49 protein-coding genes and 2 tRNA genes are annotated in these 51534 nt (G+C 38.3%); 38 read left to right on the top strand and 13 right to left on the bottom strand.

Annotated features, from left to right (window positions below; all coding sequences use genetic code 11):
* From LI241_RS09940 to LI241_RS09960, 5 genes are all read left to right on the top strand, one after another.
* On the top strand, nt 1–1541 hold a 1541-nt coding region (locus LI241_RS09940; protein WP_226896749.1), incomplete at its 5' end, for a collagen binding domain-containing protein.
* A gap of 4 nt (nt 1542–1545) precedes the next feature.
* Nucleotides 1546–1983 carry a hypothetical protein gene (locus tag LI241_RS09945; protein ID WP_008689256.1) on the top strand — a complete coding sequence of 146 codons (438 nt, stop codon included), beginning with the start codon at nt 1546–1548 and terminating at the stop codon, nt 1981–1983.
* Nucleotides 1984–2186: 203 nt separating this feature from the next.
* Nucleotides 2187–3089 (top strand): FIVAR domain-containing protein, encoded by a 903-nt coding sequence (locus LI241_RS15990; RefSeq protein WP_226896758.1) that lies wholly within the window; start codon nt 2187–2189, stop codon nt 3087–3089.
* 39 nt (nt 3090–3128) lie between these two features.
* Complete coding sequence (locus tag LI241_RS09955) at nt 3129–3614, top strand: FIVAR domain-containing protein (RefSeq protein ID WP_008689252.1); 486 nt, start codon at nt 3129–3131, stop codon at nt 3612–3614.
* Between the two features lie 24 nt (nt 3615–3638).
* On the top strand, nt 3639–3836 hold the full coding sequence (locus LI241_RS09960; RefSeq protein WP_017144609.1) for a hypothetical protein: 198 nt from the start codon (nt 3639–3641) through the stop codon (nt 3834–3836).
* A gap of 81 nt (nt 3837–3917) precedes the next feature.
* Here LI241_RS09960 and LI241_RS09965 read toward each other — a convergent pair whose 3' ends face one another.
* Nucleotides 3918–4646, bottom strand: a complete 729-nt coding sequence (locus tag LI241_RS09965) for an RNA methyltransferase (RefSeq protein WP_008689251.1) — start codon at nt 4644–4646, stop codon at nt 3918–3920.
* A gap of 116 nt (nt 4647–4762) precedes the next feature.
* Here LI241_RS09965 and nadE point away from each other — a divergent pair, with 116 nt between their 5' ends.
* The gene (nadE, locus tag LI241_RS09970; protein WP_008689250.1) at nt 4763–6415 is read left to right on the top strand and encodes an NAD(+) synthase; all 1653 of its coding nucleotides are present in this window, start codon (nt 4763–4765) and stop codon (nt 6413–6415) included.
* Nucleotides 6416–6480: 65 nt separating this feature from the next.
* The gene (locus LI241_RS09975) at nt 6481–7692 is read left to right on the top strand and encodes an AI-2E family transporter (protein ID WP_008689249.1); all 1212 of its coding nucleotides are present in this window, start codon (nt 6481–6483) and stop codon (nt 7690–7692) included.
* Between the two features lie 31 nt (nt 7693–7723).
* On the opposite strand, the gene LI241_RS09980 is transcribed toward LI241_RS09975, so the two are convergent.
* From LI241_RS09980 to LI241_RS09990, 3 genes are all read right to left on the bottom strand, one after another.
* Nucleotides 7724–8644 (bottom strand): DUF89 domain-containing protein, encoded by a 921-nt coding sequence (locus LI241_RS09980; protein ID WP_008689248.1) that lies wholly within the window; start codon nt 8642–8644, stop codon nt 7724–7726.
* Between the two features lie 14 nt (nt 8645–8658).
* Nucleotides 8659–9090: a GNAT family N-acetyltransferase gene (locus tag LI241_RS09985; protein WP_008689247.1), complete on the bottom strand. Its 432-nt coding sequence runs from the start codon at nt 9088–9090 to the stop codon at nt 8659–8661.
* A 165-nt stretch (nt 9091–9255) separates the two neighbouring features.
* Nucleotides 9256–10932 carry a Na/Pi cotransporter family protein gene (locus LI241_RS09990; RefSeq protein WP_008689246.1) on the bottom strand — a complete coding sequence of 559 codons (1677 nt, stop codon included), beginning with the start codon at nt 10930–10932 and terminating at the stop codon, nt 9256–9258.
* Nucleotides 10933–11478: 546 nt separating this feature from the next.
* On the opposite strand from LI241_RS09990, the gene LI241_RS09995 reads away from it, so the two are divergent.
* Nucleotides 11479–11844 carry a sporulation initiation factor Spo0A C-terminal domain-containing protein gene (locus tag LI241_RS09995; RefSeq protein WP_008689245.1) on the top strand — a complete coding sequence of 122 codons (366 nt, stop codon included), beginning with the start codon at nt 11479–11481 and terminating at the stop codon, nt 11842–11844.
* A 322-nt stretch (nt 11845–12166) separates the two neighbouring features.
* Here the strand turns inward: LI241_RS09995 and LI241_RS10000 are convergent, their stop codons facing one another.
* The gene (locus tag LI241_RS10000) at nt 12167–14257 is read right to left on the bottom strand and encodes a glutamine synthetase III (protein ID WP_008689244.1); all 2091 of its coding nucleotides are present in this window, start codon (nt 14255–14257) and stop codon (nt 12167–12169) included.
* Nucleotides 14258–14671: 414 nt separating this feature from the next.
* Between LI241_RS10000 and rbr the strand changes: the two genes are divergently transcribed.
* From rbr to LI241_RS10045, 9 genes are all read left to right on the top strand, one after another.
* The gene (gene rbr / locus LI241_RS10005) at nt 14672–15208 is read left to right on the top strand and encodes a rubrerythrin (RefSeq protein ID WP_008689243.1); all 537 of its coding nucleotides are present in this window, start codon (nt 14672–14674) and stop codon (nt 15206–15208) included.
* Between the two features lie 365 nt (nt 15209–15573).
* Nucleotides 15574–16971 carry a TrkH family potassium uptake protein gene (locus LI241_RS10010; RefSeq protein ID WP_008689240.1) on the top strand — a complete coding sequence of 466 codons (1398 nt, stop codon included), beginning with the start codon at nt 15574–15576 and terminating at the stop codon, nt 16969–16971.
* A 15-nt stretch (nt 16972–16986) separates the two neighbouring features.
* On the top strand, nt 16987–17664 hold the full coding sequence (locus LI241_RS10015; RefSeq protein WP_008689238.1) for a TrkA family potassium uptake protein: 678 nt from the start codon (nt 16987–16989) through the stop codon (nt 17662–17664).
* A 185-nt stretch (nt 17665–17849) separates the two neighbouring features.
* Nucleotides 17850–18167, top strand: coding sequence for a hypothetical protein (locus tag LI241_RS10020; protein WP_008689236.1), 318 nt, complete (start codon nt 17850–17852; stop codon nt 18165–18167).
* A complete protein-coding gene (gene yunB / locus LI241_RS10025) occupies nt 18139–18819 on the top strand; it encodes a sporulation protein YunB (protein ID WP_017144610.1) in 681 nt (226 codons plus the stop codon). The genes LI241_RS10020 and yunB overlap by 29 nt, the downstream gene beginning before the upstream one ends.
* 100 nt (nt 18820–18919) lie before the next feature.
* A complete protein-coding gene (locus tag LI241_RS10030) occupies nt 18920–20383 on the top strand; it encodes a membrane protein (protein ID WP_008689232.1) in 1464 nt (487 codons plus the stop codon).
* Entirely contained in the window at nt 20380–21555 is a 1176-nt protein-coding gene (locus LI241_RS10035) for an NAD(P)/FAD-dependent oxidoreductase (protein WP_008689230.1), read from the top strand. Before LI241_RS10030 ends, LI241_RS10035 begins: the two co-directional genes overlap by 4 nt.
* 69 nt (nt 21556–21624) lie before the next feature.
* Nucleotides 21625–23436: an aryl-sulfate sulfotransferase gene (locus tag LI241_RS10040; protein WP_008689228.1), complete on the top strand. Its 1812-nt coding sequence runs from the start codon at nt 21625–21627 to the stop codon at nt 23434–23436.
* Between the two features lie 28 nt (nt 23437–23464).
* Nucleotides 23465–24121: a Crp/Fnr family transcriptional regulator gene (locus LI241_RS10045; protein WP_008689226.1), complete on the top strand. Its 657-nt coding sequence runs from the start codon at nt 23465–23467 to the stop codon at nt 24119–24121.
* 225 nt (nt 24122–24346) lie between these two features.
* On the opposite strand, the gene LI241_RS10050 is transcribed toward LI241_RS10045, so the two are convergent.
* A complete protein-coding gene (locus LI241_RS10050) occupies nt 24347–26719 on the bottom strand; it encodes a ribonucleoside triphosphate reductase (protein ID WP_008689225.1) in 2373 nt (790 codons plus the stop codon).
* A gap of 17 nt (nt 26720–26736) precedes the next feature.
* A complete protein-coding gene (locus LI241_RS10055) occupies nt 26737–27876 on the bottom strand; it encodes an anaerobic ribonucleoside-triphosphate reductase activating protein (RefSeq protein ID WP_008689224.1) in 1140 nt (379 codons plus the stop codon).
* Between the two features lie 235 nt (nt 27877–28111).
* Here LI241_RS10055 and LI241_RS10060 point away from each other — a divergent pair, with 235 nt between their 5' ends.
* The 4 genes from LI241_RS10060 (at nt 28112) to LI241_RS10075 (ending at nt 30558) form a co-directional block, all read left to right on the top strand.
* Nucleotides 28112–29188: a metallophosphoesterase gene (locus LI241_RS10060; RefSeq protein ID WP_008689222.1), complete on the top strand. Its 1077-nt coding sequence runs from the start codon at nt 28112–28114 to the stop codon at nt 29186–29188.
* Nucleotides 29189–29295: 107 nt separating this feature from the next.
* Nucleotides 29296–29757 (top strand): helix-turn-helix transcriptional regulator, encoded by a 462-nt coding sequence (locus LI241_RS10065; protein ID WP_008689221.1) that lies wholly within the window; start codon nt 29296–29298, stop codon nt 29755–29757.
* A complete protein-coding gene (locus LI241_RS10070) occupies nt 29754–30077 on the top strand; it encodes a hypothetical protein (RefSeq protein WP_008689218.1) in 324 nt (107 codons plus the stop codon). Before LI241_RS10065 ends, LI241_RS10070 begins: the two co-directional genes overlap by 4 nt.
* Before the next feature lie 58 nt (nt 30078–30135).
* Entirely contained in the window at nt 30136–30558 is a 423-nt protein-coding gene (locus LI241_RS10075; RefSeq protein ID WP_008689217.1) for a GNAT family N-acetyltransferase, read from the top strand.
* Nucleotides 30559–30690: 132 nt separating this feature from the next.
* Here LI241_RS10075 and LI241_RS10080 read toward each other — a convergent pair.
* The 3 genes from LI241_RS10080 to LI241_RS10090 form a co-directional block, all read right to left on the bottom strand.
* Nucleotides 30691–30778: transfer RNA gene (locus LI241_RS10080), tRNA-Leu, on the bottom strand.
* A 6-nt stretch (nt 30779–30784) separates the two neighbouring features.
* Nucleotides 30785–30858 (bottom strand) — tRNA-Cys (locus LI241_RS10085).
* A gap of 245 nt (nt 30859–31103) precedes the next feature.
* The gene (locus LI241_RS10090) at nt 31104–31691 is read right to left on the bottom strand and encodes a hypothetical protein (RefSeq protein ID WP_008689215.1); all 588 of its coding nucleotides are present in this window, start codon (nt 31689–31691) and stop codon (nt 31104–31106) included.
* 290 nt (nt 31692–31981) lie between these two features.
* Between LI241_RS10090 and LI241_RS10095 the strand changes: the two genes are divergently transcribed.
* From LI241_RS10095 to LI241_RS10120, 6 genes are read left to right on the top strand one after another with little or no spacing between them, the layout of a single operon-like run.
* A complete protein-coding gene (locus LI241_RS10095) occupies nt 31982–32959 on the top strand; it encodes an extracellular solute-binding protein (protein ID WP_008689213.1) in 978 nt (325 codons plus the stop codon).
* Nucleotides 32947–33732, top strand: coding sequence for an ABC transporter ATP-binding protein (locus tag LI241_RS10100; protein WP_008689211.1), 786 nt, complete (start codon nt 32947–32949; stop codon nt 33730–33732). The genes LI241_RS10095 and LI241_RS10100 overlap by 13 nt, the downstream gene beginning before the upstream one ends.
* Nucleotides 33722–35302 (top strand): ABC transporter permease subunit, encoded by a 1581-nt coding sequence (locus tag LI241_RS10105; protein WP_017144611.1) that lies wholly within the window; start codon nt 33722–33724, stop codon nt 35300–35302. The genes LI241_RS10100 and LI241_RS10105 overlap by 11 nt, the downstream gene beginning before the upstream one ends.
* A gap of 56 nt (nt 35303–35358) precedes the next feature.
* Nucleotides 35359–36267 (top strand): sugar phosphate nucleotidyltransferase, encoded by a 909-nt coding sequence (locus LI241_RS10110; RefSeq protein ID WP_008689208.1) that lies wholly within the window; start codon nt 35359–35361, stop codon nt 36265–36267.
* 39 nt (nt 36268–36306) lie between these two features.
* Entirely contained in the window at nt 36307–36594 is a 288-nt protein-coding gene (locus tag LI241_RS10115; protein WP_008689207.1) for a DUF1905 domain-containing protein, read from the top strand.
* 40 nt (nt 36595–36634) lie between these two features.
* The gene (locus LI241_RS10120) at nt 36635–36844 is read left to right on the top strand and encodes a heavy-metal-associated domain-containing protein (protein ID WP_227160437.1); all 210 of its coding nucleotides are present in this window, start codon (nt 36635–36637) and stop codon (nt 36842–36844) included.
* 61 nt (nt 36845–36905) lie between these two features.
* On the opposite strand, the gene LI241_RS10125 is transcribed toward LI241_RS10120, so the two are convergent.
* From LI241_RS10125 to LI241_RS10135, 3 genes are read right to left on the bottom strand one after another with little or no spacing between them, the layout of a single operon-like run.
* Nucleotides 36906–37661, bottom strand: coding sequence for a DUF975 family protein (locus tag LI241_RS10125; protein ID WP_008689205.1), 756 nt, complete (start codon nt 37659–37661; stop codon nt 36906–36908).
* A gap of 22 nt (nt 37662–37683) precedes the next feature.
* Nucleotides 37684–37926, bottom strand: a complete 243-nt coding sequence (locus LI241_RS15995) for a GNAT family N-acetyltransferase (RefSeq protein ID WP_081484679.1) — start codon at nt 37924–37926, stop codon at nt 37684–37686.
* Nucleotides 37911–38144, bottom strand: coding sequence for a hypothetical protein (locus LI241_RS10135; RefSeq protein WP_008689204.1), 234 nt, complete (start codon nt 38142–38144; stop codon nt 37911–37913). The genes LI241_RS15995 and LI241_RS10135 overlap by 16 nt, the downstream gene beginning before the upstream one ends.
* Nucleotides 38145–38325: 181 nt before the next feature.
* Between LI241_RS10135 and priA the strand changes: the two genes are divergently transcribed.
* The 11 genes from priA to LI241_RS10190 all read left to right on the top strand — a co-directional run bounded on the left by priA (nt 38326) and on the right by LI241_RS10190 (nt 51437).
* The gene (gene priA, locus LI241_RS10140) at nt 38326–40491 is read left to right on the top strand and encodes a primosomal protein N' (protein ID WP_008689203.1); all 2166 of its coding nucleotides are present in this window, start codon (nt 38326–38328) and stop codon (nt 40489–40491) included.
* Between the two features lie 3 nt (nt 40492–40494).
* Entirely contained in the window at nt 40495–41283 is a 789-nt protein-coding gene (locus LI241_RS10145) for a phosphatase PAP2 family protein (RefSeq protein ID WP_008689202.1), read from the top strand.
* Nucleotides 41280–42527, top strand: coding sequence for a 16S rRNA (cytosine(967)-C(5))-methyltransferase RsmB (rsmB, locus tag LI241_RS10150; protein ID WP_008689201.1), 1248 nt, complete (start codon nt 41280–41282; stop codon nt 42525–42527). The genes LI241_RS10145 and rsmB overlap by 4 nt, the downstream gene beginning before the upstream one ends.
* 278 nt (nt 42528–42805) lie before the next feature.
* The gene (locus LI241_RS10155) at nt 42806–44206 is read left to right on the top strand and encodes a TldD/PmbA family protein (RefSeq protein WP_017144612.1); all 1401 of its coding nucleotides are present in this window, start codon (nt 42806–42808) and stop codon (nt 44204–44206) included.
* Nucleotides 44199–45530, top strand: coding sequence for a TldD/PmbA family protein (locus LI241_RS10160; RefSeq protein ID WP_008689198.1), 1332 nt, complete (start codon nt 44199–44201; stop codon nt 45528–45530). Before LI241_RS10155 ends, LI241_RS10160 begins: the two co-directional genes overlap by 8 nt.
* A gap of 241 nt (nt 45531–45771) precedes the next feature.
* Nucleotides 45772–46830: a 23S rRNA (adenine(2503)-C(2))-methyltransferase RlmN gene (gene rlmN / locus LI241_RS10165; RefSeq protein ID WP_008689197.1), complete on the top strand. Its 1059-nt coding sequence runs from the start codon at nt 45772–45774 to the stop codon at nt 46828–46830.
* A gap of 1 nt (nt 46831) precedes the next feature.
* Nucleotides 46832–47578 carry a Stp1/IreP family PP2C-type Ser/Thr phosphatase gene (locus LI241_RS10170; RefSeq protein WP_008689196.1) on the top strand — a complete coding sequence of 249 codons (747 nt, stop codon included), beginning with the start codon at nt 46832–46834 and terminating at the stop codon, nt 47576–47578.
* Nucleotides 47571–49280: a Stk1 family PASTA domain-containing Ser/Thr kinase gene (pknB, locus tag LI241_RS10175; RefSeq protein WP_119957476.1), complete on the top strand. Its 1710-nt coding sequence runs from the start codon at nt 47571–47573 to the stop codon at nt 49278–49280. The genes LI241_RS10170 and pknB overlap by 8 nt, the downstream gene beginning before the upstream one ends.
* On the top strand, nt 49280–50146 hold the full coding sequence (rsgA, locus tag LI241_RS10180) for a ribosome small subunit-dependent GTPase A (RefSeq protein ID WP_008689194.1): 867 nt from the start codon (nt 49280–49282) through the stop codon (nt 50144–50146). The genes pknB and rsgA overlap by 1 nt, the downstream gene beginning before the upstream one ends.
* A 26-nt stretch (nt 50147–50172) precedes the next feature.
* Nucleotides 50173–50838, top strand: a complete 666-nt coding sequence (gene rpe, locus LI241_RS10185; protein WP_008689193.1) for a ribulose-phosphate 3-epimerase — start codon at nt 50173–50175, stop codon at nt 50836–50838.
* Nucleotides 50826–51437 carry a thiamine diphosphokinase gene (locus LI241_RS10190; protein ID WP_008689192.1) on the top strand — a complete coding sequence of 204 codons (612 nt, stop codon included), beginning with the start codon at nt 50826–50828 and terminating at the stop codon, nt 51435–51437. The genes rpe and LI241_RS10190 overlap by 13 nt, the downstream gene beginning before the upstream one ends.
* The last annotated feature ends 97 nt before the right edge of the window (nt 51438–51534 follow it).

Raw genomic sequence — 51534 nt, forward strand, 5'->3', positions numbered from 1 at the left:
AAGGTTATGTATATGATGGAGAAGATAGCTTTCACTTTACCTTGAAGCTGGAAGGAAATGCATATGCAAATGAAAGCTATACGATCAAGGATAGCGATACTGGCGAAGAAGTAAAAGAAGCAAGGACCGATGAAAATGGCAGATTTACCTTAAAAGGCGGACAGAGTGCTGTCTTTAAGGAAGTCAAGGCAGATGTGGACTATGAGGTCGTTGAGGAAAACGCAGAAGCTTGGCGAGTATTGGGTGATGTAAAACAAAGCGGAGCGACACAGGCACCGGTAACAGCAGTACAATATACGAATGCGATCGCTTCCTTTGGGGTCAATAAGACATTGAGCGATAAGAGCACATCAGAAGAAACGTTTACGTTCTTGTTGATGGATCATATGAAGAAGGCATGGAGCAATGCAAAGTATGTACTGTATGATAGTGTAAGTGGGAAACGTGTAGATGATGTAACCTATGCAACAGATGAGAATGGACATTTCACCTTGAAAGCGAATGAGACCGCCATGTTCTTAGGCATAGCACCCGGGACCCTGTATGATGTACAGGAAATAGTAAAACCGGGCTATATCCAAAAGACACCGGTAAGCAATGAAGGCTATGAGAACAAGGTCGTAGGCGATAATGTAGAGATATTGCCGTTCGTCAATGAAAAGATGAAGGAAGAAGGAATCTTATCAGTAACGAAGCTGATCGAGAATAAGACGGATGAGATACCCATGGATGATATCAAGTTTACTTTTGTATTGAGCAGAAAGAATGGGGACGTTTATGAAGCTGTCAAGAATGCGAACTATGTCATAGCACTCGGTGATTCCGAAAGCACCTATAAGACGAATGAAGCAGGTGAATTTCAGATAAAAGGAAATCAGACCGCACTATTCCGAGAGCTGAAACAAAAAGAAACGTATAAGGTAGAAGAGAAACAGACGAATGTGGAATATACCATCAAGACAGAGGCCCAGGAAGAAGTATTAGAAAAGAACATCCAATTCGTATATACGAATGAGTATACACCGAAAGCGATCGATCTATATCTGAAGAAGGCAAATCGCGAAAAGGAAGGAATAGCAGGAGCGAAGTTTACGTTGTATAGGGATAAAGAACTGACGAATGCGATCGCAAGCTATGAGAGCGAAACAGAAGAGAAGTGCATGCTTGAAAATGTGCGGGCAGGAACCTACTATCTGAAAGAGACACAATCACCAAAAGGCTATCGACTCTTGGAAGGGGTCATCAAGATCGAGATCACAAGAGAAGAAGGAACAGGGAAGCTGATGGTGAAGATAAATGAGAAGGAGTATGGCCAAAGCGAAGGGAATGAGCAGATCCAGATCGAGACGAAGAAGGTAGGAGAGAATGACGAGCTGCATATGGTAGTATACAATGATAAGAATTTTTGGATACCGATCACCGGAGGAACAGGAATCTATGTACTGATAGGGATCGCGATGATAGGATGTATAGGAGCTCTTGTGGCATTGCGAAAGAAAGTGAAGATGGAGCATTGTTCAGAAAGTATAAAGAGGGCATGAAAGCATGATGAAGATGTATGTGATCGAGACATCAAAGATGCAGGAGATATGCCAACAAAAGACAGGGATAGCAGAGCAGCAACTATGCTTAAAGTTATTCTCTGAGGTACATGGTCAGATCCAAATGAAAGAACACGATTTCCAAAGCATATGGAAGATCATAACGCAAGATCATCCAAGAAGATATATAAGTAAAAAGGTACATGATCAGAAGAAACAGGGTTATTATTTATGTATAGAGGATACGAAGACCTTGATCGAATTGCGTAAGCGATTAACAAAGATCGAAATGGAAGAGGTATTAGAAAAGCTACGAAAAGAAGATCGTCATGTTTATCGTAATGATTATCTATATTATTTGGATGCGATGAAACGAGCAATGCTAGAAGGTATACAAGCTGCAATAAAAGAAGATTATGGTCTTGTCTTTTATTATGATTAAGGCGATAAGGATGTACGTGTAAAATGTTGTAATATGAAAGAAACCCCATGCGGTTTTTTTCATGTGTCCTCTAGTAAAAACGAAAGAATCTTAAATATTTCTCCTATATCATAATATTTTACCATTTATAAAAAATATAATGAAAATGGAAAGGAATAGAATATGGAAATACTTTAACAAAGGCTATAAAAGGTTTAGAACCAATCAAAACTGATACGAGTGCTTTAAGAACATTAATTGCGGCAGTAGAACAGCTTGCAGAAACAGACTATACAGCAAACAGCTATAAAGTGGTTGCTGAAAAATTACAAGAAGCAAAAGCAGTACTAGAAAAAACAAACCCAAGTACTGAAGAAGTGAAAAAGGCAGAGCTTGCATTACAAAATGCCCAGAAAGCGTTAGTTGTAAGAGCTAGCAAGGAAAGTGTAGATGTATTAAAGCGACTTGTTGAAGATGGTAAGAAAATGAAAGATGCTTATACTGAGGAAGCCTTTAAGGATGTGCAGACAGCGTTAGATTTGGCACAAGGTTTATTGACAGATCCATCAAATATGGCGGAAGTAACTACAAAAGAAGTCGTGCTATCCTTATCTACAGCTATCGATGCATTGCATAAGCTTACCCTTCAAGAAGCGAAAGAACAGCTTGCCGAAATGATTACGTATGCAGATACACTGTTAAAAGCAAATACTATTGAACAAATGACTGCAGAAAGCGTACAGGCATTACAAACGGCACTGAAACAGGCGAAGGAAGTAATAGCAAACGAAAAAGCATCACTTGAACAAATTAAGACGACACATACAATTCTTGTGAATGCAGTAAAAGGATTAAAACCACAAGAGTCAGTGACGCCTGATACAACGGCACTACAAACACTTATTAAAGAAGTGAAAAAGGTAACAGCTGATCTTTATACGGTGCAAAGCTATGAAGCACTAAGCAAGAAATTGCAAGATGCAAAAGCGATATTGGAAAAAACAAATCCAAGTGCAGATGAAGTAAGCAAAGCAGAACTTGAATTACAAAGTGCCCCAAATGCATTCGTCGTTAGAGCAAGCAAGGAAAGTGTAAAGATATTAAAAACACTTGTTGAAGAAGATTAGAAGTTAAAAGATTCTTATATAAAAGATGAGTTCAAAGACGTGCAAACGGCTTTAACATTGGCAGAAAGTTTATTAAAAGATCCATCTAATATGAGTGATAAGGAAACCAAAGAAGTTGTGTTATCTTTATCTACAACCATTCAAGCGTTAAAGGATTTGACACTTCAAGAGGCAAAGAAGCAGCTGCTGGAAATGATACAATATGCAGATGTATTGTTAACGGGTGAAGATATTAAGCAAATGACACCTAAGAGTGTTAAGGCGCTACAAACTACTTTGAAACAGGCAAAGAAAGTTTATAAGGACGAAAAAGCAACGCTTGAAGATATAAAAGCAATGCATAACACCTTGGTTACGGCAATGAAAAAGCTAGAAGTAAGGCTGGATACGACAGAATTAGATCATGAAATAAGCATTGACGAAGATATGCTTAACCATATTGATCGATATGAACCTTCTTCGGTTGCAAAACTTAAAGATGCTTTACAACAGGCAAAAGATGTGAAAAAAACTGCTAAGAATTAGCAGGAACTGGATGAAGCATTATGATTGCTAAAAGAAGAAAGACAAAAAGCTATACGATTAAAAGACAAAGATACAAATGTAAGTGATATAGACAAAACTGAGTCAAAGGATACAGTCGATGTTCCTACAGGTGATATCAGTGCAACAGGTGTATTTGCAGACTTGCTGATCATTGCTGGTGGAGCTATTATTACCTTATTGAAAAGAAAAAAGCGCGTATAGTTGTATGCGATAAGAAAAGCCAGCGGGCATTCTGATAAGAGTGCCTCTGGCTTTTTCATTCTATTCGTTATGGATGGTTAATTAGTTTTCTTTTTGACGTACGACTTCAAAGGCAAAAATGGCAGTAGAGGCCGCTGCCGTCATGGCATTGCGAAAATCACTGCGATAAGGTATATAAAGATTTTGATCACTGTGAGCCATAACAACTTTACTTAAGCCACGCATTTCGCCTCCGATAGCAAGACAGATGCGTTCGGGAAAGGTGTAGGAATAAAGCGAGATTGCATCTTTGCGCTGCGCACAAAGAAGCATGATATCTTTTTGATGAAGATAGGTTAAGGTATCTTCCATATCATCTGCGATAATGATATTAATATATTCACTTGCTCCGGCACTTGCTCTGGTAACGACATCGGCTGCCGTTGTCCAATTACGCAAAGGTACAAGAACACCATCACAGCCTGCGGCATATAAGGTTCGTAAAACATAGCCAAAATTAAAGGGATCTTCTACGCCTTCTACCAATGCCAGAAATACCTGCTTTTTATTAACAAGCTCTTCTAAATTTTGATACTTGCGTTGCCCACAATAGGCGATAATACCTCCATGCGTCTTTCCTGTAGCAAGAGCATCAATTTCTTCTCGTTTCATATAGGTGATATCTACTTGAGCTTCTTTTGCTTTATGCAAAATAAAAGCAGTATCCTTATCCTTCTTTTTGGCATCTACCAAAATCTTATGAACCTTGCGTTTCTTACCTAATAAAACTGCTTTTACACTGATATTTCCTTCGACAATACAGGTTTCCATAAACTTCCTCATTTCTTTTAACCATTATAATATAATTCTTTCAAATTACAAGGACTTTTCTTTTCTTCATGCGTCAAAAATGGTACACTAATACCAGTATGAACAGGAGGATGACTATGAAAGCAGCACTTGTGACGATGAATGTAAAAGCAGGACAATGCGCTGAAAATGTGCAATATATGAAACAGCAGATCAAGCGAGCAAAGGAAGATGGAGCTGATTTGATTGTATTTCCTCAAAATGCTGTCAGCGGTTATTTGTTAGGCGATGTCTGGTTAGATGAGGATTTTTGTCGGTATGCGGACAGTTTTAACGATGAATTGATTCGTGAAAGTGAGGATATTGCGATTGTTTGGGGGAATATCCGTTATCGTAATCGTCGACGATTTAATGCGGCTTTTTTTGCTTATCAGAAAAAGACGCATATGCGCGTGAAACAAAATGAGCTTTTGCCTTATATACAGGATGCCTTATATTTTGAAGAAAATCCGATAAATAGTGCGATAGAATATAAAGAGGATATGGTATTTGCGCTGAATTTTGGTGATGAGATTCAACTTGCGGATATGAATATCAATCTGGATGCGCGCCCTTATGATATGCAGAAGGCATATCATCCCCATGGAAATGTCATTTATGTCAATGCCTGTGGGATGCAAAATATGGATCACAGCGTCATGCTGATGGAAGGTGGAAGCTGTGTGCTTCGGAATGGAAAATGTCTTTATCAAGCGCCTTATTTTCAAGAAGATTATGCCTTGGTTGATCTTGCATCGCAGAAAGAAGATAAAGCAAAACCACGCTCTTTGTTAGCGGCATTAACCATGGGTATTCAACAATTTGATGCACAGGTTTTTGCAGGAAAGCTTCCTTGGATCGTTGGAATGAGCGGTGGTTTGGATTCCAGTGTCACAGCAGCATTGCTTGTTTATGCTTTAGGCAAACAACGTGTTTATGGTTATAATCTGGCTACCCGCCATAATCGCGATATTACGAAATCAAATGCCCGACAAGAAGCACAAGCTTTAGGGATTGCTTATCGCGAAGGGGCTATAGAAGCACTTGTTGAAGCGACAGAAACAACTTTACTGCAGGAATATGGTTACGATGTGAAACAATATCCTATCTTGGTAAAAGAAAATTTGCAGGCCAGAGCAAGAGGTTATTTATTAAATAGCTTTGCCGGTATGTTGGGAGGCGTTGTTGTGAATAATGCCAATAAGGTAGAAGTAGCGTTAGGATATTGTACTTTATATGGTGATAGCATCGGTGCATTATCTTTGATTGGAGATCTTACCAAGGTACAGTTGTTTGCCTTATCAAAAGAATTAAATGACGTATTCGCGAAAGAAGTTGTGCCACATGCGCTATTACCTGATGTGCAAGGAGATGCTATCACTTGGGAAATGCCTCCTAGTGCAGAATTAAAGGAAGATCAATTAGATCCTATGAAATGGTTCTATCATGATTATCTGGTGGAACATTTAGGAAAAGATATGAGTGTATCACAATACTTAAAACGCTATGAGGATAGGACGCTGGATGAGGAAGTTTGGCGATGGATCTGTTATTATGGACTAGACGATCCGAAAGCGTTTATTGAAGATTTAGAATGGTTTTTAACAACGAAAGAGCGCAATGCTTTTAAAGGATTGCAATTGCCTCCGGCTATTTGTGTCCATCATGATAATTTTACCAATCGTAAGCTGTCACAAATGCATAAAGATCAAAACTTGCTTGCTGCATTTAAACAGAAATATGGCGGCTAATCTTTCAAAAATTTAAGATTTCTTCACAAAGTTCTATGCTAAAATAAAAGGGATGGAGGGACTGTATGAAAATTAAAATAACACAAGAAATGCGTAAAAAGATGTGGATGGCCATTATTGTCATTGCGGCAGGTATTACCATTTTTTTCGCTTTCGATAAGTTTTCACTTTTATGGAACGGCATAAAAAGTATTTGTTCTTTAACAACACCTTTTATTCTGGGATTTGCAATTGCTTTTTTGTTAAATAAACCGATGGAATTTATAGAGCATAAGTTATTAGGAAAATTACCTCTGAAAAAAGAGCATCGGCGCAATATTGCGGCAATCCTGGCTGTCTTATTAGGTATTATCATTGTTGGGGCTTTCTTGGCAATGCTGATTCCGCAATTGATGGAGAGTATCTTATCTTTAGTAAAGGCTTTTCCTGGCTATATGGAAGATACACAGGATTTTATTAATGAATTTATTGAAGAAAATGGAATTGCGGCAGAGGAAATCACAAAGATGCTGTCACAAAATAATCTGCTGACCAGAATGACCGAGTTTGTCACGGATGCAGTACCGAAAATGTTAAAGTATACATATCAATTTGGTTCGACCTTATTGGACATCGTGTTAGGCATTATGTCTGGTTTGTATATGCTGATTGATAAGGAACGTTTAATGGGATATGCAAAACGTATTAATTATGCCTTATTCCCCATAGAAATAGCGGAATATTTGCATCGTATGACACTTGCCAGCGGGGATATTTTTAATAACTTCATCGTAGGAAAGGCAATTGATTCTTTGATTATCGGCATCTTGTGTTATATCGGTTCATTGATCTTTCAGTTCCCATACGCTTTATTATTGTCTGTATTCGTTGGTGTTACAAATATGATACCGGTATTCGGTCCATTCATTGGAGCTGTGCCGGGCATCGTGATCCTTTTTATCATTCATCCGATCACAGCTTTATATTTCGCTTTATTCATCTTCGTATTACAACAATTTGATGGCAATATTTTAGGACCTTTGATCTTAGGTGATAAACTTGGTTTACCAAGTATTGGAATCTTATTCTCGGTATGTGTAGGGGGAGGTTTATTTGGAATCATCGGTATGTTTATCGGAGTTCCTTGCTTTGCTGTTATCTATGCTGCCGTTCGCGAATTTGTGAATTATCGTTTAAAACAAAAAAAACTGTCTTTGGAACAACTAAGCTTTCAGGCCCAAAAGGAGGCTAAACAAAAAGAAGAGGAATTTGAAGAAATTATTCGTGATGATGAATAAAGAATACTTAAAAAGAACAGTCGCATAATGATCAAATAGATCTTGTCGGCTGTTCTTCTCTTTTGGCTTGTTGTGATGAAGTAGGTAAATCCTCATGGAATAATACGCCTTTATATTTAGGTAAAGAAAAGCGTTCTGCGAATAAATCACATTTACATAGTAACAAGTAATAGACAGGCAATCCATTGCCACATAAGGTTTCAAAATTAGCTTGTCCTTTAGCAAGGATGATATCTGCATCTTGAATGGCCTGAAAGGCTTGCTGACTGATATGATGAATATCCGTACCTGCCATGGCGATACCATTATCAATCACATGACAGATACTTTGTAGATGGACATCCTGCGCATCTCTCATCGTGGCATCGTTAAGGACTTCACCTCCGCGAACCATCGCGGTAATGCTTAGGTGAGGATAGTGAAATTGCAATTGTTCGATGAGTAATTTATCAAGCAGAATCTCACCACAATTATCACAAATATATAAAAGGCGCTGTGCTTTTGCTAAATCTTGTTTTAGTGCGGTATATTTCTGGGTATCCAGCAAATCTTCATCGGCCTTTGCTAATAGAGCTAAAAAGAAATTCGCATCAACTTCATCCAAAGCACCAAAGTCAATATAATTGCCAACTCTTGCCAATTGGATGGCATATGCAAGTGCATCTTCTTTGCACTGTATCTGTTTGCGGATATCCGCTTCCTTCGCACACATCATATCATTGTAATGCTTTTTGATGGCGGCATAGGGCAATACAGCATGTGGAAAGGTTTTAGCATATAAAGCATCAATTTGATTAGACAGCCAGGGCATGGTTTCTTCATCCTTGCTGTTTCCTAAGATATGCAAAACTTCTTTCATATAAGAAAGCTTCTTTTTTTCATCGCTTTCTTTTCGTATTTTTTCATCCTGTTTTTTAATTAAACAAGCAATACAGCGGGCATTCATTTCCATGCTCATCAACTCCTTTATAATTGTTTTGTAAATGTATATCCCTTTTTCTTATAGCCTTTTTGTTCATAAAAGGCATGTGCTTGCTGTCTGCATAAACCACTGCTGATGGCGATATCACTAGCCGCATGTGCTTTGGCACACGTTTGCGCATAGGCTAAAAGGCTACTTCCGATACCGGTATGCTGCTTGTCCTCGCGTACAGCCAGGGCAATTAATCTTGCGTATTGTCCTTTGGTTACATATGCATAAAGATATGCCAATCCTGCAAAGCCAAACACTTCACCATCTTTTTCAAAGACGATACTTTGATACTGATCGTTTTTTTCCATGGCTTTCAACTGGAACAAGACATCTTCTTCATTCATTGACCCATAACCCAATTCCTTCTGAATAAGCTGCGTAATGGCTTTTAGATCATTGGAAATATTAATAAAACGACATGGCATATGCATACCTCCTTAGTTCTATTATAAAGCTTTTAGAAAAAATAACCAAGGTTTGCTTTCCTTTGCTGCTTCAAATTGTATGAGACAGCAACAGTGCGTGTTATCGTTTTTTTGTAAGCTTCGCATGACGCTTAACCCAAATAAAAAAGGACGTAATGTCCTTTCTTAAGACGCTGGATTTAAGGCAGCAATACCACTTTCAAATAATTCATCACTCAATGTGAAGTTACAGCGTTTGCATTCTTGGATGATGTTCATGATATGATCGCTAACACGTTCGATATCCGTCATGATTTCAGAATAGATGACACAATCTTTCGCATTGATTTTCTCTTCATATAAACGTTCGATTTGTTTTTGACGATAATTTGCGGTTAACTCATCAATACGATCTTCAATACGTTCAATCTTTTCGTAACAATCATTTTGTGAATCTAAACGATAGGTAAACAAAAGAGCAAAGCTTTTTTCTAACAGTTCTTCAAGTTGTTTTATTTCATCCTTGATCCATTCACTGCTGCTTAGTTTATATTCGCTGCCATCTATGGCATATTGAATGATATTAATGGCATGATCGCCGATACGTTCAATGTCAGCAAAGCATTTATATAAAGCATTACAGGTGGTAGAATCGCTTTCGTTCATTTTTAAGGAACTGACCTTTGACATGTAGTTGGTGATTTCATAATTAATGAAATCTATGCGTTTTTCTCGTTTGTTGATTTTATCAAGTTTAAATGGTTCTCCATATAAAGCCTGCATACTTTCCTGCAAATTGGTTTCTGTCAGCTTTAACATGGCTAAGGCTTCTTTACGTAAGGAAGAAATCGCGATAGGGACACTACCGATGTTGTCTTCATCGATAAAAGTCAATGGAATGTTGTAGCCGGCATCTTCTATTTCCTCTGGTTTTATCGGCAGAATGAGTTGAGCCAGTTTTGCGAGCTTATTACCAAATGGCAACAATAATAAGGTGGTAACAATATTAAATGCGGTATGCGTATTGGCTATTTGAGCAGCTGGATTGGTAGTAATGGTTTCCATCCAACTTACAAACGGCACAAGATGAACAAAGATCAAAAAGACGATTGTTCCGATGATATTAAAGGATAAATGAATGATTGTGGTACGTTTGGCATTGCGGTTTGCGCCAAGAGATGCCAATACAGCGGTAATACAGGTACCGATATTTTGTCCAAAGATAATATAAATTGCTGAGCTTAAAGGTATCAGTCCACTGATTGCCAATGCTTGTAGGATACCAACTGATGCGCTGGAGCTTTGGATCAAGGCAGTAAAACCGGCACCTAACAGAATTGCTAAGACAGGATTGGAAATCGTTGTCATGGCATGAATGAACGCTTCGGATTGTTGTAAAGGAACCATTGCATTTTTCATCATATCCATACCGATAAAAAGAATCCCAAGTCCTGCCAGTATTTCCCCAAAAGCATTGACCTTTTTGTTTTTCATAAACGTAACCATCACAACACCGAGTATTGCCACCAAAGGGGCAATCTTACTGGCGTCTAAAGCAATTAATTGTCCGGTAATCGTCGTACCGATGTTGGCACCCATAATAATCCAGACAGCCTGATTTAATGTCATTAACTGTGAGTTCACAAAGCCGACAACCATAACTGTAGTTGCAGAAGAACTTTGAATGATGGCTGTAATGACAGCGCCAACGATAACGCCTAAGAAAGGGTTACTGGTGAGCTTTTCAAGTATTGCTTTCATGCGATCACCGGCAGCTTGTTCTAAACCGGCACTCATCATATGCATTCCATAAAGGAATAAAGCTAAACCGCCTAATAAGGCGAGTAAATTGTTAAAAGTCATGGAATTTTAACCTCCTGTTTACATCCAGTAAAAGTATAATGGACTTTTTAAGTTCCTACAATATAAGTATTGTTAAGAGTCTGTTAATTTTTCACAGGAAAATAAAAAAAAGCAAGAGAAGGTTTGTTTGCTGGTTGTTTAACAGGATGATAATCATATGATGATTAAAAAAATCAGCTATTGGTGAATTTTTGAATGATATTTGTAATCTAAAGCATATAAAAAAAGTAAATGGCTTCCTATTTTATCGATAAGATGGAAAATGTGCAAATTTTATAAGGAACAGCTTGTTCGGCAGTCAATTTGGATATCTTTTTTATGCATTTTTACTTATGAATCGCTTTTATTGTGTTCTTATTCGAATATTGCTCCATTTCCTTTTTTTATTCTATATCTGAAATGAAAAAAAGGTTGTTTTTTCATAATGAATTCTTATCAGCATTTTTCCCAAAAAAATAAAAATCGCTACAAATCGACTTTATTTATCTGCTCAGAATAATTAAAGTTAAAGCGGTCTTTGCCTTTCAACAAAGGGGGATTTATAGGATGGTCATAAAAACAAAGAAGATATTAATCAAAAAAGTTACCGATATTTTACATGATATTGGTATGCCTGCTCATATCAAGGGCTTTTATTATGTAAGAGATGCCATTATTCTAGTGTATCAAGATATCACAAGATTAAACCATATCATCAATGATGTATACGCACTCGTCGCAAAGCGTCATCATACATCGATTCAAAGTGTGGAGCGTACGATTCGTGTTGCCATTGAAATCACATGGTTGCGCGGTGATATGGATGAGATTATGTGCATCTTTCATAATACGGTTGACGGCCGTAAAGCACGTCCAACAAACAAGGAGTTCATAGCTCTTATCGTGGACTACTTGAACATCGAGCATATGTAGAACAACGAGGCAAAGACCAATAGCAGTATATCGAAATGGTGTACTGCTTTTTTTCGTAATTGTTTTCGGCATTACACCTTAGAATGGAAACGATTGTTCTGCACGTAATTTACATGAATTGCTAGAAGGAGTATGAATTTATTATAAATAATTTCTGATGTTTTACAAGGTTTTTGGAAAGGATCCTGATTTATGATAGTAGACTTCAAAGTTTCTTTCAATCTATGAAAGTTTGCGAATGAAAAGGAAAAAGAAAAGGAAACCCAGATAGACGTCGTCCTTCTGACTTTCCTTAACATTCTTTCAATTCTGAGGAAATGTTCTACATTGCCATGAACATATCGTCGTAAGTAGGGAATGGATAATGTTCACGGGATATTGATTCTTCAATATTGTCAATGACCGTTCGTAAAGCATCCATGGCAGGTAATACGACAGTATCCAGATATTTTGCTTTTGCACGGTTTTCCGGATGCTGTTCGCGATTTTCCATTTTTTCCTTTAATTCGTGATAATGTTCATCAAAATCATGCAATAATTGTAACAGGTGTTTGATCTTTCGCTGATAATAAGCATTTTCTATTCCTAGTGAATTCTGGGCATCACTATAAAATTTGATTTCTTTTACTAAAGCCGGCAGAATTTCTTTTTTAGAAATATTCAACAAGGTCAATACTTCTGCTTTCACTGATTTGCGGTATTCTTCTGTTAAAATATCGACACGGGCTTGTAATTCCAATTCATTATATACTTTGTTTCTTTCAAACATAGCAATGGCTTTCTCATCAATCAATGCTTGAATGGAATCAATATAATGTGCAATGTTTGGCAATCCTCGTTTATCAGCTTCTTTCAGCCATTCTTCGCTGTAACCATCTCCGCTAAATAAGATACGGTGATGCTTTTGTAAAATGTTGCGGCAGATGGTTAAGGATTTCTTGCGGATATCATCAATATATTTATAATTTTGCAATTCATCGGCTATCCGACTTAAAGAATCTGCGACAATGGTATTGAGAATGATGTTTGTCGTGGATGCGCTGCGGCTGCTGCCAACCATGCGGAATTCAAATTTATTGCCGGTGAAGGCAAATGGTGAAGTACGGTTACGATCACTGGTATCCTTTGGCACATAGGATAAATTGGCAATTGCATAAGGTTGTGTTTCTACTTCGTTCTTTAATTCATGTTCACCCTTGCGCAGCTTTTCTAAGATGATTTCTAATTCATCTCCCATACAGATGGATATAACTGCCGGAGGGGCTTCATCGGCACCTAAGCGATAATCATTGCCGTAGCAGCTAGCTGCCATACGTAATAATTCCGGATACGTATCAACAGCTTCAATAATGGCGCATACAAAGAGCAAAAAGCGAATATTTTCATGTGGGCGATCGCCGGGTTCTAACAGGTTTTGTCCATCATCAGTGACCAAAGACCAGTTATTGTGCTTACCGCTGCCATTCACACCTTGAAATGGTTTTTCATGCAACAGGCAGGCAAAGCCATGGCGATCAGCCTGTTTCTTTAAGACATCCATGATAATCAGATTCTGATCAATGGCGACATTGACATCAATAAATAAAGGGGCAATTTCAAATTGACATGGAGCTACTTCATTGTGCTCGGTTTTTGCATAGATTCCCAGTTTCCATAACTCTTTATCTACATCACTCATGAACGCCTGTACGCGCTCAGGAATCGAGCCAAAATAATGACCGCGGATATCCATACTTTTGGGCGGCATGGAGCCAAACAAGGTGCGTCCGGTATGCATAAGATCCATACGCTTTTGATATTGCTGTTTATCAATCAAAAAGTATTCCTGTTCTAAGCCAACCATGGCATTGACCCGTTTAATATCTTTATCTTTAAACAGATTAACGATGCGGGTAGCCTGTTTACTGATGGCTTCCGCACTCTTTAATAAGGGAGCTTTTTTATCTAAGGTTTCCCCATTATAAGATACAAAGATCGTCGGAATGCACAATACGTTATCTCTGATAAACGCAGGAGAGGTGCAGTCCCAATAGGTATAGCCGCGTGCCTCAAAGGTTGCCCGCAAGCCACCGCTTGGAAAACTAGAAGCATCACCTTCCCCTTTAATCAACGATTTTCCTGAGAAACGTGAAATGGGTTGATTATGATCTCCTGGTTCAATAAAGGAATCGTGTTTTTCTGCTGTTGAACCAGTCAAAGGCTGAAACCAATGTGTAAAATGGGTACAGCCTTTTTCCATGGCCCAGGTTTTCATCGCATGGGCAATCGCATCGGCTGTATTGCGATCTAAAGCATCTTCTTTGCGGGTAGCTGTTTTCCATTTTGTATAGATGGGATGAGGCAGACATTCCTTCATCACGCTTTCACTAAATAAATTGATACCGAAATCATCAAAAGGGTGTTTTTCTGTCATAGTTTGATCCTCCTATGTATTGATTTTACTTTATTTTTTTAAATATGTATAGTAGATTCAAAAAAATTAAGAAAATTCTCATTAATTTTCTAAAATAATGGTTCCTATTCAAAAAATAATCGCTGATTATATGAAAAAAATAAGATAAAAGGGGATATTAAGAAGATTTTCTAAAATAAACTGTATAGCCTTTTTTTTAAGTATCGCGAAATGCTATAGAAATGCTAGAAATATCGTTGCAGAGGAAGGAAGAAATATAACAAATAGTTAAAAAATTTCATAAAAAAGATGAAAAATCAAAAAAAACAGAGTACAATAAGAATAGAAACTGATGATGCGAAACCAAAGGTATAAGTGTGAAGGTGTTTTCATATACATGGTTGTATCCATCATCAAGAAAAGGAGGATCTACCAATGAACTTAAAAGGAACAAAGACGGAAAAAAACCTGAATGAAGCATTTGCCGGAGAATCCATGGCACGAAACAAATATACGTATTATGCTTCTAAGGCTAAGAAAGACGGCTATGTACAGATTGCCAATATTTTTGAACAGACGGCAAACAATGAAAAAGAACATGCGAAATTATGGTTTAAATTATTGCATGATGGTATGCCTGATACTGTGACGAATCTGAAAGATGCCGCTGCCGGTGAAAACTATGAGTGGACAGATATGTATGCTCGTATGGCAAAAGAAGCTCGTGAAGAAGGTTTCGATGATATCGCAGATACAATGGAAGGTGTTTTGGCAATTGAAAAAACACATGAACAACGTTATACGGCATTATTGAATAACATCGAAGATGGTACCGTTTTTGAAAAGAGTGAAGAAACGGTTTGGGAATGCTTAAACTGCGGTCATTTGCATACTGGTAAAACAGCACCAGAAGTATGCCCGGTTTGTAATCATCCACGCTCTTATTTTGAGGTACGTAACGAGAACTATTAGGAAATTTATCGAGGATATCCAGGCGGTATCCTCTTTTTTCTATCTGGTGTTTCCCTGTTTTTGGCAATATTTAGAAAAAACTCCTGTTATGAAACAGAGTGTGCTAAAATCATAGTAGCAATTTTTTTAAATATATATAAGGTAGTGTAGGATAAGGAACAGTACTTTCTATATGTTTAAGAGAAGTTTTTAAGCACATTTCCTTAAACCATAAACGATTTCTTATAAAAATTGTTTATGCAAGTGTTGTAAAAAATGTGGAAATGTGTAAAATGAATATGATACATCTTAAGCAAGAACATAAGAAATTCAAGCTAATTTCTAAGATAGATATTTAACGAAGGGAAAAGGTGTCAGAACAAGCTATGACGAACTTCATACATTCGCTGCTCAACTTTAAAAAAATGTCTCCTGCGCAAAAGATTGCCGCAAGTTTTTTATTGGTCATTCTTTGCGGGGCGTTATTGTTGACGTTGCCGATATCGACAAAAAATGGAAGCTTTTTTCATCCGCTGGATGCATTATTCACCGCAACCAGTGCAACTTGTGTTACAGGACTTTCCACGGTGACCGTTGCGGATACGTTTAATACATTTGGACAAATCGTTATTCTGCTTTTGATTCAGATCGGTGGTTTGGGATTGATGACCTTTATGGCTGTTTTCGTCTTGATTATTCGCAATCGTTTATCCATGAATGAAAAAATCGTCATGCGGGAAATGCTGAATCAGGATCATGTGGTCAATATGAAAAAATTCCTGCAAGATATTTTATATTATACCTTGTTTTTTGAATCTGTGGGGGCGATCTTGATTGCCTTTCGCATGATTCCACGTTTTGGTTTACTCGATGGCGGTTTTAAAGCCGTGTTTCTTTCTGTTTCGGCTTTCTGTAATGCCGGTTTTGACACCTTAGGATCAGTTAGTTTGCAACAGTATGTCCATGATCCGCTCATGTGTTTCACCATTATGGGACTTATCGTACTTGGCGGTATTGGTTTTGCCGTATGGTTTGATATCCGTGATAAGATCAAGCCTTTAGTAAAAAGACAAATTAGCTTTGAAAAGTTTAAACACTCTTTATCATTGCATACGAAAATTGTTATTTCGGTCAGTCTGACGCTGATCTTAGTGCCGGGATTGCTTATTTTACTGTTAGAATTTACTAATCCTCATACGCTTGGTGATTTCAATATCTTTGAAAAGACAATGACAGCGATGTTTGAATCCATCGCATTGCGTACAGCCGGTTTTACAACGATTCATTATGGTGGTTTACGACCTGCAACCGATCTTTTGATGATGGTCGTCATGTTCATTGGTGGTTCTCCCGGAGGTACCGCCGGTGGTATTAAAACGACGACGATTGCTGTTATCGTTATTTATATGTTAAGTGCCTTAAAGGGTCGTGAAAAGACGGTTGTCTTACGCAGAACGATTGGCAACAGTATTGTTATACGTGCGATGGGTATTTTCTTTATTAATCTGGTAACGCTGTTAACAGGTATCTTCTTATTAAATATTGTGGAAGGAAAACCTTTTATCTCACTCGCTTTTGAAGCGGTGAGCGCTATGGCGACCGTTGGTTCATCTTTAGGCATTACGGCTACTTTAGGAGTAGGTGGAAAACTGATCATCATTTTATTGATGTATGTGGGAAGAATTGGTATTTCGACACTGATCTTGTCACTTACCAGACCAAAACCTGGCCTTGATAAAAGTACAAAGGTTTCCTATCCTAATGGAAATATCATTGTTGGTTAAAAGGAGAAAAAAACTATGAAAAAATATACAGACAGACAATATGCCGTTTTAGGACTTGGTATTTTCGGCTCAACCGTTGCCAAAACATTAAGTCGTTATAATTGCGATGTTATCGCAGTAGACAGCGATATTAAATGTGTGAATCGTATGGCCGATATTGTCACACAGGCCATGCAGTGTGATATCACAGATATCGATCAGCTGCGAGCTGCCGGTATTCAGGATTGTGATGTGGCAATTGTCAGTATGGGGAATCATTTGGAAGAAAGTGTTATGGGAATCATCAATCTAAAAGAATTAGGTATTCCTTATATTGTTGCCAAGGCGAAAAATAAACGTTATATGCAAATATTTCTTGAATTGGGAGCTAATAAAGTGGTCCGTCCGGAAAAAGAAATGGGCGAACAGGTTGCGAAAAGTGTCTTAGGAAAAAATATCATTGATATTGTTGATTTAGACAGTGAATATAGTATTGTGGAAATACCGACACCGAAACAATGGGTAGGAAAATCATTGATTGAATTAGATCTGCGTCGTAAGTATGGTATTAACGTCGTAGGAATACGTGGCTATTTAGAAGAACATTTGAATGTATGTCCGGATGCCGAGTATCGCATAGAAGCACAGGATCATTTGGTTGTGATTTCTGATTGCAATACGTTAGATCGTTTTGATTTCTTAGATGAATTATAAAGTTTTATCAAGAACGTTATGGAAACCTAACATCGTCTCATGTGACGGTGTTTTTTTATATCCTTTTTCGCAATTAAAAAAGGCCTGATCAAAATACGATTGTCCTCGTGTTACTTGTTTACCTTTATCTCACTGACAAGATTTATTTGTTTTTTCATATACTATACAACAGGAGGAATGCGTATATGGTTGAAGTCAAAAGTATTACGGTAGGACAGTATCATTTCGCAGGTATTTATATCAATCTGCCTCAATATCCGATTCATTTTATCATTTCTACACATACGATCTTAGCACAGGATAATTTCTCCATGGACTATTTTGAACGTTTAAATCGTCCGGTAGCCGTACTTTTATGTCGCTATACCTTTGGCTTTGCCGGCATTTTAGATAGTGAGATTATGTCCATGAATCACATAGCGAAGGAAAAAGGCGTTACCATCGGCATGAAAGCGAAAGATGCGGTGATTCTTTGTGAAGAAGGTAAGGATCAAACGATATAAAAAAGGGAAACTTTTACTTCTTTTTATCGTTCTTCTATTGATCATTTTTCAAATGATAACAGCTTTTCACCATACCTTTGAACCTCAGCTACAGGCGATTGCCAAGCAGCATACCGGTTTTGCTATCAATAATATCGTGAAAGAGGTATTAAGTGATATGGAATATAAAAGTGAAGATCTATTGCGCGTGGAACGTAATAGCGCAAATCAGATTACAAGTGTAGAGTATGATTCGGCAAAACTAAATGCGCTATTGTACTCCGCTTTAAATACAATTGATGAATCATTATTGGCAGCGCAGGATGGAAAAAAAGACCCGACAACGAAAGAGGTCTTTTATGAAGATGGAATCTTATATGAAGTACCGATCGGTTATTTTACGAAAACTTATTTGTTTTATGATAAAGGACCGAAGGTTAAGATACGTATGAAGATGCTCAACGATGTCACCGGAGAAATCAAAACAGAGGCAAAGCCTTATGGTATCAATAATACGATGATTAAGATTTCTCTTGTCATTCATGTGGATGCGCAAGTCATCACGTTTTTAAGTGTGAGTGAATATAAGACGAAAATGGAACTTCCCATCGTCATTCAAGTGGTAAATGGAGACATACCGGAAATTACACCGTATGCGCTTACAAATAATTGATATTTTATTCACAAAATGTAAAAAAGTGTTGGATATCCAACATGTTTTATAAAAATAAGAGTGTTATCATAGAACTGGTTAAAAGAGAGCTGGTGCGATTATGAATGCCGAACAGACAAAATCCCTAACCTTCTACGGTCGTCAAGAATTTGCGATGATTCCTATTCTCCTTTATGTGATTTTAGGAGGAGCTATCATGATAGGATTTCAGTATTATTCTATGAAAGTGCTGATCTTTGCGGCCATCGTTTCCATCTTTATTGGTTATTTGTTTTGCCGTAAGAAAAAGGAATATTGGAATGCCATCGTACGAGGATTAGCACAGTATGGAAATGCTCGGCTCATTCTGATTTTTATGGTTATTGGTATCTTTTCTAAGGTGCTAGTGACAGGAGGCATCGGCGGTGGTTTTATCTGGGCCAGTTTGCATTTAGATTTGCATGGTGGTGCCTTTGTGGTCTTTTGTTTCCTTGGCTGCAGCATTATTTCAATGGGCGCAGGTGCACCGATTGCGGCGTTATTAGCGGTAGTACCGATCTTTTATCCAGCCGGTATTATGCTAGGGGCTCATCCTGCTGTTCTATTGGGGGCAATGATGAGTGGCATCTTCTTTGGCGATGCTTTATCCCCAAGTTCGCAGGTCATCCATACGACCATTGCTTCGCAACACGATGCCCATACCCAAAAGAGTGCGGATTTAATCGAAACGATGAAAGAACGTTTGCCTTATATCCTTTTCGCCGGTATTGTTTCCATGATTCTCTTTTATTTCTTAGGCAGTGATACAAGTGCGGTAGAGCATGTAGCAGAATTAAGCAAGCTTTCTAATCATTCAGGCTTATGGATGCTGCTGCCCATCGTTGTCTTATTGCTAATTTGTTTTAAGACAAGTGATTTATTCATGGGAGTGAGTGGCGGTATCCTTACCGGTATCGTCATTGGTTTAGCAACCGGCATTTTTCAAATGTCGGATATCTTCTTCATTGATACGACGACCCAACAGCTGCATGGGGTATTCTTCGATGGTATTACCAACGTAACGGATATCATCCTATCTACCATTTTGCTATATGGTTTGATTCAGATAGCAGTTGAAGGCGGCATGATGCAGAAATGTTGTGACTTTTTGCTAAGTCGTAAGATGATTCAAAAGCCGGCAGGAGCAGAAGGCATTATCGCAATCGGTGTAGGTGTGGTAAATGTCTTACTGGCAGGCTGCGTCTTACCTTCAATCATCATGTTTAAAGATGTGGCAGATACGGTCGGTCAAAAGGCCGAGATTCCTGCCAGTCGAAGAAGCATACTCTTAACTGCGATGGCAACCAATGTGACTGCCATTGTCCCAATCAATTCCGCCTTTGTCATGGGTGCCGTAACGGTCGTTGCGGAAATGACAGCGAAAAATCCAATGCTGCCGAATGTTACACCATGGCAAATCTTTATATCGTCATATTACTGTTTGTTGTTAACACTTGTCTGTATCGCCTGGGTCGTACTTGGTCTGGGCAGACATAGAGAAAAAGTGAAACATAGCTTGCATATGCAAAGGAGTGGTGAAAGATGAGTGAAATGTATGATGTTGTCATTATCGGTGGCGGCCCTGCCGGATTAGCAGCTGCTATCTATGCAGGCCGCGCACAGCGCAAGACATTGCTGATTGAAAAAGGCAGCTATGGTGGAAGAATCAATGACACCAGAGAGATTCGTAACTATCCGGGCACAATTTCTGATAGTGGTGCCGGATTGATGGAAAAATTCAAGGAACATGCACGCAGCTATGCAACAAATGAATTCAAACGTACAACGGTTACCGGCGTTGAAAAAGCAGCGGATGGAAGCTTTGTGATCCATACCAAACGTCGTGGAGATTTCTTAGCACAGTGCGTGTTATTAGATACCGGCACAAAACCAAGAATCTTAGGTATTCCCGGTGAAGTTGAATTTGCCGGACATGGTGTTGCCTATTGTGCAACCTGTGATGCAGAATTCTTTAAAGGCAAAGAAATTTATGTGTTGGGTGCCGGAGATCAGGCAATTGAAGAAGCCGATTATCTGACAAACTTTGCAAGTAAAGTTACCATTATCGTCTTACATGAAGAAGGACATCTTGATTGTAATGAAGTCGCAGCAGAAATCGCCTTCCATAATCCAAAGATTCACTTCGTTTGGAATTCTACCTTACAAGAAATTAAGGGGAAAGAGGAAGTAGAAAGTTTAGTCATCAAGAATGTTGTCACCAATGAAAGTAAGGAAGTAAAAGCCGATGGTATTTTCTTCTTTGTCGGTATGGTACCGCAAACGGAATTTGTAAAGGACTTGGTTGCCTGTGATAAGAAAGGGTATATCAAGGTAAATGAAAAGAAAGAAACCAATGTACCTGGTATTTATGCAATTGGGGATTGTACCCAAACTTTCTTACGACAGGTTGTAACTTCGGCCGCCGATGGTGCGATTGCGGCAACGGCCAGTGAGCGCTATGTGAAAGAAAAGAAACAGATTGATGCAATCCTAACACCAGACAGTGGTAAAGTAGCCTTTCTGTTCTACAATCCATATGATAGTGCTCAAATTGATGTTCTTACGAAGATGGAAGAAAAGCTTGGTGAAACTTATCATGTCATACGTCAGGATATCACACGCCAAAGCTTATTGTATGAACGCTTGCAAATGCACAATGTACCAGCAGCCGCTTATTATGAAAACGGCCAAGTAGAACGCATCGAAGAATCTTTATAAAGAAAATAGAAAAATGGCTCATACAGCGAAGAATGCTGATGAATAAAAGAAAGAATGGAGGAATGAGTTATGGGACAGCCAAGTGTTTTCCCTCATGGAGTTACTGTTTATGATCCAAAAAAATGTTGGAGTGGGTATACGATCGTACCGTTGATCAATGATGGTGTCTTGTTGTTTGATATGAATGGAAATGAAATCCGTCGTTGGAATATGCATGCCATGCCACCAAAATTATTACCAGGAGGTTATGTGATTGGCCTTTCCGGTTACCGTCATCCAGACTATGGTATGCAGGATGGTGTTAACCTGATTGAGATTGATTATGATGGAAATATCGTATGGGAATTTGATAAATTTGAAGAAATCAATGACCCGGGCAGAGATCATCGCTGGATGGCACGTCAACATCACGATTATCAAAGAGAAGGAAATCCTGTCGGCTATTATGTGCCAGGCATGGATGCCAAACCATTAGAAGGGAATACACTGATTCTCGTACATCAAACAGTGCATAATCCTAAAATCTCAGATAAAAAGCTATTGGATGACTGTATGATCGAAGTCGATTGGGAAGGTAATATCTTATGGAAATGGTCAATTACCGATCACTTTGATGAATTAGGCTTTGATGAAGCAGCCTTAAATATCCTTTCCAGAGATCCGAATATGCGTTCATCTGATGGCGGTGTCGGTGATTATTTGCATGTGAATTGCATGAGTTATCTTGGACCTAATAAATGGTACGATCAAGGAGATCAGCGCTTTAAACCAAACAATATCATCTTTGATTGCCGTGAAGCTAACATTTTAGCAATCTTAGATAAGGAAAGTGGTAAGATTGTTTGGCGCATCGGTCCTGATTTCAACGCAACACCGGAATTGAAAAAATTAGGTTGGATTATTGGACAACATCACTTCCACATGATTCCCAAAGGACTTCCTGGTGAAGGCAACTTGTTAGTATTTGACAATGGTGGTTGGGGCGGCTATGGCGTTCCTAATCCAGGCTCTAAAAACGGAACGAAAAATGCGCTGCGCGATTATAGCCGTGTATTAGAATTCAATCCAATCACATTGGAAGTTGTTTGGAAATTGACACCAAAAGAACTCGGTCATGCCATTCCTACCGATGCTAGTAAATTTTACAGTCCTTATGTATCCAGTGCCCAGCGTTTGCCAAATGGAAATACCCTAGTGACAGAAGGCAGCGATGGTCGTATAATAGAAGTAACGGCAGAGCATGAGATTGTTTGGGAATGGATTTCACCATATTATACACATAATGAAACCGGACCAAAGAATAATATGATCTATCGTGCATATCGTTATCCATATAGCTATGTACCACAAGAACCGACACCACAGGAAGTTGTGATTCCTAAAATTGATAATATTACCTATCGTGTACCAAATGCCGGTGTCTTTGGTGCTAAGAAGATTATTGATGTAGAGGGAACTTTACCTTATTATCAGGATGTAGCTCTTTGTGTTGCGACCGATGATGAAGAAGACATGAGCAAGCGTGAAAAAGTATTTAGCGTAGATACGGATTTATTTGAACCGGTAAACAGCTTTGCGGATTGGAATGAAAAAGTATTAAAGGTAAATGATAAACCAGTGCTTGTCTTGTTTGGTGCTGAACGTTGTGTTCATTGTAAAGCGTTACATCCGGTATTAGAGGAAGCTTTGCAGGATGAATTTAACAGTAGTTTCCATATCCGCTATGTCAATGTGGATGAAAATAAGGACATTGTGGATGCATGTCATGTACAGGGTATTCCTGTTGTGGCAATCTATCGTCATGGAAAAGAAGTACAACGCTTTAATGGAGAACGGGATTACGATGATGTCTGTGATTTCTTAGATCAGGCATTTGCATAAAACTACATGAGGCAGGAGGTAGACTTCCTTGGAAAACCGTATATCGCAACAGACACCTTTCGCATATCGCTGTTTACATCATCCCGTATATGGGAAGGCCTTTCGTTATCAGTGTTATAAAACAGCAGAAATCATTCATCCAACAGGAACACCGATTGAAGAATTTGGGATTGTGGTGGATGGTATCTTAAAGGCAAATCTGTATACCGTAAATGGCTGTGAATTGTGTAGTGCTTACTTTGAAGATTGTGATGTGTTTCCCGAATTTCTCTACTTCACTGGTAAAAAAGTATATACGTATACATTGGCAGCGGTTAAGAAAACAGAAGTTGCATGGATAGCGACTTCTGTTTTTGAGCGTATGTTACAGGATGATTCCGAAATGATGTATTCCTTTATGCTCTATATCTCAAAACGTGGATTAAAGAATCAGATGTTGCTAAATTGCTTGAATTATCAGACAATTCAAGAGCGTGTCGCGTATTGGCTGATTGGCATGAATAATCTTTCGCAAAATGAACACATTCCTTTGCCAAAGTCACAAACGATGTGGGCAAATACCTTGCGCGTTTCACGTTCTTCTCTGAACCAAGAAATCAAGCGTATGGAAGCTTTAGGATATTTTCGCATTGATGGACATAATCTGGTGTTATTAAATCAAAAAGCATTGGAAGATTTACTATAGCCATAAGAGGATATGCATGTAGGATAAACGATAATGAAAAAGCATAAAAAGAAACGATTGGTTCTTTTTATATGGTAAAGATGTTTTCCTATTATGAAATGTTTATGTGTAAAGGGATGGTATTGAAAAAGAAGATTACTAGCTATTGTTCAATTATACAATAGTTGCAACCTTCTTTTTTCTTTTTATTTATGATGAGCAAAGCTCTTTACAAGGATAGTGTTTTTATTTTTGAGCATCGATAAACTTACGGATATTGCTGGCATTGGCATATGCCTGATAGTCCTGCTCATCGGCAACAATCAAGGTTGGAGCTAACATGACCTTATATTGTTTTGTCAGCTTCTGATTCTCTTCAGCATCAATTTTTTCATAAGGAATGCCTGCTTGCTCTAACCATGTGGTAGCAATCTTGCAATTTGGACATGTCTTTGTGGTAAAGAGCATGACTTTTTTAGATTGTACCTCTGGTTTTTTCACTTCCTCATCTTTGTGAGGGGCGAACACATCTCTTCCTTTTAAGACGCTGTGGCCGATATCATATTCCTTACGTTCTTTATATTCCTGGGATTTACCTTCATTCCAGTTCTGGATTGGTCGATAGTACCCTGTGATACGGCTCCATACTTCGGTCTTAGCACCACAGTGAGGGCAAGTGTATTGTTCACCGGTGATGTAGCCATGGTTTGGACAGATGGAATACGTAGGGGATAAAGTATAATATGGCAGTTTGTAGTTTGCGGCAATGGTGCGTACCAAAGATGCAGCTGCTTTCCAATCTGGAAGTTTCTCGCCTAAGAAGGCATGAAATACTGTTCCTGATGTATATAATGTTTGCAATTCATCCTGTACATCCAAAGCATCAAAGATATCTTCCGTAAAGCCTACCGGCAAGTGTGAACTATTGGTATAGTAAGGGCTATTGCCTTCTTCTGTTGCGGTAATGATATCTGGATAATGTGCTTTATCATGTTTTGCAAGACGATAGGTCGTTGATTCAGCAGGTGTTGCTTCCAAGTTGTATAGATCACCATATTCTTCCTGATAGATCACCAGACGTTCACGCATATGATTTAAAACTTCTTTTGCGAATTCCTGTGTTTCTTTATGGGTCAGATCTTTTCGCAGCCAGTTGGCATTTAAGCCGACCTCATTCATACCAATCAAACCAATGGTTGAGAAATGGTTCTCAAAAGTGCCTAAATAACGTTTTGTATAAGGATACAGACCTTCATCTAATAATTTGGTTATAACCGTACGTTTTGTTTTCAAAGAACGTGCGCTGATATCCATTAAATGATCTAAGCGATTATAGAATTCTTCTTTGTTCTTAGCTAAATAGGCGATTCTAGGTAGGTTGATCGTTACAACACCAACAGAACCTGTGCTCTCTCCACTACCGAAGAATCCACCAGATTTTCTTCGTAATTCACGCAGATCCAGACGCAGACGGCAGCACATGCTACGTACATCGCTTGGTTCCATATCACTATTTACATAATTAGAGAAATAAGGAGTACCATACTTCGCTGTCATTTCAAATAATAAACGATTGTTTTCGGTATCTGACCAATCAAAATCAGAGGTGATAGAATAGGTTGGGATTGGATACTGGAAACCACGTCCGTTTGCATCACCTTCCAGCATGACTTCAATAAAGGCTTTATTGATCATGTCCATCTCTTTTTTACAATCCTTATATTTAAAGTCTACCTCTTTGCCGCCTATGATACAGTTCATTTCAGCCAGATCATTTGGAACGGTCCAGTCTAAGGTGACATTAGAGAAAGGTGCCTGTGTGCCCCAACGGCTAGGGGTATTAACACCATAAATGAAGGATTCCACACACTTCTTTACCTGATCATAATCAAGGTTATCAACTTTTACAAATGGCGCTAAATACGTATCAAAGGAAGAAAAGGCTTGTGCACCTGCCCATTCATTTTGCATGATGCCTAAAAAGTTTACCATCTGGTTACAAAGCGTTGCTAAATGAGAAGCCGGTTTTGAGGTAATCTTGCCAACCACACCGCCAAGACCTTCCTGAATCAATTGTTTTAATGACCAACCGGCACAATAACCGGTTAACATGCTTAAATCATGGATGTGCAGATCACCATTCTTGTGAGCATTAGCAATTTCATCATCGTAGATTTCAGAAAGCCAATAGTTAGCAGTAATGGCACCACTGTTATTTAAGATCAAACCGCCTACGGAATAGGTGACCGTCGAATTTTCTTTAACACGCCAATCGGTTGCTTTTACATAGCTGTCAACTAAGTCTTTATAATCTAAGATCGTCGAACGCATATTACGGATCTTTTCACGCTGTTTACGATACAGGATATAAGATTTTGCGACATCGGCATAATCTGCCTGAATCAATACATCCTCTACACTGTCCTGAATGTCTTCGACATGAATGCGTTCCTCTTTGATTTTTGGCTCAAAATCACTGGTGACGCGCAATGCCAACATATCAATAACACTTGGATGATATTGGCGCTGGACAGATTCAAATGCCTGGGTGATGGCTATGGTAATCTTGGCGATATCGAAATCGGTAACCTTTCCATCTCTTTTAATTACTTTGTACATAATTTTCTTCCTTTCCTTTACAAGCCTCTAAGCTGTGTATTTGCAATATATGGAATAACAGCTTCTTGTAACTGTTTCATGGTTTGGGCATCGTAAGCGTGTAGCCCTTTTTGAATTACTCGTTCACTATCGACGAAGCCTTGCAGATAATACGCTCTGGCATCCTTGAGCCATTTTCCGATTTCCTGCACATCGGCTAAGGTATGAAGCTCTTTTACAATTGTTGTCCGAAATTCATAAGGAATGTGATCTTCCATTAAATATGCGGCACTTTCTATGATCGGTGTCACATCAAAATTGTGAATGCCGGTTGTTTCAGGATAACGCTTTAGACAATTTTTAATGTCCATTGCGACATAGTCAATCAGTTTTTTCTCGACGAGTTCTTTTAAACGCTTTGGATAACTGCCGTTTGTATCTAGCTTTATTTGGTAACCTAATTCTTTGATGGTTCTTAAAAAAGATTCTAAGGTATCATTTAATAAAGGCTCACCACCGGTAATACAGACACCCTCTAAGACACTGCGGCGCTTTTTTAAAAAAGCGATAATATCTTTGGTAGGTATTTGCGAGGTATTCTCATTCAAGAAGACCAAATCGGCATTTTGACAAAACGGGCAGCGCATATTACAGCCACCGGTGAAAATCGTGCTTGCCATCTTCTGCGGATAATCCAACAGAGTCAATTTCTGCAAGCCAAAGAGCTTAATTTCTTTTTCATCTTCCATGGCATCATACTGCTTAGCTTTTTCAGTTAAAGCATCTAGCAAAGCTTCTGTATTCGCGCATTCGCTCGCACTCATGTCGCGAGTCAAGCGTTCCCACCATTCTCGTCGAATGAGATAAATCTTTGAAATGATGTCTTTTGTACGATCGGTTGTATAGAGCAAGCGCACTCTTTTATCTGTCGTACTGGCACAAGATCGAACATAGCCGGCATCCTCTAATTTACCAATACTTTTGGTAATGGTACCTTTATCAAAACATCCTCTCACTGCCAGTTCCTGCATGCTGATTCCTTCATTTTCATAAATCAGAATCAGAAAAGGAAGCTGTCCGGCATTGATATCATAATCACTTAACTGTTTATCATAATATTTTTGCCCACAACGATAAAGAATGGAAATATTCATTAATAAATAATTGTTGCTTTCCATGTCATCACTCCAAATGGTTGACTATTCAACTATTTGTATGATAACACAGCTTTTTTGTAACTTCAACCGTTTGGACCATGTAAATTATGAAAGTGTAGTAAACGTTTTCATTTGTAATACTATTATCGTTGGTTGTCTAATGTTATAATGATACACACTGTTTTTGTGTGTAAACCTGTGCTTTCTATCAGAATGTGCTATGATAATAGACAAAAGACGAAAGAAGGATAAAATCATGATGGGTGTGTTTTTAGCTGGGATGGGATTGTTGGTGTGCCTTGTGAGTTATCTGCAATTGCGATGGATACATCAACAAATACAAGGCTTTTTTTATCGGTGCCTGCAAGTGTTGTTAGTGAGTGGTGATGGTATTTTATTTTATCGCTTCAGCAATCAATTTTATCGTTTGCAGCAAGAATCTTTACGTGCATGGATCCTACTTATATCAACAATTGTGCTGGTATGGTTCATACTATTTGCCCTCATGCAGGGGATTGCCTTTTTGTTAGAAAAAAGAAGGGCTTATAAGTTATCTTTGCGATATATTCTAGGAGGATGTATTCTTTTTACTGCATTGTTTGTGTATATCGGTTATCGGCAGGCAGCACCGCTTGTCTTGCGTAGCTATAGTGTAACTGCGAAAATGAACATAGTGAAAGATCTGCAGTTTTATTTACTTAGTGATTTGCATTTAGGAAGTGGAGTGGACAAGCAACGTATGGATCAAATGTTTGCGATGTTAGAAAAGCAGCCAATGGATGCTTTGTTAGTGGCAGGAGATCTCTTTGACGAAGCAACGCCAATTACTGACTTACAGTATTTTTGTATGAAATGTCGTAATGCTTCCTTTCATGATAAAATTTATTATAGTCCCGGCAATCATGAATTGCTGAGTAAGAATCGTAAAGCATATGAAACCCTCTTGAAACAAAGTGGCATTCATATCCTGAAAGATGAAACAGCCTTCGTAGATCATCGGTTTTATGTGATTGGACGCAAGGACAAAAAGGAAAGACGTATGGAGCTTGCCACCTTTATAAAATCCTGTCAAGCAGACAAGCCAATTATCGTTATCGATCATCGACCATGCTTTGATGATGTCCATGCGATAGATTTACAAGTCAGCGGGCATACGCATCAGGGACAGATCTTTCCTAATACTCTCTTTACAAAGTTGGCATATCCTTATGATTATGGAACTTATCAAAAGCCATATCCGATGATTGTCAGCAGCGGAGCAGGTACTTGGGGCTTGCCAATACGTATAGGAACAACCTCTGAAATTGTTAAAATAACGCTTAAGGGGCAGTAGCTTAGGCAATGTTATTGAAATTTGCCCAAATGCCAAAGATTTTTGCTAGTGTTTTTTTAGCACAATCGCTATAATAGAACCACACAAAACGTAGAAAGGGGTATTCGATGTTAAAAGATAAGTTAATTGCATTGCGTAAAAAAAGTGGTTATAGTCAGCAAGAGCTAGCCGATTTGCTTTCTTTAACAAGACAAACCATATCGAACTGGGAAAATGGGCAAAGTGCACCGACTTTTGATAAAGCTATCGAATTAGCGGCTATCTATCATATTTCTTTAGACGATCTTGCGGATAACCAATTAGAGATACTAGCTCAAGAAAAAACAAAGAAGGATTTGCATGTGTTACAGGCTTTACAGGGAAAGACGGTTATTTTAGATTGTGAGGATTTTGATTACATGCTGAATTCCTATAACGAGAAAGCAAAGGTGCTGGAGGTTACGAAGGAATGGATACGAGTGGCTTATACAAGAGGAAAAAGCAATACTTTTTTCAAAAAAGAAACATTGATAAAACTTATTGATACAAGGGCTATCCATGGCTTTATGATCGTGGAGGAAGCAGCATGACAATATTTTTATTGCTAATCATCCTTGTGTTATTGTGCTATCTTATGAAAACAGTGACACATGGGGAAAAGGAAAAACAGACTGTAAAAGATCAACCATCATTAAATTATCAAGCCATATTGCCGCAATATCTTAAGAAGAATTGCTCGATCATCTTAAAAAAACCACTGGCATCACTAGATGCGATGTATAGCATTGAAGGTGTTTTATGTGATTTAGATGATGAATGGTTGTTAATAGAAACCATGACAAAACGAAAAACAATCGTGCGCATGCTGCGTATTGATACTATACAAAGTATCAAAGAAATCATAGATTAAACAAGAGTTGCACATAAAAAACAAGCGATGGCATGCCTATCTTACAGGAGGAAGTAGTATGATAAGAAAAATGGAAGCTATGGACCATGACGTTGTTATGGATATTTGGCTACATGGCAATCTAACAGCGCATTCCTTTCTATCACCTACCTATTGGAAAAAACAGTATGCGATGGTTTCTCAAGCCATACAAGAAGCAGAGGTATATGTATATGAGGAGAATGGTGCTGTTGTAGGGTTTGCCGGATTACAGGATACGTATGTTGCGGGTATCTTTGTAAATGAAGCAATGCAAAATAGGGGCATTGGAAAGAAGTTAATGGATGAATTAAAAAAACACAAAACAATTTTACAATTGCATGTATATGAAAAGAATGAAAAAGCATTGCGTTTTTATCAAAGGGAACACTTTGCTATTTTAGCAAAAGAAAACGATGCAGAAACGAATGCTCAGGTATATCACTTGATGTGGAAAGCATAAAAAAACCATGCAAGCATATGAAAAATGATGTTTGTCTGCATGGTATAGGAAGCATAAAGCAAACGACTTTATGCTTTTTTTTGAAATGGTAAAACATAAAAAAAGCCTTTTTGCAAAGGCTAGTTCGTATGTTGGTGGGGAAGGCGGGACTTGAACCCGCACGGGATTAACTCCCAACGGATTTTAAGTCCGTTGCGTCTGCCTATTTCGCCACTACCCCAAGTAATGGAGGTTCCGATCGGACTTGAACCGATGATCACAGAGTTGCAGTCTATTGCCTTACCACTTGGCTACGGAACCTTATATTTATTTTTGATTGCCCCACATCATCGGTGCTATAACATTATATAATAAAATACAAAAAATGCAAGCAGAAATTTAAAAAAAATTTAATTTTTTTCATGAGAAAATAAATAGATGTGCAAAAATAAATCCATAGCTCCTTTTATGATGGAGGAGTTATGGATGTTAGCAAGAACTAGTAGAGAAAGGCAACTTCCGTTTTTACCCAATCTTACTTTACCATCTGTATGTGAAAGATAAACTTATGAAAATTGATTATCTAATGGATAGCAGACGGTAGGATCAATATACAGATAATTTACATAATGATAGCGTATTTTTGGATGACCATCGTGAAATATCTTATAGAATGCATAATAATCACTGATATTCAAATCATCCTCTAGATAATCAGACGCATGAAAAATCATCGAGAGTTTTAATTGTTTGACTACCTTTGCGAAATAAGCGGTCATATGTTTTACATCAGAAAAGGTTTGTTCATTATAAGCGACTCCCATATCTTTTTGAATAGTATCCATATGTAAATACACGGTATTGGTGATGGAAAGCTCAAAGAATTGTTGAATCACTTCACGTATGCGATTGATCTCTTCTTGCTTATCGTATTGATTTAATGGCCGCAACTGTTGGGGGTTTTGCGAAAGCGGTAAGGTCAAAGATGTTGGAATAAGGTACATATCCATAGAATCATCTTCCTGCATACTGGCTACCATGATATAAGGAAGATGCTTTCCGGTGATGAGGATGTTCTGCGTATCTTTTGCGTGTACAGGTGTTAAGATAAATAAAAATAACACCATGAGAAAGACTGTATAAATTTTTTTCATAGGATTACCCTCCTTCTAAGGTTAGTATGTATGCTACGATGGTCTTCATGCAAAAGTAGATAAGGGATTTTTCTTATCACGAATCTCAATCTGAAGGCATTCGCTATGAGCTTGCTATTGCAACAATTGTTCTCTAGGAAGATCAAAAAAGCGTTTTCATTATTATGGATTGTTCAATTTATGTAAAATCATTGGAAGTAATATGAAGTAAAATTAAGAATTAAAAGGTTGATTTGTTCATTTTGTATGCTAAAATGAATATAACTTGAACAAAGGGAGGATGTGGAAAGATGAGGAAGGCAATCGTGGCATTGTTTTTAATAACGGCAATTCTGTTGCTGAGCATTCGTCAGGAAAGAGAAACCATCATTATTTATTCTTCCATGGAACAATTTCGTGGGGAAGAATTGCAAAAACAATTGAATGAACAATTTCCTGATCTGCATGCCATGGTGATGTATGTGCCAACCGCCAAAGCCGCAGCAAAAATCTATGTGGAAAAGGATCAAAGTGATGCCGATATCATCGTAGGATTGGAATCCAGCTATATGGAAAAAATCAAAGAGGAATTAGCGGATATCAAAGGTTATAGCAAATTATCTTATCTGCGTGAATTACAACCGGATAAATTTGATAATCGCTATGTAATCTGGGAACGTCAGGCAGGGGCTTTCATTATCAATACCGAAGTTTTAAAAAAACACCATCTTCCTATTCCGACAACATATGAACAGCTGTTAGATCGCAAATATTATAATCTTATCGCCATGCCCGATCCGAAATCCAGTGGTACCGGCTATTTCTTTTATAAGAATTTGGTGAATACCATGGGAGAAGCGAATGCCTTAGCATATATTGATAAACTGGAATATAATGTGAAGCAATTTAGTGAAAGTGGCAGTGGACCTATTAAATTATTAATACAGGGCGAAATTGGAATCGGTTTAGGGCTGACTTTTCAAGCAGTAAATCAGATCAATGAAGGTTCACCATTTCAAATTGTCTATCCGAAAGAAGGTTCTCCATATTCATTGACTGGCACTGGCATGATGAAACATAGCAGCAATGATGCCGATGTACAACGTGTATTTGATTTTATCATAAATGATTTTCTATTATATGATAAGGAACATTTCTCACCGGAGCAGATCTTGCAGCATCAAAAAAATACAATACCCAATTATCCGAAACATATTCCTTATGCGGATATGACGGGAATCGAAGATATACATGAAAAAGAAAGGTTGTTAGAAGTATGGAAGTACTAAAGGATGCAAAACTCATCGTTAAAGATCTATATAAAAACTTTGACGGAAAGGATATTTTAAAACATATCTCCTTTGCTGTAAAAGAAGGAGAATTCTTAAGTGTATTAGGACCAAGTGGCTGTGGAAAGACAACCTTATTGCGTATTCTGATTGGTTTGGAGAAACAAGATGATGGTGAAATCTTATTAGACGCTCAAGATATTTCACATTTAAAGCCAAGTGAACGTGGAATGGGCATCATTTTTCAAAACTATGCGTTATTCCCGAATATGAGTGTCTTGGAAAATGTGGAATATGCCTTAAAACTGCGTGCTGATTTGAAGCAAAACAGTCGTAAGATTGCTCTGTCCACCTTAGAGGCAATCGGTATGCTGGATCAGATTGATAAACGTCCTTCCCAATTATCCGGTGGGCAGCAACAGCGTGTAGCGATTGCCAGAACGCTTGCCTTAAATCCTAAGATTATATTATTGGATGAGCCTATCAGCGCATTGGATGTCAGCATGCGCGAGGTCATGAAAAAGGAATTAAAGGATATTCAGAAAAAATTTAACTCGACAATGATCTTTATTACCCATGAACAGGAAGAGGCCTTTTATTTATCCGATCGCATCATGGTCATGAGTGAAGGCAATATTGAACAAATCGATACACCGAGAAATATTTATGAACATCCGGCAAATGATTATATCAAAGATTTTGTCATTGCTCATTTAGATAGTAAGTTAGCATCGTTGTGTGTGTGCACAGGGAAGAATGTTTATGAAAAATAGAGGCTTTCGCGCAGGTAAGCTGTTGGTGCTCATCTTCTTATGTTTTTCTGTATTACTGCCTCTTTTCACTTTGTTTTTTCATATTGATGGAGAAGATATCAGTAAGGTCATCCACAGCCCGCAATTCGCGCCGATGTTGATAAATTCTTTGATAACGACGACACTGGCTACGATCTTTTCTGTTTCACTAGCCTTTGCTTTGGCCTGGTTCATGAATCGTACCAATCTTCGGTATCGTTCCATATTTACCGTTTTATTTACGTTACCGATGCTCATACCTTCCATCTCTCATGGCATGGGCTTGGTGTTATTATTTGGCGATAACGGACTCATTAGTAATCTTTTGCATATGAAGTTTTATTTATATGGATATAATGGCATTATCTTAGGTTCTATTTTATACTCCTTTCCTGTTGCTTTCCTCATGCTGTGTGATACCTTTCAATATGAGGATTATACGACCTATGAGGCGGCAACTGTTTTAGGACTAAGTAAGAAACAACAGTTTCTTACAATTACTTTGCCCAATGTGAAAGGCCCTTTGATCAGTGTGATTTTTTCTGTTTTTACCATGATCTTTACCGATTATGGAGTACCGCTGGTTGTTGGTGGGAAATCCATGACATTGCCGGTTTATATGTATCGAGAAGTAATCGGCTTGCTTGATTTTTCAAAAGGGGCCATCATTGGGATATTGCTGTTAATACCGGCCTTTATCGCCTTTATCATTGATTTTAAAAATGATAATAAAGGAAATAGTTCTACGGTTACAAGAAACTATGTCATAACACCTAATCGCAAACGTGATCGCATTGCCTATATTATCTGCATTGCCACGGTGGTGTTTATCTCTTTGCCGATTATCACCTTCGCCATTTTATCCTTTGTCAAACAATATCCTACCGATATGAGTTTTTCCTTGGATAATGTAGTACAGGCTTTTGATCTGGGAGTTCGCATGTATCTTAAAAATGCGTTAGCAATTGCCTTATTGACCAGTATCCTTGGTGTGTGCTTAACCTATTTTACGGCATTTATTACCGCCCGCAGCCATCATAGCTTTTCCAATATGGCGCTGCATCTGATTTCCATGATATCACTGGCCATTCCCGGTGTGGTTTTAGGTTTGAGCTATGTGCTGTTTTATAAAGGAAGCCTACTTTATGGAGGACTTTCCATTCTGGTACTCGTCAATATTACGCATTTTTTCGCCAATCCATACTTGCTTGCTTATAATTCCTTACAGCAGTTTCACAGCAATTTGGAAGATATCTCAGCAACGATGGGGATTTCTAAACTGCGAATGTTAAAAGATGTATATATTCCATGTACGCAAGCAACCATCATTGAAATGTTTTCTTATATCTTTGTGAATTGTATGGTTACCATATCGGCGGTGTCTTTTTTGGCAAATTTCCGTAATATGCCATTATCTTTGCTGATTCCACAATTTGATTCACAATCACTCATTGAAGCAACGGCTTTTATCTCTATTGTGATCTTAAGCGTGAATTTGGTAATGAAGCTGATTATTTATTTACTAAAGCGTTCCTTACAAAAAGAAAAGTAGTTTGCAAGAACAAAGGGAAATGCTATAATACGATTACATAAAGGAGAAACGGAATTATGACGCTAACATTAAATCAATTTGAATTACTTGTCTACATAGAACGTCATCAAAACACAAAGATCACACAGCGAGCATTGGCAAAACAGTTGGATGTATCACTGGGTGTTGTTAATAAAACACTGGCAGAGCTATTGGAAAGTGAAATGCTGCGCAGTATTCGCAATTCAGTGTATGATGTGACATTAAAAGGCTATGAAACCTTAGAACCTTACCGGGTGAAAAAAGCTATCTTCTTAGCTGCCGGCTTTGGCTCTCGTATGGTGCCTATCACTTTAAATACACCAAAACCATTAGTACTTGTTCATGGGAAACGCATCATTGAAACCTTATTGGATGCGGTCGTCGCAGCCGGTATTGAGGATATCACAATCGTACGAGGTTATTTAGGTGAGCAGTTTGATGTCTTGCTGCATAAATATCCGAAAATTAAATTTATTGAAAATCCATTGTATAATGAGACCAATAATATCTCCAGTGCGTATCTGATCAAGGATATGATGGAAGGTGCATATGTGTTGGAAAGTGATTTGCTATTATACAATCCGGAAATTATTCGCAAATATGAATATGCGACCAATTACTGTGGGATTAAAGTAGATGTTACCGATGATTGGTGTTTTCATACGAAAAAAGGATATATAACCAAATTGGGTGTCGGGGGAAAAGATTGTCATCAGATGGTCGGTATTTCTTATTGGAATAAGGAAGATGGCAAAACGATGGCTGAGGATATTGATACCGTATTTAGAATGCCGGGAGGTAAAGAAAAATATTGGGATGAGGTGGCTTTAGCGGAATGTCTGCATCATCATAAGGTTATGGTAAAACCGGTTCATCAGGAAGATATTGTGGAAATAGATACATTTAAAGAATTGAAACAAATTGATCCAATCTATAATGTATAGTAAAGTTTTTATGTGGCATATTGTTACTAGGTGAAACATATGAAGGAAAAAATCTATGAATTTGATGCCATTATCAAAAAAGTGGAAGATATAGATGGAGCGTATGTCGAGATTCCCTTTGATGTGAAAAAAGAATTCGGCAAAGGACGTGTGTATGTTCATGCATGGTTTGATGATGTACCTTATGATGGCAGTTTAGTTAAGATGAAGACTCCTTGCCATATTTTAGGGATACGCAAGGATATTCGTGCAATAATCAACAAACAGCCTTCAGATTCTGTGCATGTGAAATTGCAAGAGCGTGATCCTAAGGCAAAAAAACAGTAAATGATAAGAACTTGTGCTACACTATAGATGAGGAGTGATAATGATGAAAACAATAACAATAACGATTGAAGGCATGATGTGCCAACATTGTGAAACACGTGTTCAAAATGCTGTTATGGCACTAGACGGAGTGACTAGCTGTGAAGCAAGCGCAAAGAACAATCAGGCAGTCATTACCTTTGATGAAACGAAGGTTAAAGAAGAAAATATTAAAGAAACCATTGAAGAAGTTGGCTATGAAGTAAAATAGGTGCGTGAGAAATCACGCACCTTTTTCAATCTGGATGTCTTAAAATAGCTGGAAATGTTACTTAATAAAAATCATGCGTACGGTCATATCCATTACGTAACTGTAGGTCCAGATATAATTCAGCTAATACGCCTTCATAATAGGGATTGACAAACCAATTACCGATAATCAATAAACTGCCTAGAATACGCCAACCGATAAAGGATAGATCAAGTACAAACATATCAAATTTATGATGCATTGTCATATGCCGGGAGCGCGCAAAGGCTTCTTCACTGCTCAATGACGGATCTTCTGCCAACAGATATGGAATCATCTGATATTCATAGGATTTTATGATGCCAGGGATAACAAATAACAAGGTCCATAAGAAGATTTTGATATTTTTTAACAGCATAATCTTTACGACATTGAGATAATTATCTGAAAAAATTGAAAAGATAACGGATATACTTTGTGCTTCCTGTATATTTTGGAGAAAAAAGCGATTGACACCGCAACGTAAAGGATTGGCGATAAAGATACCGTACAGAATACCTATAATGCCAATAATAAAAACAATTAAAAATGCAAAGCCCAAAAAGTTGTTTAGCCAAATGGTATCAAAGATCGTCGCATCATGGAAAGTATAAGTTAAAGATCCAACGCCCAATGTGATACCATCCTTATAATCGGATACATGATGTGTTTGATTGGCAATAGAATCACTCATTCTGCCACATAATAACATGGCGATAAAGGAAACGAGAAACATCCTCCAATAGCTGCGCTGCATAACTGCCTTACAGCGGTCTTTTAATTCTTTTCGTGAAAACATAACATCACCCTTTCTCTATATATTAGCTAAAAGCCGGAATTCTATCTTTTGGTATCGTGAACCGCATGAAAACATTTTCTACCGTGTCTGAGAATTGAAAGCCTAATTTTTTCCAAAAGGCTTGCGCATCCTTGTTATGAAGATCTACCGGACAAGAAACTCTTGCTGCATTATATTCTTCTTGTAAGTAATGAATGCAGACTTTCGCCGCTTTTGTACCGAATCCTTGTTTCTGATAAGCATCCTCAATTAAGCAATTGATAATCTGATAGTTTTATCACCTACATACATGGAAACAAAGCCAATCATCGGATCATCCTCATAAATGGTAAATGGTATCATATCATGATAAAAGACATATGCTTCTGCCAATGAATGTGTTACCGTGTCAACAAAATTCGCATTTGCGACACTTGCTTTTAAAGCTAGACATCTTTCATGATTGGCTTCATTAATCGTTTGTAATCGTATCAATATACTCATCTTAATGCGATCTGATTTAGCAGTTACGTATGATTATTATAGCATATAAGTATTCATATAGGATAGGAAAAAGCAAACGTTGAGTGTTTCAGCGGAAAGAATGTAAAAGATAAGTAAAAGGATAAGAAAAGAAAGAAGAAAACATGATATAATACCTACATAAAAAAGCGAGGCGAAACTGATGAGGCTTGTACATGTATTTGTAGAACATCCGATATTACATTTAGACCATACGTTTACTTACCGTTGTTATGATGCCAATGTGAAACGTGGTGTCCGTGTTCAAGTGCCTTTTCATAAGACAAGCATCATTGGATTTGTCAGTAAAGTAGAAGAAGCAGATGAACAAACGCTTGCAAAATATCCTTATGAAATCAAAGAAATTACAAAGATTATAGATGCAGAACCATTGATCAATGAAGAACTGTTTACTTTGGCTGATTGGATGGGGAAAACATATATAGCTCCGCGTATCGCATGTTTTCAATGTATGCTGCCGGCAAAATTAAAACCAAGTTCAACACATGGCAAGATCAAGATGGAAACATGGGTACGGATTTGTAAAGAGCCGACACAAAAATTAACGGAAAAACAACAGGCTGCTTATGAACAGCTTGAGCGTCATGGCTGCATGCGGCGCAATACATTTTATCAAATGTTTAAATCCCCCGGTAAAAAATTGATTGCATATGGTATTGTCGAAAGCTATGAACAAGAAGCAAAGGCAAGCTTGCTGGAAAGTGAGCAGGATGAAGAAAAGACATTACAGCCGGATCAAAAAAAGGCTATGCAAAAGCTTTTACATGCAACCCAGGTCGTATCCTTACTACATGGTGTGACAGGAAGTGGGAAAACCGAGGTTTTTTTACAACTTGCCAAAAAAGTGTTAGAAACAGGACGACAGGTAGTGTTGTTGGTCCCTGAAATTGCATTGACTCCCCAAATGGTACAACGGGTAAAAGCACGTTTCGGGAAAGCAGTAGCTATTTATCATTCCGCATTAAATGCCCAAGAAAAGTATGAACAGTATCAATTGGTAAAAGAGCATAAAGTACAAATTGTCGTTGGTACACGCAGTGCTATTTTTATGCCATTTGATCATTTGGGATTGATTATTTTAGATGAAGAGCATGATACCAGTTATAAACAGGATGCAACACCACGCTATCATTGCCGTGATATTGCTGTATGGCGTGCAAAGTATCATCATGCGAAAGTCGTGTTGGCGAGTGCAACACCGTCTTTAGAAACATATGCCAGAGCTCATAAAGGTATTTATCAGCTAGTAGAAATGCCAAAACGCATCAATGCCCGTTTCCCTGAAATGCAATTGGTAGAAATGCGCAAAGCTGTAGGGAATTCAGAAAGCTATTTACTATCAAATGACTTATTGGATGCCATTTATGAGCGTCTGCAAAAGAAAGAACAGATTGTCTTATTATTAAATCGCCGTGGTTATACGCCAATCTTACGCTGCATTTCCTGTGGATTTGTTCAAATGTGTCCCCATTGTGATGTGGCAATGTCGTATCATAAAGAAGAACAGGTACTAAAATGTCATACATGCGGACACACGATGTCAGTACCCGCCTATTGTCCTACATGTGGTAAAGCCAGTTGGCGGTATTTAGGTATAGGTACACAAAAGTTGGAAGAATTTGTCCAGATCAAATTCCCACAGGCTCGTATTTTGCGCATGGATGCAGATACTACCGGAAAAAAACATGCCCATGAAGACATTTTGAAATCCTTTGGGAATCATGAGGCAGATATTCTTTTAGGAACGCAGATGATTGCAAAAGGATTAGATTTTGACAATGTTACATTGGTTGGCATTGTGAATGGCGATGCTATGCTGAATCGAAGTGATTATCGCAGCGGAGAACTGACATATGATTTATTAGAACAGGCAAGTGGCAGAAGTGGGCGTGGTGATAAAGCAGGAAAAGTCATCCTGCAAGTATATGATACGCAACACTATGCTATACAAAGTGCCCTTCATCATGATTATCTGATGTTTTTTAAGCATGAGATGCGTTATCGTCACTTAGCCGGATATCCGCCGTATCGTTATTTGGTATCTTTGGTTTTTTCTCATAAAACAAAAGAAATGGTGGAAAAGGATGTGAAAGCAGCCATGCAGATTTTAGAAAAGAAAGAAAACGGTAAGATTTTAGGTCCGGCTTCTTTAAATAAGCTACGTGACGAATATCGCATGCGGATCCTCTTAAAAGGAAAGGATCAAGCATTATTAAATCATTATGCATGGGATGTCTATCAGGACCATATAACAAAAAAAGCTAGAACACGATTGGATATTGATGTATCACCGGTGGTACTGGAGTAAAATATGAAAAAAGAACTTTTAAAAACAGTGTTGCCCTATGGTATTGCAATTGTATTATTGCTTATTGGCAGCCTTTATGATTATCAGATTACCAATGCTTTGCATGGCCGATTACCCTATAGTGGTGTTTTCTTTGAACGATTGATTTTAATTCCTTTGCAATCTATGGTCATCGTAACCTTTGCGATGTTGTATCTCGTAAAACGAAAATATAGATATCTTTTTTGTGCTATGATTGCCTCTATTTACGTCGTACAGGATGCCTTACATTACTGGATGCGCATAGACGCTCTATGGTTATATGGCATTCTTCTTATATTGGCAGTTCTCTATCTTTTCACAATCTTGCTTTTATTATCACAAATGGATCAACATTTATTGCAACAGCGGCTGCCTTTCTTTATCTTTTTTACTTGTGTGATGTTAAGTGTCGCAGTATGTACAACCATCATAAAGCATTTTTGGGGCAGAATTCGCTATCGTGATTTAACAAATGCACAGGATTTTATAAAATGGTATCTCCCACAAGGTGTTACCGGAAATCGCTCTTTTCCCAGTGGTCATACGAGCGGATTTACCAGCATCCTGTGTTTCTTAGAGTGGCGGAAAAACCGTTATGAAAAACCATCAATCGTGCGTACGATCATCATTTGGATGTTAATTATATACATGCCTATCTCACGTATGGCCATGGGGGCTCATTTTTTAAGTGATACTGCTGTCGGCTTTCTTATGACCTATAGCTGGTATTTGTTTTATCGAAGATATTATCGAAGGAGAGAAGTATTATGAATGCTAGAATGTTTGCTTATACAGCGCTTTGTCAGATCTGTATCCATAAAACCTATAGTAACCTTTATTTACGTAAAGAATTAGATAAGGCTGAACAAAAGGATAAAGGACTCATCACGACTATCGTATATGGAACCTTACAAAACTATCGCTTATGTCGCTATCAATGGGAAGATCTGGTACAGAAATTACCAAAAGCAGAAACAGCAGTCTTATTGGATATGAGCGCATATCAGTTGTTTTATATGGATAAACTGCCGGCATATGCCATCATCAATGAAGCTGTAGAGATAGCCAAAAAACATGGTGGTAAAAAACAGGGAGCATTAGTAAATGCCGTTTTACATAAGATCATGCAGCGAGGGCAAAGAGAATTGCCAAAGGATACGCTACAAAAGTTGGCAATAAAAACTTCACATCCGGATTGGCTCATCAATATGTGGAAGGCGCAATACGGAGAGGAAACTTGCCGCGCTATCTGTGAAAGTAATATGGAAACGCGTAAACAGTGCGCCAGAGTGAATCTCATGCGTATGAGTCGTGAAGAATTCCTAGCACAGGACAATTCATTTACGGCTGGACAATTAGCTTCTTCTGTATATTATCAAGGAACCTCTTTAGCCCATACTTCCTGGTATGAAGATGGTATGTTGTCCATACAGGATGAAGCCAGTCAACTGGTTGCTTATTGTGTAGATCCTCAGCCTAAGGAGCGCATCTTGGATGTATGTGCAGCACCGGGGACAAAGTCTACACATATGGCGGAATTGATGCAGGATGAAGGAGAAATCATCTGTGGTGATATTCATGAACATCGTGTGGAACTGATTCAACAAGGTGCAGATCGTTTACAGCTGCATAGCATTCATCCTGTTGTCATGGATGCGACGAAATTACAAGGATTACAGGAAGCTAGTTTTGATCGTGTGTTATGTGATGTACCTTGCAGCGGCTATGGGGTTTTAGCAAGAAAAAGCGATATCAAGTATCATATGCAGAGTGAGGATATGGATACATTGATTCCTTTACAAGCAGCTATTTTAGAAAAAGCAAGCACAATGGTGAAACAAGGCGGTATCCTTGTTTATTCTACCTGTACTTTAAATAAAAAAGAGAATGAGAAACAGGTGGAAACGTTCTTAAAGAAACATGAGGAGTTTACCTTAGTATCACAGAGAACGATATTTCCTTTTGAGTTTGGCAGTGATGGCTTTTATATTGCGAAGATGGAGAAGAAAGCTTAATTAAGATAGAGGGATTGATTATGAGAATCAAAGATAAGTGGGTAGAATAGAAAAGATTATTTTATGATTTTGTAGATGAGTATAATACGTAATTGGCATAGATTACGCAATTAATAGGATTTAAAAACCATAAAATGTGAGAGATGAGCATGCCGATCTTTCACCTTTTTGTGTTACATAGATAGTTAAGTGCTTGATATTTTACATTATATTTGGAATCTTTTTCATTGCGTAATAAAATGTTTCAGAGTATAATTCTAAATAACGAGGTGAACATGATGCTAGAAATAAAAGTGTTAGAAAAGGTTCTGGAAACGGCTCTGAAAACCGGAGGCGATTTTGCGGAAATCTTTGAAGAAAAAAATTATCGTAATTCTATTTCCATGCTGAATGGAAAGGTTGAAGATGTTAACAGTGGAATACGCAGAGGGATTGGTTTGCGTATCTATCATGGGTTAGAATCGGTATATGCGTATACCAATGATCTAAGTGAAGAAAATTTGATAAAAACAGCGAAGCAGTTATCTGCCGCTATTGATGATCAACAAGTCATTGAACATGTCAAACTTCAGGAAGTAACCTATGAGAATGCGCATCCGGTTACGTTATATCCAAAGACATTTCCAATGGAAAAGAAAGTCGCATTGCTGAAGCGTGCTAATGATGCTGCCATGGCATACGATACACATATTCAAAAAGCCATGTCATTTTTAATGGATGAAGAACAGCATGTTGCAATTGCCAATAGCGAAGGTCGCTACATTCAAGATACGCGTGTGCATACCCGTTTAGGAGTTACCGTAATTGCAGAAGACGGCGATTTGCATGAAACCGGAAGCTGTGCGCCAGGTTCTAGCAAGGGCATGGAATTTTATGAAGAAGCACTTCCGGAAGAAACAGGGAAAGAAGCAGCTAGAGCAGCAATGCAGATGCTTTATGCAGATGATTGTCCTAGTGGCACAATGCCTGTCGTGATTGAAAACGGCTTTGGCGGCGTTATTTTCCATGAAGCGTGCGGGCATGCTTTAGAGGCTGCAGCAGTTGCGAAAGGTCAGTCTGTATTCTGTGGTAAATTAGGACAGAAAATAGCAAGTGAGTGTGTTACGGCAGTCGATGATGGAACGATACCAAATGCATGGGGTTCTGAAAACATTGATGATGAAGGAAACTTCCAACAGCGCCGTGTATTAATTGAAAATGGTATTTTAAAGAGTTATATGATCGATAGACTCAATGGTCGCAGAATGGGTATGGAAAGTACCGGCAGTTCTCGTCGAGAATCTTATAAATATGAAACAACTTCCCGTATGTCAAATACTTTTATTACAGAGGGAAATAATACGTTGGAAGATATGATTGCAGGTATTTCTTATGGCTTATATGCAAAATCCTTAGGTGGAGGAAGTGTAGATCCAAGTACCGGAGATTTTAACTTCTCAGTACGTGAAGGCTATTTGATCAAAGACGGTAAAATCAGTAAACCGGTGAAAGGTGCTACTTTGATTGGTAATGGTGCTGATGTCTTGATGAAAATAGATATGGTAGGGAAAAATGTATTGCGTGCACCTGGTATGTGTGGGGCAAGCAGCGGTTCTATTCCTACTGATGTAGGACAACCGCCATTACGAGTAAGTGCGATGATTGTCGGTGGTAAGGAAGGAGGAAGTGCAAATGAATAAGCAGTTATGGATGGATGCGGCAAAAAAAGCCGGATTAGAACAATTTGAAATCTATGAACAGCGACACACTTCAACTTCTATTAATGTTTATGAACAAAAGGTAGATTCTTTTAGTATCAGTGATTGTGATGGGATTGCCATGCGTGGAGTTTATCAAGGGAAAATGGGAAACTGTTTCTTAGAAGAAGTAGATGATGCGCAGATAGACGATGTATTAAATCAGATTAAACAAAATGCTTCGATTATTACTGCGGAAGATAAAGTAATGATCTTAGCACCAGCAGAAAGTTATCCAACAATACAAAAGCATAAAAACACATTATTAGAAACAGAAAACAGTTTAAAGATCCAGAAACTTAAAGAACTGGAAGAAACAGTAAAACAAATGGATTCACGAATTGCACAAGTCATGACAACCACCTATGAAGAAAGTGTTGCAGTACGCAGTATTGTAAATACAAAAGGTATGGATCTTTGTGACAGTGACAGTTGTTCCATAGTTTACGTGGAAGTATTGGCAAAGGACGGCGAAGATACAAAGAGTGCTTTTGATTGGCTGTATATAAAAGATCTGGAAGCCTTGGATATACCTGCTTTTGCGCATAAATTATGTGATAAGGTCATCAATAAGCTTCATGCGGATACGATAGAAAGCGGCAATTATCCATTATTGATGGAAAAAAGTGCTATGACCTCATTGTTTAGTGCTTTAGCAGGTTTGTTTGATGGCGAAAATGCCTTTAAGGGTATTTCTATTTTGAAAGATAAACTTAATGAAGCTATCTTTGATGCAAAGATTAGTGTAATTGATGATCCTTTGATGGAGGATGGCATAAATTCAGCATCCTTTGATGATGAAGGTACAGCATGCTATACGAAAACAGTCGTTGATAAGGGAATATTAAAAACGTATCTGCATAATAGCAAATCAGCAGAATTGATGCAGACAACTTCTACCGGCAATGGCTTTAAAGGTGGCTATGGCGGACCAGTTGGTATTTCACCAACAAACTTTTATATCAAAAATGGTATGGCAAGCTATGAAGAAATGATTAAAACGATGAAAAAAGGTGTTATTGTCACCAATCTGAATGGTCTGCATGCTGGATTAAATCCAGTATCAACAGAGTTTTCGTTACAATCCGAAGGTTTTTATGTAGAAGATGGTGTCATTGTGAAACCAATTAACCTATTCACGATATCCGGCAATTTCTTAGATATGATGAAGCATATTAAAATGGTTGGCAACGACTGCAAGATGGGAATGAGCGGTGTCGGTACACCAAGTATTTTATTTGAAACCATTGCTGTAAGTGGTAAATAATTAGAGAGAAGAGTTTTCCAAAACAGGTAAACTCTTTTTTTGAATTGTTAAGTTTAAATAAGTAATATTCAAAAAGTGTTGTTTTTATTTTTTCATCTATTATTCTTGTGCCACCTGCATAAACAAATCTTTCTGTTCATTCAGCTTCTTAAAGAAAATCTTAAAACTTCCTGAAAATCCATTCAATCTAATAGGTAGGATGGTCAATTCTATGGTAAAATAAAAGGCGGTTGGTGATAACATGAAGAGTTTATATGATTTTAACTATGAGCAAATGGCAGAATTGGCACTTTCTCATGAATGGAAGAAATTTCGCGGACACCAGATTTTTCAATGGCTGTATCGCAAACGGGTAACCTCTATTGATGAAATGAGTGATTTGTCAAAGGAAACAAGAGAAATCCTAAAAGCAAACTATGCTTTGAAGCCATTGACTTTAAAAGATAAACAAGTATCCAGTGATGGTACAACAAAATATTTATTTGCCTTGGAAGATGGCTCCTTGATCGAAAGCGTCTTAATGCAGTTTGATTATGGAAAAAGCATCTGTGTAACAAGCCAAGTTGGTTGTAATATGTCCTGTGCGTTTTGTGCCAGTGGTTTAACGAAGAAAAAACGTAATCTTACCAGTGGTGAAATGGTTGCACAGGTGATGTATGTACAACAGGATTTGGATAAACAGGAAGAGCGTTTAAGCCATATCGTTGTTATGGGTACCGGAGAGCCATTTGATAATTATGAAAATGTGATGAATTTTTTAAGTACGGTGAATCATGATCGTGGCTTAGGTATCGGGGCAAGACATATTACGATTTCGACTTGCGGTGTCGTTCCTAAGATCTATGAATTTTCAAAGGAACATACCCAGTATAACTTAGCGATTTCTTTGCATGCGTCTAACAATACGCTGCGTGATGAGCTGATGCCGATCAATCACGCCTATCCTTTGGAAGAACTCATGAAGGCAATTCGTCAGTATGCAGCAGAAAACAATCGACGTTTAACGTTTGAGTATATCTTATTAAGAGGTGTCAATGATCAAAAAGAGCATGTGAAACAGTTGGCAAAACTATTGCGTGGTTTAAATGCTTATGTAAATTTGATTCCTTACAATGCAGTGGATGAGAAAGGTTTTCAAGGTGTTGATCATGCCCATGCAATGGTCTTTTATGATGCCCTCATGAAAGAAGGGATTCGCTGTACGATTCGTAAGGAGCATGGAGCGGATATTGATGCGGCATGCGGACAGTTAAGAGTGAAGCATTTACGCAAAGAAGCAAAAGAAAGGCAGGGAAACTAGCTTGAAGTATTATGGAAAGAGTCATATCGGCTTACGTCGTAAAAATAATCAGGACAGTATCTGTCTGGCAGAAAATCAACAGCATGCTTTATTAGCCGTTGTCTGTGATGGCATTGGCGGAGGTAAAGCCGGTGATGTGGCGTCCGCATTGGCCGCAGAACATATGAAAAAAAGCTTTGAACAAGCAGTATTATGCCATAAAAATGATGTAGAAGTAAAACAATGGCTGAAAGGTGTCATTCAGGAAGCAAACGATTTGATTTTTACGCAGGCAACCAGACGAGAAGAACAGCGCGGTATGGGAACAACCATGGTTGGTATCTTGCATTGTCCGGATGCGACCTATGTGTTTAATGTCGGGGACTCTCGTACCTATGGGTTATATGAAGATGATTTTTTATGTTTGACAGAAGATCATTCCTATGTGGCTGATTTATTAAAACGCGGTGAAGTGAGTGAAGAAGAAGCGAAGCATCATCCTAATCGCAATGTGCTGACAAATGCTTTGGGTATTTGGGATAGTGTAAAGGTTGATATCAATAAGGTCAAAGAAGATTATAAGATGCTATTAGTGTGCAGTGATGGTCTTCATGGCTATGTAAGTGAAGAATTAATCCGCCATATCATGGAAAGTGATTGTGCATTACAGGCAAAGGTAGATTTATTAATTCAAGCGGCATTAGATGCCGGTGGTTATGATAATGTTAGTGTCATCCTTGTGGATAAGGAGGATGCAGCAGATGAATAGAATGCAAAAAATGATAGCAGAACGCTATATCATCAAAGACAGTATCGGAGAAGGCGGCATGGCAGATGTGTATCTGGCTGAGGATACGATCTTGAATCGTGAGGTTGCCATCAAGGTGCTGCGTGGAGAATTAAGCAAAGATCCAGTCACGTTATTGCGCTTTCAGCGTGAGGCAAGTGCGGTCAGTAAGCTTTCGCATCCCAATGTCGTTGATGTCTATGATGTAGGAGAATATGATGGGCATCATTATATTGTCATGGAGTATGTCAGAGGAAGAACCTTAAAACAGTTGATCAGTCAGCGTGGAGCCTTGCATAAGGAAGAGGCTGTTGATATCATGATTCAATTAACCAGTGCGGTACAGCATGCGCATGAGCATAACATCATCCATCGTGATATCAAACCGCAAAACGTCTTAGTGAAGGATGATGGAACAATCAAGATTACGGATTTTGGTATTGCGCTAGCACATGATTCAGTACAGTTGACCCAAAGTGATGCAGTACTGGGCAGTGCGCATTACTTAGCACCGGAAACTACCAGAGGGGAAACACCTACGAATCAGGTTGATATTTATGCTTTAGGAATTGTTTTCTACGAATTGTTGACAGGCAGCGTACCTTTCCGCGGTGATAATCCGGTACAGATCGCCATGAAACACCTACGTGAGGAAGTACCTAGTGTATGTGAATTTAATCCTACCCTTCCTCAATCAATTGAAAATATCATTATCCATGCGACGGTAAAAAACCGCAAATTGCGTTATCAAAGCACCAAAGAAATGTTATATGATTTAGAACATTGTTTAGATGCATCAAATGCGCATGTAAAAAAGCTCAGCTTTGCGCAGGAACAAGATCCTACCCTGATCATGAAGGAACAAAAAAAGGTGACTCAGCATAAACCGCGACAAGCAAAAGTGATGGAAATACCGGATGAAGATGACCATCCGCAAAAAGCGGAACAGCAAAAAACAAAGAAGAAAAAGCACAAAACACCACTCATAATTGGCATTTGTATCGCTATTGGAGCACTTGTGGCTTTCATGATTTTCACTAATATCATGTCGCCGAAAGAAGCGGCCATTCCAGAAGTTATTGATCTTGCGAAAGATGAAGCTATCACCAAATTAAGTGAAGCAGGTTTTGCTAAGGATAAGATCAAAATCGAAGAAAAATTAACCGATGATAAAAGTTCTGGTACGGTAGTGGATATTTATCCGAAAGCGGGCAGTAAGTATAAAACCAGTGATCCAATTACGTTAACGATTTCAAAAGGTATGTATTATATCGTCGAAGATTACAAAAACCGTCCGTATGAAGATGTGAAAAAGGAATTAGAAGAATATGCACCTAAGGTGAAGCTCATTGTTAAAGAAAAAGAGAATGCAGAGTATAAACCAGGGTACATTATCGAACAAAGCGGTTTAAATATTGGCGAAAAGCTGGATCCACAGCAACCTTGTGAATTATATGTAACGGTAACAAAACGCGTGGAATTCACGATTCAGCTGAATGGTAAAACAGTGGAAGAAGCACAGAACATCTTAGGGGAAAAAGGAATCATCCCGGTATTGGTACAAATGGATAAACCAGAGGATGATGAAGATGTTGAGGAAGGAGTTGTGGTCAAGAGTGATCCTGTCGAAGGCAGTTGGTACATACAGGAAGGCTCTAATACGATCACATTGTACTACTATTGATGGAAACAGGAAGAATTATTAAAATCATTTCAAATCAGTACGAGGTATTAAATGAACAGGGTGAACATTTAGCCTGCATTGCCATGGGCAAGCTGCGTAAGCATAAAGCACCGGTTGTTGGCGATGTTGTAAAGCTTCAGCGATTTGACGCACAAATCGGTATTCAGAAAATCTTACCTAGAAAAAATGAATTGCTGCGTCCGGCAATTGCCAATGTCGATCAGGCAATCATCGTTATGTCTTGTAAAGATCCGGATTTCTCTACGGTGTTGGTAGATCGTTTGATTTTTCAAGTATGTTACGCACAGATCCATCCCATCTTATGCTTTACGAAAATGGATCTTATCGAGGAAGATGATGAAATTCATAAGAAAATCATGGCATATCGCGATAGTGGCTATGATGTTTATATCAGTGGGAAAGGGTATGCCAGTGATGCGCTCATACAAATATTGAAAGGGAAGATCTCCGTCTTGACAGGACAAAGTGGTGCTGGAAAAAGTTCATTGCTAAACCGTATTGATCCAACATTTCATTTGCAGACACAAGAAATCAGCAAGGCGTTAGGACGTGGAAAACATACGACCAGACATTGTGAATTGCATGAGATTGCCGGTGGATGGGTAGCCGATACGCCGGGCTTTTCTTCCATGGATTTTACAACGATGGACATTCAAACGCTGGCTGAACGTATTCCTGATTTTGCACCTTATCTGCATCACTGCAAGTTTAATGACTGTATTCATGTGCAAGAACCAAACTGTGCTATTCGCGAGGCTGTGGAAAAGCAAGAAATCAACGGTGAACGTTATGCACATTATCTGGAAGTTGTGCAGATGATCAAACAAGCAAAACCTAAGTATTAATCTAATATAAGAAAAGGAGGAAAAAAATGAGACAAAAATTAGTAATCGCGCCATCGGTGTTATCATTAGATTATGCAAGAGTGAGTGAACAGTTGGCCGATTTGAATAAAACACGTGCAGAATGGATGCATTTTGATGTGATGGATGGACACTTTGTGCCGAATTTAACCTTTGGTCCGGATATCTTAAAAGGCTTTAAAAAAGCAGTAGATATGGTGATGGATGTGCATATCATGGTGAGTGATCCTAAGTTTTATGCGCCTATTTTCATTAAAGCCGGGGCCGATATCGTAACGTTTCATTATGAAGCTGTTGCATCGATCAAAGAATGTGTCGCCTTGTGTAGAACCATTCGCTCCTTAGGTGCGAAAGCCGGCGTGAGTGTGCGCCCTAAAACACCGATTGATGAAATATTACCATATCTACACGAAATGGATGTATTCTTGATCATGAGTGTGGAACCAGGTTTTGGCGGTCAATCTTTTATGGAAGATCAGTTGGATAAGGTAAGAAAATTGCGCAGCTATATTGATGCACATGAGTTAAATGTACGCATAGAAATTGATGGTGGTATCAACGCGAAAACAGCAAAACAGGCGATTGAAGCTGGCTGTGATACGCTGGTTGCGGGAAGCTATGTGTTTAAACAAGATGTGCATGAGGCGGTAGAATCCTTATTATGCCTGGCGTAATTCTAATCAGTGGATTAGCTGAACGGGTGTATACAAAAGAAGGCTATGACATCATCGGTGTAGATCATGGCGCCTATATCTGTGCTTTGCAAGGCGTTGAAATGAAAGCTGCCATTGGCGATTTTGATAGTGTGAGTAAAACGCAGGTTATCCAAATCCAACAGATGGCAGAAAGAATGGAACAACTTCCTTCACATAAGGATGAGACGGATACCGAAGAGGCGGTATTGTACGCTCTTGCACATGGTTATGATGATATTTGGGTCTATGGTGCATTAGGTGGGCGCTTAGATCATGAATTAGCCAATCTATATCTTTTAATGCATCGCAATTACCCCATCACTCTGGTTAATGAACAAAATCGTATTCGTGTAATAAAAGAAGGTACTTATAAAGTACCTAAAGAATATACCTATCTGTCGTTTCTAGCTTTAGAAGACTCCCAGATAACAGAAATCGGTGTTGCCTATCCGTTAACCAAACGCTGTTTATCTACAAGAGATATATATGCAATCAGTAATGAAATCTTAAATGAGCATGCTGAGATTATTGTACATAAAGGAAGCTTTTTAATGATTGAATCAAGTGATAAAATATGATGAAGCGAACTCCAAAGTTTGGATAACCAAATGCATGGAGTTTTTTGGGGCTCTAAATTAACGTAGGGTTTAAAGAAAAAACGCTCTAAATTATCAT

The sequence above is a fragment of the Longicatena sp. 210702-DFI.1.196 genome, assembly GCF_020563125.1.
GTDB classification, from domain to species: Bacteria; Bacillota_I; Bacilli_A; order Erysipelotrichales; family Erysipelotrichaceae; genus Longicatena; species Longicatena caecimuris.

Bases quoted from the DNA above. Each gene is read 5' to 3' on its own strand.
- LI241_RS10070 (WP_008689218.1), top strand. From the start codon at position 29,754: ATGACAATATTTTTATTGCTAATCATCCTTGTGTTATTGTGCTATCTT.
- LI241_RS10100 (WP_008689211.1), top strand. From the start codon at position 32,947: ATGGAAGTACTAAAGGATGCAAAACTCATCGTTAAAGATCTATATAAA.
- LI241_RS10055 (WP_008689224.1), bottom strand. From the start codon at position 27,876: ATGGAAAGCAACAATTATTTATTAATGAATATTTCCATTCTTTATCGT.
- rpe (WP_008689193.1), top strand. From the start codon at position 50,173: ATGAGACAAAAATTAGTAATCGCGCCATCGGTGTTATCATTAGATTAT.
- LI241_RS09945 (WP_008689256.1), top strand. From the start codon at position 1,546: ATGATGAAGATGTATGTGATCGAGACATCAAAGATGCAGGAGATATGC.
- LI241_RS10105 (WP_017144611.1), top strand. From the start codon at position 33,722: ATGAAAAATAGAGGCTTTCGCGCAGGTAAGCTGTTGGTGCTCATCTTC.
- LI241_RS10115 (WP_008689207.1), top strand. From the start codon at position 36,307: ATGAAGGAAAAAATCTATGAATTTGATGCCATTATCAAAAAAGTGGAA.
- LI241_RS10060 (WP_008689222.1), top strand. From the start codon at position 28,112: ATGATGGGTGTGTTTTTAGCTGGGATGGGATTGTTGGTGTGCCTTGTG.
- LI241_RS10075 (WP_008689217.1), top strand. From the start codon at position 30,136: ATGATAAGAAAAATGGAAGCTATGGACCATGACGTTGTTATGGATATT.
- LI241_RS10145 (WP_008689202.1), top strand. From the start codon at position 40,495: ATGAAAAAAGAACTTTTAAAAACAGTGTTGCCCTATGGTATTGCAATT.
- LI241_RS10035 (WP_008689230.1), top strand. From the start codon at position 20,380: ATGAGTGAAATGTATGATGTTGTCATTATCGGTGGCGGCCCTGCCGGA.
- LI241_RS10110 (WP_008689208.1), top strand. From the start codon at position 35,359: ATGACGCTAACATTAAATCAATTTGAATTACTTGTCTACATAGAACGT.
- LI241_RS09995 (WP_008689245.1), top strand. From the start codon at position 11,479: ATGGTCATAAAAACAAAGAAGATATTAATCAAAAAAGTTACCGATATT.
- pknB (WP_119957476.1), top strand. From the start codon at position 47,571: ATGAATAGAATGCAAAAAATGATAGCAGAACGCTATATCATCAAAGAC.
- rsgA (WP_008689194.1), top strand. From the start codon at position 49,280: ATGGAAACAGGAAGAATTATTAAAATCATTTCAAATCAGTACGAGGTA.
- rsmB (WP_008689201.1), top strand. From the start codon at position 41,280: ATGAATGCTAGAATGTTTGCTTATACAGCGCTTTGTCAGATCTGTATC.
- LI241_RS10090 (WP_008689215.1), bottom strand. From the start codon at position 31,691: ATGAAAAAAATTTATACAGTCTTTCTCATGGTGTTATTTTTATTTATC.
- LI241_RS09965 (WP_008689251.1), bottom strand. From the start codon at position 4,646: ATGGAAACCTGTATTGTCGAAGGAAATATCAGTGTAAAAGCAGTTTTA.
- LI241_RS09975 (WP_008689249.1), top strand. From the start codon at position 6,481: ATGAAAATTAAAATAACACAAGAAATGCGTAAAAAGATGTGGATGGCC.
- LI241_RS10135 (WP_008689204.1), bottom strand. From the start codon at position 38,144: ATGAGTATATTGATACGATTACAAACGATTAATGAAGCCAATCATGAA.
- LI241_RS10050 (WP_008689225.1), bottom strand. From the start codon at position 26,719: ATGTACAAAGTAATTAAAAGAGATGGAAAGGTTACCGATTTCGATATC.
- nadE (WP_008689250.1), top strand. From the start codon at position 4,763: ATGAAAGCAGCACTTGTGACGATGAATGTAAAAGCAGGACAATGCGCT.
- LI241_RS10030 (WP_008689232.1), top strand. From the start codon at position 18,920: ATGAATGCCGAACAGACAAAATCCCTAACCTTCTACGGTCGTCAAGAA.
- LI241_RS09980 (WP_008689248.1), bottom strand. From the start codon at position 8,644: ATGGAAATGAATGCCCGCTGTATTGCTTGTTTAATTAAAAAACAGGAT.
- LI241_RS10120 (WP_227160437.1), top strand. From the start codon at position 36,635: ATGATGAAAACAATAACAATAACGATTGAAGGCATGATGTGCCAACAT.
- rbr (WP_008689243.1), top strand. From the start codon at position 14,672: ATGAACTTAAAAGGAACAAAGACGGAAAAAAACCTGAATGAAGCATTT.
- priA (WP_008689203.1), top strand. From the start codon at position 38,326: ATGAGGCTTGTACATGTATTTGTAGAACATCCGATATTACATTTAGAC.
- LI241_RS10155 (WP_017144612.1), top strand. From the start codon at position 42,806: ATGCTAGAAATAAAAGTGTTAGAAAAGGTTCTGGAAACGGCTCTGAAA.
- LI241_RS10040 (WP_008689228.1), top strand. From the start codon at position 21,625: ATGGGACAGCCAAGTGTTTTCCCTCATGGAGTTACTGTTTATGATCCA.
- LI241_RS10020 (WP_008689236.1), top strand. From the start codon at position 17,850: ATGGTTGAAGTCAAAAGTATTACGGTAGGACAGTATCATTTCGCAGGT.
- LI241_RS10095 (WP_008689213.1), top strand. From the start codon at position 31,982: ATGAGGAAGGCAATCGTGGCATTGTTTTTAATAACGGCAATTCTGTTG.
- LI241_RS10190 (WP_008689192.1), top strand. From the start codon at position 50,826: ATGCCTGGCGTAATTCTAATCAGTGGATTAGCTGAACGGGTGTATACA.
- LI241_RS10065 (WP_008689221.1), top strand. From the start codon at position 29,296: ATGTTAAAAGATAAGTTAATTGCATTGCGTAAAAAAAGTGGTTATAGT.
- LI241_RS10125 (WP_008689205.1), bottom strand. From the start codon at position 37,661: ATGTTTTCACGAAAAGAATTAAAAGACCGCTGTAAGGCAGTTATGCAG.
- rlmN (WP_008689197.1), top strand. From the start codon at position 45,772: ATGAAGAGTTTATATGATTTTAACTATGAGCAAATGGCAGAATTGGCA.
- LI241_RS09990 (WP_008689246.1), bottom strand. From the start codon at position 10,932: ATGACTTTTAACAATTTACTCGCCTTATTAGGCGGTTTAGCTTTATTC.
- LI241_RS10000 (WP_008689244.1), bottom strand. From the start codon at position 14,257: ATGACAGAAAAACACCCTTTTGATGATTTCGGTATCAATTTATTTAGT.
- LI241_RS10010 (WP_008689240.1), top strand. From the start codon at position 15,574: ATGACGAACTTCATACATTCGCTGCTCAACTTTAAAAAAATGTCTCCT.
- LI241_RS10160 (WP_008689198.1), top strand. From the start codon at position 44,199: ATGAATAAGCAGTTATGGATGGATGCGGCAAAAAAAGCCGGATTAGAA.
- LI241_RS10015 (WP_008689238.1), top strand. From the start codon at position 16,987: ATGAAAAAATATACAGACAGACAATATGCCGTTTTAGGACTTGGTATT.
- LI241_RS09985 (WP_008689247.1), bottom strand. From the start codon at position 9,090: ATGCCATGTCGTTTTATTAATATTTCCAATGATCTAAAAGCCATTACG.